At 71.6% G+C, this 55,499-nt stretch carries 56 protein-coding genes; 18 read left to right on the top strand and 38 right to left on the bottom strand.

Going from position 1 to position 55,499, the window contains the following annotated elements; translation table 11 throughout:
- Positions 1-121 precede the first annotated feature (121 nt).
- The gene (locus ABGB11_RS28450; RefSeq protein ID WP_347637618.1) at positions 122-721 is read right to left on the bottom strand and encodes a short chain dehydrogenase; all 600 of its coding nucleotides are present in this window, start codon (positions 719-721) and stop codon (positions 122-124) included.
- Between the two features lie 71 nt (positions 722-792).
- Between ABGB11_RS28450 and ABGB11_RS28445 the strand changes: the two genes are divergently transcribed.
- Positions 793-1,710, top strand: coding sequence for a LysR family transcriptional regulator (locus ABGB11_RS28445; RefSeq protein ID WP_347637616.1), 918 nt, complete (start codon positions 793-795; stop codon positions 1,708-1,710).
- Here ABGB11_RS28445 and ABGB11_RS28440 read toward each other — a convergent pair.
- The 18 genes from ABGB11_RS28440 to ABGB11_RS28355 all read right to left on the bottom strand — a co-directional run bounded on the left by ABGB11_RS28440 (position 1,670) and on the right by ABGB11_RS28355 (position 21,663).
- On the bottom strand, positions 1,670-2,071 hold the full coding sequence (locus ABGB11_RS28440) for a MaoC/PaaZ C-terminal domain-containing protein (RefSeq protein ID WP_347637614.1): 402 nt from the start codon (positions 2,069-2,071) through the stop codon (positions 1,670-1,672). The genes ABGB11_RS28445 and ABGB11_RS28440 overlap by 41 nt on opposite strands.
- Complete coding sequence (locus ABGB11_RS28435; RefSeq protein WP_347637612.1) at positions 2,068-2,478, bottom strand: MaoC family dehydratase N-terminal domain-containing protein; 411 nt, start codon at positions 2,476-2,478, stop codon at positions 2,068-2,070. The genes ABGB11_RS28440 and ABGB11_RS28435 overlap by 4 nt, the downstream gene beginning before the upstream one ends.
- 1 nt (position 2,479) lies before the next feature.
- Complete coding sequence (locus tag ABGB11_RS28430) at positions 2,480-3,661, bottom strand: thiolase family protein (RefSeq protein WP_347637610.1); 1,182 nt, start codon at positions 3,659-3,661, stop codon at positions 2,480-2,482.
- 14 nt (positions 3,662-3,675) lie between these two features.
- The gene (locus tag ABGB11_RS28425) at positions 3,676-4,788 is read right to left on the bottom strand and encodes an acyl-CoA dehydrogenase family protein (RefSeq protein ID WP_347637608.1); all 1,113 of its coding nucleotides are present in this window, start codon (positions 4,786-4,788) and stop codon (positions 3,676-3,678) included.
- Positions 4,781-5,959, bottom strand: coding sequence for an acyl-CoA dehydrogenase family protein (locus ABGB11_RS28420; protein WP_347637606.1), 1,179 nt, complete (start codon positions 5,957-5,959; stop codon positions 4,781-4,783). The genes ABGB11_RS28425 and ABGB11_RS28420 overlap by 8 nt, the downstream gene beginning before the upstream one ends.
- Positions 5,950-6,750: an enoyl-CoA hydratase-related protein gene (locus ABGB11_RS28415; protein ID WP_347637604.1), complete on the bottom strand. Its 801-nt coding sequence runs from the start codon at positions 6,748-6,750 to the stop codon at positions 5,950-5,952. The genes ABGB11_RS28420 and ABGB11_RS28415 overlap by 10 nt, the downstream gene beginning before the upstream one ends.
- A gap of 33 nt (positions 6,751-6,783) precedes the next feature.
- A complete protein-coding gene (locus tag ABGB11_RS28410; protein WP_347637602.1) occupies positions 6,784-7,545 on the bottom strand; it encodes an SDR family NAD(P)-dependent oxidoreductase in 762 nt (253 codons plus the stop codon).
- Positions 7,546-7,633: 88 nt separating this feature from the next.
- Entirely contained in the window at positions 7,634-8,299 is a 666-nt protein-coding gene (locus ABGB11_RS28405; RefSeq protein WP_347637600.1) for a hypothetical protein, read from the bottom strand.
- Between the two features lie 17 nt (positions 8,300-8,316).
- Complete coding sequence (locus tag ABGB11_RS28400) at positions 8,317-9,507, bottom strand: serine hydrolase domain-containing protein (protein ID WP_347637599.1); 1,191 nt, start codon at positions 9,505-9,507, stop codon at positions 8,317-8,319.
- Between the two features lie 102 nt (positions 9,508-9,609).
- Entirely contained in the window at positions 9,610-11,142 is a 1,533-nt protein-coding gene (locus ABGB11_RS28395; protein WP_347637597.1) for an AMP-binding protein, read from the bottom strand.
- Between the two features lie 4 nt (positions 11,143-11,146).
- Positions 11,147-12,688, bottom strand: a complete 1,542-nt coding sequence (locus ABGB11_RS28390; protein ID WP_347637595.1) for an AMP-binding protein — start codon at positions 12,686-12,688, stop codon at positions 11,147-11,149.
- On the bottom strand, positions 12,681-13,592 hold the full coding sequence (locus ABGB11_RS28385) for an enoyl-CoA hydratase (RefSeq protein WP_347637593.1): 912 nt from the start codon (positions 13,590-13,592) through the stop codon (positions 12,681-12,683). The genes ABGB11_RS28390 and ABGB11_RS28385 overlap by 8 nt, the downstream gene beginning before the upstream one ends.
- Positions 13,593-13,645: 53 nt before the next feature.
- Positions 13,646-14,353, bottom strand: a complete 708-nt coding sequence (locus ABGB11_RS28380) for an ATP-binding cassette domain-containing protein (protein ID WP_347637591.1) — start codon at positions 14,351-14,353, stop codon at positions 13,646-13,648.
- Positions 14,350-15,135, bottom strand: a complete 786-nt coding sequence (locus tag ABGB11_RS28375; RefSeq protein ID WP_347637589.1) for an ABC transporter ATP-binding protein — start codon at positions 15,133-15,135, stop codon at positions 14,350-14,352. Before ABGB11_RS28375 ends, ABGB11_RS28380 begins: the two co-directional genes overlap by 4 nt.
- Positions 15,132-17,039, bottom strand: a complete 1,908-nt coding sequence (locus tag ABGB11_RS28370; RefSeq protein WP_347637587.1) for an ABC transporter permease — start codon at positions 17,037-17,039, stop codon at positions 15,132-15,134. The genes ABGB11_RS28375 and ABGB11_RS28370 overlap by 4 nt, the downstream gene beginning before the upstream one ends.
- Positions 17,040-17,043: 4 nt before the next feature.
- Positions 17,044-18,264: an ABC transporter substrate-binding protein gene (locus ABGB11_RS28365; RefSeq protein ID WP_347637585.1), complete on the bottom strand. Its 1,221-nt coding sequence runs from the start codon at positions 18,262-18,264 to the stop codon at positions 17,044-17,046.
- Positions 18,265-18,343: 79 nt separating this feature from the next.
- Entirely contained in the window at positions 18,344-21,058 is a 2,715-nt protein-coding gene (locus tag ABGB11_RS28360) for an AAA family ATPase (protein ID WP_347637583.1), read from the bottom strand.
- Positions 21,055-21,663 (bottom strand): TetR/AcrR family transcriptional regulator, encoded by a 609-nt coding sequence (locus tag ABGB11_RS28355; protein WP_347637581.1) that lies wholly within the window; start codon positions 21,661-21,663, stop codon positions 21,055-21,057. Before ABGB11_RS28355 ends, ABGB11_RS28360 begins: the two co-directional genes overlap by 4 nt.
- A gap of 66 nt (positions 21,664-21,729) precedes the next feature.
- Between ABGB11_RS28355 and ABGB11_RS28350 the strand changes: the two genes are divergently transcribed.
- Positions 21,730-22,644, top strand: a complete 915-nt coding sequence (locus tag ABGB11_RS28350; protein ID WP_347637579.1) for an alpha/beta fold hydrolase — start codon at positions 21,730-21,732, stop codon at positions 22,642-22,644.
- A 28-nt stretch (positions 22,645-22,672) separates the two neighbouring features.
- On the opposite strand, the gene ABGB11_RS28345 is transcribed toward ABGB11_RS28350, so the two are convergent.
- From ABGB11_RS28345 to ABGB11_RS28305, 9 genes are all read right to left on the bottom strand, one after another.
- Complete coding sequence (locus ABGB11_RS28345) at positions 22,673-23,062, bottom strand: VOC family protein (protein WP_347637577.1); 390 nt, start codon at positions 23,060-23,062, stop codon at positions 22,673-22,675.
- Between the two features lie 43 nt (positions 23,063-23,105).
- Complete coding sequence (locus tag ABGB11_RS28340; RefSeq protein WP_347637575.1) at positions 23,106-23,963, bottom strand: alpha/beta hydrolase; 858 nt, start codon at positions 23,961-23,963, stop codon at positions 23,106-23,108.
- 14 nt (positions 23,964-23,977) lie between these two features.
- Entirely contained in the window at positions 23,978-24,385 is a 408-nt protein-coding gene (locus ABGB11_RS28335) for a hypothetical protein (protein WP_347637573.1), read from the bottom strand.
- 477 nt (positions 24,386-24,862) lie between these two features.
- Positions 24,863-26,077 (bottom strand): DUF6745 domain-containing protein, encoded by a 1,215-nt coding sequence (locus ABGB11_RS28330; protein WP_347637571.1) that lies wholly within the window; start codon positions 26,075-26,077, stop codon positions 24,863-24,865.
- Between the two features lie 2 nt (positions 26,078-26,079).
- Positions 26,080-26,634, bottom strand: a complete 555-nt coding sequence (locus ABGB11_RS28325; RefSeq protein ID WP_347637569.1) for a hypothetical protein — start codon at positions 26,632-26,634, stop codon at positions 26,080-26,082.
- A gap of 384 nt (positions 26,635-27,018) precedes the next feature.
- Entirely contained in the window at positions 27,019-27,720 is a 702-nt protein-coding gene (locus ABGB11_RS28320; protein ID WP_347637567.1) for a TetR/AcrR family transcriptional regulator, read from the bottom strand.
- Positions 27,721-27,889: 169 nt separating this feature from the next.
- Complete coding sequence (locus ABGB11_RS28315) at positions 27,890-28,885, bottom strand: hypothetical protein (protein WP_347637565.1); 996 nt, start codon at positions 28,883-28,885, stop codon at positions 27,890-27,892.
- A 46-nt stretch (positions 28,886-28,931) separates the two neighbouring features.
- Positions 28,932-30,110 (bottom strand): sigma-70 family RNA polymerase sigma factor, encoded by a 1,179-nt coding sequence (locus ABGB11_RS28310; protein WP_347637563.1) that lies wholly within the window; start codon positions 30,108-30,110, stop codon positions 28,932-28,934.
- 56 nt (positions 30,111-30,166) lie between these two features.
- The gene (locus tag ABGB11_RS28305) at positions 30,167-30,493 is read right to left on the bottom strand and encodes a YciI family protein (RefSeq protein WP_347637561.1); all 327 of its coding nucleotides are present in this window, start codon (positions 30,491-30,493) and stop codon (positions 30,167-30,169) included.
- 276 nt (positions 30,494-30,769) lie between these two features.
- Between ABGB11_RS28305 and ABGB11_RS28300 the strand changes: the two genes are divergently transcribed.
- The 3 genes from ABGB11_RS28300 (at position 30,770) to ABGB11_RS28290 (ending at position 35,483) form a co-directional block, all read left to right on the top strand.
- Positions 30,770-31,570, top strand: a complete 801-nt coding sequence (locus ABGB11_RS28300; RefSeq protein ID WP_347637559.1) for an SAM-dependent methyltransferase — start codon at positions 30,770-30,772, stop codon at positions 31,568-31,570.
- Positions 31,571-31,913: 343 nt separating this feature from the next.
- Positions 31,914-33,344 (top strand): hypothetical protein, encoded by a 1,431-nt coding sequence (locus ABGB11_RS28295; protein WP_347637557.1) that lies wholly within the window; start codon positions 31,914-31,916, stop codon positions 33,342-33,344.
- Positions 33,345-33,464: 120 nt separating this feature from the next.
- A complete protein-coding gene (locus tag ABGB11_RS28290; protein WP_347637555.1) occupies positions 33,465-35,483 on the top strand; it encodes an ATP-binding protein in 2,019 nt (672 codons plus the stop codon).
- 318 nt (positions 35,484-35,801) lie between these two features.
- Here the strand turns inward: ABGB11_RS28290 and ABGB11_RS28285 are convergent, their stop codons facing one another.
- Together ABGB11_RS28285 and ABGB11_RS28280 are read right to left on the bottom strand one after the other, a co-directional pair.
- The gene (locus tag ABGB11_RS28285; RefSeq protein WP_347637553.1) at positions 35,802-36,782 is read right to left on the bottom strand and encodes a zinc-binding dehydrogenase; all 981 of its coding nucleotides are present in this window, start codon (positions 36,780-36,782) and stop codon (positions 35,802-35,804) included.
- A gap of 5 nt (positions 36,783-36,787) precedes the next feature.
- Positions 36,788-37,666: a haloalkane dehalogenase gene (locus ABGB11_RS28280; RefSeq protein ID WP_347637551.1), complete on the bottom strand. Its 879-nt coding sequence runs from the start codon at positions 37,664-37,666 to the stop codon at positions 36,788-36,790.
- Between the two features lie 76 nt (positions 37,667-37,742).
- Here ABGB11_RS28280 and ABGB11_RS28275 point away from each other — a divergent pair, with 76 nt between their 5' ends.
- The 4 genes from ABGB11_RS28275 (at position 37,743) to ABGB11_RS28260 (ending at position 40,556) form a co-directional block, all read left to right on the top strand.
- Positions 37,743-38,228, top strand: a complete 486-nt coding sequence (locus ABGB11_RS28275; protein WP_347637549.1) for a MarR family transcriptional regulator — start codon at positions 37,743-37,745, stop codon at positions 38,226-38,228.
- Between the two features lie 76 nt (positions 38,229-38,304).
- The gene (locus ABGB11_RS28270) at positions 38,305-38,922 is read left to right on the top strand and encodes a carboxymuconolactone decarboxylase family protein (protein ID WP_347637547.1); all 618 of its coding nucleotides are present in this window, start codon (positions 38,305-38,307) and stop codon (positions 38,920-38,922) included.
- Entirely contained in the window at positions 38,919-39,785 is an 867-nt protein-coding gene (gene sigJ, locus ABGB11_RS28265) for an RNA polymerase sigma factor SigJ (RefSeq protein ID WP_347637545.1), read from the top strand. The genes ABGB11_RS28270 and sigJ overlap by 4 nt, the downstream gene beginning before the upstream one ends.
- A 393-nt stretch (positions 39,786-40,178) precedes the next feature.
- Positions 40,179-40,556: a nuclear transport factor 2 family protein gene (locus tag ABGB11_RS28260; RefSeq protein WP_347637543.1), complete on the top strand. Its 378-nt coding sequence runs from the start codon at positions 40,179-40,181 to the stop codon at positions 40,554-40,556.
- A gap of 36 nt (positions 40,557-40,592) precedes the next feature.
- Here ABGB11_RS28260 and ABGB11_RS28255 read toward each other — a convergent pair whose 3' ends face one another.
- Entirely contained in the window at positions 40,593-41,009 is a 417-nt protein-coding gene (locus tag ABGB11_RS28255; RefSeq protein WP_347637541.1) for a hypothetical protein, read from the bottom strand.
- A 445-nt stretch (positions 41,010-41,454) separates the two neighbouring features.
- Here ABGB11_RS28255 and ABGB11_RS28250 point away from each other — a divergent pair, with 445 nt between their 5' ends.
- From ABGB11_RS28250 to ABGB11_RS28235, 4 genes are all read left to right on the top strand, one after another.
- Positions 41,455-43,476, top strand: coding sequence for a right-handed parallel beta-helix repeat-containing protein (locus ABGB11_RS28250; RefSeq protein ID WP_347637539.1), 2,022 nt, complete (start codon positions 41,455-41,457; stop codon positions 43,474-43,476).
- Between the two features lie 100 nt (positions 43,477-43,576).
- On the top strand, positions 43,577-44,050 hold the full coding sequence (locus tag ABGB11_RS28245) for a hypothetical protein (RefSeq protein WP_347637537.1): 474 nt from the start codon (positions 43,577-43,579) through the stop codon (positions 44,048-44,050).
- A 37-nt stretch (positions 44,051-44,087) separates the two neighbouring features.
- Entirely contained in the window at positions 44,088-44,453 is a 366-nt protein-coding gene (locus tag ABGB11_RS28240; protein ID WP_347637535.1) for a darcynin family protein, read from the top strand.
- A 139-nt stretch (positions 44,454-44,592) separates the two neighbouring features.
- Positions 44,593-44,862 (top strand): hypothetical protein, encoded by a 270-nt coding sequence (locus ABGB11_RS28235; RefSeq protein ID WP_347637533.1) that lies wholly within the window; start codon positions 44,593-44,595, stop codon positions 44,860-44,862.
- Between the two features lie 469 nt (positions 44,863-45,331).
- Here ABGB11_RS28235 and ABGB11_RS28230 read toward each other — a convergent pair whose 3' ends face one another.
- Together ABGB11_RS28230 and ABGB11_RS28225 are read right to left on the bottom strand one after the other, a co-directional pair.
- Entirely contained in the window at positions 45,332-46,177 is an 846-nt protein-coding gene (locus ABGB11_RS28230; RefSeq protein WP_347637531.1) for a universal stress protein, read from the bottom strand.
- Positions 46,178-46,269: 92 nt separating this feature from the next.
- Positions 46,270-47,139 (bottom strand): universal stress protein, encoded by an 870-nt coding sequence (locus ABGB11_RS28225; protein WP_347637529.1) that lies wholly within the window; start codon positions 47,137-47,139, stop codon positions 46,270-46,272.
- A 57-nt stretch (positions 47,140-47,196) separates the two neighbouring features.
- On the opposite strand from ABGB11_RS28225, the gene ABGB11_RS28220 reads away from it, so the two are divergent.
- On the top strand, positions 47,197-49,461 hold the full coding sequence (locus ABGB11_RS28220) for a glycosyl hydrolase family 65 protein (RefSeq protein ID WP_347637743.1): 2,265 nt from the start codon (positions 47,197-47,199) through the stop codon (positions 49,459-49,461).
- Between the two features lie 126 nt (positions 49,462-49,587).
- Here the strand turns inward: ABGB11_RS28220 and ABGB11_RS28215 are convergent, their stop codons facing one another.
- Complete coding sequence (locus ABGB11_RS28215) at positions 49,588-50,451, bottom strand: universal stress protein (RefSeq protein WP_347637527.1); 864 nt, start codon at positions 50,449-50,451, stop codon at positions 49,588-49,590.
- A gap of 26 nt (positions 50,452-50,477) precedes the next feature.
- Entirely contained in the window at positions 50,478-51,005 is a 528-nt protein-coding gene (locus tag ABGB11_RS28210; protein WP_347637525.1) for a hypothetical protein, read from the bottom strand.
- Positions 51,006-51,229: 224 nt separating this feature from the next.
- On the opposite strand from ABGB11_RS28210, the gene ABGB11_RS28205 reads away from it, so the two are divergent.
- From ABGB11_RS28205 to ABGB11_RS28190, 4 genes are all read left to right on the top strand, one after another.
- Positions 51,230-51,451: a hypothetical protein gene (locus tag ABGB11_RS28205; protein ID WP_347637523.1), complete on the top strand. Its 222-nt coding sequence runs from the start codon at positions 51,230-51,232 to the stop codon at positions 51,449-51,451.
- A 23-nt stretch (positions 51,452-51,474) separates the two neighbouring features.
- Positions 51,475-52,326: a universal stress protein gene (locus ABGB11_RS28200; protein WP_347637521.1), complete on the top strand. Its 852-nt coding sequence runs from the start codon at positions 51,475-51,477 to the stop codon at positions 52,324-52,326.
- A gap of 78 nt (positions 52,327-52,404) precedes the next feature.
- Entirely contained in the window at positions 52,405-53,013 is a 609-nt protein-coding gene (locus ABGB11_RS28195) for a CBS domain-containing protein (RefSeq protein WP_347637519.1), read from the top strand.
- An 81-nt stretch (positions 53,014-53,094) separates the two neighbouring features.
- Entirely contained in the window at positions 53,095-53,619 is a 525-nt protein-coding gene (locus ABGB11_RS28190) for a CBS domain-containing protein (RefSeq protein WP_347637517.1), read from the top strand.
- A 398-nt stretch (positions 53,620-54,017) separates the two neighbouring features.
- Here ABGB11_RS28190 and ABGB11_RS28185 read toward each other — a convergent pair whose 3' ends face one another.
- From ABGB11_RS28185 to ABGB11_RS28175, 3 genes are all read right to left on the bottom strand, one after another.
- Positions 54,018-54,260 (bottom strand): universal stress protein, encoded by a 243-nt coding sequence (locus ABGB11_RS28185; protein ID WP_347637515.1) that lies wholly within the window; start codon positions 54,258-54,260, stop codon positions 54,018-54,020.
- A gap of 54 nt (positions 54,261-54,314) precedes the next feature.
- Positions 54,315-55,148 (bottom strand): universal stress protein, encoded by an 834-nt coding sequence (locus ABGB11_RS28180; protein ID WP_347637513.1) that lies wholly within the window; start codon positions 55,146-55,148, stop codon positions 54,315-54,317.
- Positions 55,149-55,263: 115 nt separating this feature from the next.
- Positions 55,264-55,499: transketolase C-terminal domain-containing protein (locus tag ABGB11_RS28175; protein WP_347637511.1), on the bottom strand; the 236-nt coding region annotated here is incomplete at its 5' end.

Genomic DNA, 55,499 nt, shown 5'->3' with positions numbered 1-55,499 from the left:
AGGCCCCGCAGCCCCGCGGTCAGTGGAGCGCCGGCGATGATGACGCTGAGCACGCGCATCGGTTGCCTCCCATGAGTTGACGTTTCATCTGCGGCTTCATCGGCTTGGTGACTCACCGATGTCACATCTCGTACACCTGGCCGGTCTGGCGGCCTTCGATGGAGCGGATGTAGGCGTTGGCCGCCATGGCGACCGGGACGGGTTCGAAGCCGGCGAACAGGTCGCCGTAGCGATCCATCGACTCGGTGAAGACGGTGGGGCTGACGGCGTTGATCCGCTGGCGGTGCGGCAGTTCGATCGCGGCGGCCCGGACGAACGCCTCGACGGCGCCGTTGGCCACCGACGCCATCGAGCCGCGGACGAGCGGATCGCGGACGAGGACACCGCTGATGAGGGTGAAGGACCCGTCCTCGGCCACCCGCGCGGTGCCCTGCCGGACGAGTTCGATCTGGCTGAAGGCCTTGCCGGTGAGGCCGTCCCGCACGTCCTGGGCGCTCAGCTCGGTGAAGGGCTTCCACGGGACGCCGCCGGCGGCGCCGGCCACGGCGTCGAGCCGCCCCGCCCGCTCGTACATCGCCCTGATGGAGTCGGGGTCGGTGATGTCCACGGAGATCTCGGATCCGGTGCGCGACGCGGTGACGATCTCATGGCCGCGCTCGCGCAGCGCCGCGTGGACGGCACGGCCGAGAGTTCCGGTGGCTCCGATCAGCAGAATCTTCATGGATGGATGGTCGTCCAGATAGGTCATTGAAGTCCAGCTACATATACTGCATATCCTTTTAAGATGAGCTCATGCTCGACGTGAAACGCCTCATCCTGCTGCGCGACCTGGCGGAGTACGGCACCGTCACCGCGGTCGCCGACGTGCACCAGGTCACCCCGTCCGCCGTCTCGCAGCAGCTGCGCGCGCTGGAGACCGAAACCGACGCCGTCCTGCTCCACCGTGAGGGACGCACCGTGAGCCTGACCGCGGCCGGTGCCGCGCTGGTCAGGCAGAGCGAGCGGGTGCTCGCCGAACTGGAACGGGCGCACGGCATCGTGCGGGCCACGGACGGGGAGGTCGCGGGAGAGCTCGTCATCGGCTGCTTCACCAGTGCCCTCGCCCCGGTGGCCGCCCCTCTCGCGAGCGCCCTGGTCGAGCGCCACCCGAGGCTCCGCCCGAGGATCATCCAGGCGGAGCCCGAGGAGGCCCTGCCCATGCTGAGGCGGCGCGACCTCGATCTGGTGCTCCACTACCGCTACCCGCACCTCGGGGCAGGCCTTCCCGGCGGGCTCGCCGCACGTACGCTCTTCGAGGACCCGCTGGCGCTCGCCGTCCCCGAGGGGCTGCGGGCGGCCGCCGGTGAGCAGGGCGTCGCGGCACTCCGGCGCGAGCGCTGGGTCACCACGCCCCCGCCCAGCGCCTGCCGCGACGTCATGCTCCACGCCTGCCACAGCGCCGGCTTCGCGCCCCGACTGGAGCACGACTACACCGATCTGCGGGCGGCCCTGGCCCTGGTGGCGGCGGGGCTGGCCGTGACGATCCTCCCCGGGCTGCTGTGCGACGACCCGCCTGACGGCGTGGCGATCCTGCCGATACCGGAGAAGGGCCGCACGGTCGAGGCCGTGACCAGGTCAGGCACGGAGAAACATCCGGCGATCGTCGCCGCCCTCGACGTGTTGACGAGCATCAGCGTCCGTTCTCCCGACGGAACACGGCCGTCCCACTGACCACCACGGCACCGGCCTGACCGGTGCAGAGGAGGTCGACGGTGACGGTGCCGGCGTCGACCTCGGTGACGGTTCCCGAGCAGGTCAGCACGTCCCCGGGCCATACCTGCTCGCGGAACCGGACGGAGTGGCGGACGACGTTGTCGGTCCCCAGCCAGTCCGTCGCGTAGGTCGCGAGGAGCGCGGCGTGGAGCATGCCGATGGAGAACACCGTGGGGAACCCCGCCGACCTGGCGAACTCCTCGTCGTGGTGGATCGGATTGAAGTCGCCGGATGCACCCGCGTACCGGACGATGTCGGTGCGGTCGATCGGGCCGAACACGCGCGGCTCGGCGACATCGCCGACCTTGACGTCTCTCACTTCTCCTCCGGTGCGCGGCTGGTCTCCACGAGCGTCGTGCGCTGTTCCACGACCAGCGAGCCGGACGTGTCGTAGAACTCGTGGATGAGGGTGAACAGGGTCAGGCCGCCGCCGCGCCTGCCGGTCTTGCGGACGATGTCGCCGAGGCGGCTGCGCACGGACAGGGTCTGCCCCGCCCGCGGCATCGGGCCGTGGAAGACGAACTCCTCCTCGCCGTGCAGGACGCGGCGCATGTCGAACGGGACCTCGCTCAGGTCGAGTTCGTCCGGGGGCTCCCAGAGCAGCATCGCCGTGGTCAGGAAGGTGGGCGGCACGACGGCGTCGGGCGCGTCGTAGGCCGGGTTCGAGGATCGCGCGGCGCGGGCGAACTCGCGGATCTTCCCGCGCTCGATCGGAACGTCGTACATGTCAGCCGAGCCTCTCCACGATGGTCGCGTTGGCCATGCCGCCGCCCTCGCACATCGTCTGGAGCCCGTACCGGCCGCCGGTGCGCTCCAGTTCGCCGATCAGGGTGGCCATGAGCTTGACCCCGGTCGCGCCGAGCGGATGCCCGAGGGCGATGGCGCCGCCGTTGGGGTTGACGCGCCGCGGGTCCGGGTGCAGTTCGCGGGCCCAGGCGAGGACCACGGGGGCGAACGCCTCGTTCACCTCGAACACGTCGATGTCGTCGATGCCGAGACCGCTGCGGGCGAGCGCCCTCTCCGTCGCCGGGATCGGGCCGGTCAGCATGAGCACGGGATCGGACCCGGTCACGGTGAGCGTGTGGAAGCGGGCCCGCGGGGTCAGCCCGAGGGCGTCCGCCCGGTCCTCGCTCATGACGAGCATGGCGGACGCGCCGTCGGTGATCTGGCTGGAGTTGCCTGCCGTGATCAAGCCGTCCGCGGTGAACGCGGGGCGCAGCTTGGCGAGGATCTCCGGCGTCGTTCCCGGCCGGATCCCCTCGTCGGCCTGGACGAGGTCGCCGGTCTCCGCCGTATCCCCGAGACGCCTGGACGCCACCGGGACGATCTCGTTCGCGAAACGCCCCTCGTCGCGCGCACGCGCCGCGCGGCGGTGGCTCTCGGCGCTGTACTCGTCGATCTCGTACCTGGTCAGCCCCCACTCGGCGCAGATGAGCTCCGCCGAGATCCCCTGCGCGGGCAGGCCGTGCTCGGTCCCGGCGTAGCGCTCCTCGACACGGCGCCCGAACGGCAGCTTCCCGTCGCCGATCGCCCCGCCCATCGGGGTGCTGGACATGACCTCCACACCGGCGGCGATCACGATGTCGGACGTCCCCGACAGCACCGCCTGCGCCGCGAAGTGGGCGGCCTGCTGGGACGAGCCGCACTGCCGGTCGATCGTCGTCGCCGGGACGGATTCGGGGAACCCCGCGGACAGGGCGGCCCACCGCCCGATGTTCCCGCCCTGGTAGCCGATCTGCGTGACGCAGCCCATGATCACGTCGTCGACCAGGGCGGGGTCCAGGCCGGTGCGCCGGACGAGCGCGGCCAGCACCTCGGCCGCCAGGTCCGCCGGATGCCAGCCGGACAGGGCACCGTTGCGCTTGCCGCCCGCGGTACGGACGGCGTCGACGATGACGGCGGAACGCATAGGTCTTTTCTCCTTCACAGGCCGAGGTGTCCGGCGAGCGCGCGGTGATGGTCGCGCGGACCGCCGAGGAACACCGCCATGGATTTGGCGCGCTTGAGGTAGAGGTGTGCGGAGTGCTCCCAGGTGAAGCCCAGCCCGCCATGGATCTGGAGGTTCTCGGACGCCGCCAGGAGGAACGACCGGGACGCCTCCGCCTGGGCCATGGCGGCGGCGGCCGGGAGGAGTCCGGGGGCGTTGTCGGCCGCCCACGCCGCGTAGCGGACGGCCGTCCGGGTCGTCTCGACCGCGACCAGCATGTCGGCGCACTTGTGCTTGACGGCCTGGAACGACCCGATCGCCCGGCCGAACTGGACGCGCGTCCTCGCGTATGCGACGGCCGACTCCAGGCAGGCGGCCGCGCCGCCCAGCTGCTCGGCGGCGAGGTGCACGCGGGCGCGGTCCAGCGTCCCGGCGAGCACCTGGTCCGCGTCGTCCGCCCGTCCCACGAGGGTCCCCGTCGCGGCGCGGAAGGTGACCGCGGCGAAGGGGCGGGTGAGGTCGAACGTGGGCAGCGGTTCGCGGACGACACCGCTCTGGCCCCCGGGATCGACGGCGAGCAGCACGGTCCCGGATGCGCCCGCGCGGGCCGCGACGATGAGCAGGTCGGCCGTGGAGCCGTCCAGGACGAACGCGGCGGTGCCGTCGATGCGGTGGCGGTCACCGCCGAGCGGTTCCGCGACCAGCCGGTCCGTCCCGTCCGGCCACACGACCGTCGCCGTGAGGTGTCCCTCGGCGATGGGCGGCAGCCACCGCTCCATCGCCTCGCCGTCGCCGGACAGGGTCAGCGCGGAGGCCGCCAGACCGACCGTGGACAGGGCGGGCACCGTGGCGAGCGCCCGGCCGAGTTCCTCGAACGCCACCGCGAGGTCCCGCGTCCCGCCGCCACCGCCCCCGTACGCGGGGTCGATCGCCGCACCGGCGAGGCCCGTCTCGGCGCACAGCCGGTGCCACGACTCCGCGTCCGGCGGGCCGGCCGCCGCGGTCCCAGGCGAGGCGGGAGAGAGGAGATCGCGCAGGACGTCCCGGTACTCCGCCTGTTCAGCGGTCAGGCCGAGGTCCACCCGCGCCAGGTCGGGCAGCTCATCCATGGCGGCCCTCGTTCCACGGCAGGCCCCGACCGGGGTCCGGCTCGCGAGGCAGACCGAGGACGCGCTCGGCGAGGATGCCGCGCATGATCTCGGAGGTGCCGCCCTCGATCGACGCCGCCCGGCTGCGCAGGTAGTCGTACCGGACATCGCCGCCGGGGCCCGGCCGCCCGGTTCGCCGCAGCCGGTATCCGGGCGGGTAGGCGATCGCGTCGCGCCCGAGCAGGTCGACCTGGAGCTCGGTGGCGTCCTTCATGTACTCGGCCCACAGCAGCTTGCCGATCGACCCCTCCGGCCCCGGCCCGCCGTCCGAGTCGGCACCGAACCGGTGCAGCGTCAGCTTGATGAGCCGCCCGCGGACCCTGAGCGCGACGAGCCGGTCCAGGAGGACGGGATCGGTGACGTGCCGTGCCGCGCCCTCCCGCAGGACCGCGTCGAGCGGGTCCTCCAGGCCGGCGGCGTTGCCGGGCAGGGCCGTGCGCTCGTTCATGAGCGTCGTCATCGCGACGGTCCACCCGGCTCCCCGCTCTCCGAGCCGGTGGGTGTCCGGGACGAAGACGTCGGTCAGGAACACCTCGTTGAACTCCGCGTCGCCGGTGATCTGGCGCAGCGGGCGGACTTCGACCCCTCGCGTCCGCATGTCGAGCGCGAAGTACGTCAGGCCGCGGTGCTTGGGCAGTTCGGGATCGGTGCGTGCGAGCAGCAGGCCCCAGTCGGCGACGTGCGCGTACGACGTCCAGACCTTCTGGCCGTTGACGATCCAGCCGCCGTCCACCGGGACGGCGCGGGTCGCCAGACCCGCGAGATCCGAGCCCGCACCGGGCTCGGAGAACAGCTGGCACCACGTCTCCTCGGTCGTGAAGATCGCCCGCAGGCGGCGCCGCAGCTCCGGCGACCCGTGGGCCGCGATGGTCGGCGCGGCCATGCCGAGGCCGATGACCGACCGCAGCGGATGGTCGGGAGCCCCCGCCGCGGCGAGCCTCGCCCGGACCCGGCCCTGCTCCCCGGCGGGTGCGCCGTGGCCGCCCTCGCCCTCGCCGAACCCGACCCAGGCCAGGCCGAGATCGAACTGCGCGCCGAAGAACTCGGCCGCCGTGGCCGCCCGGGGGTCGCACCGGTCGAGGAGTTCGTCGACGCGGTCGTCCAGTGACCTCGCCGCCGCCCTCACGACCACGGCCGATCCGCGACCGGCGGCGGCGCGTACTCGGGGCTGCGGTGTTCCCGGAAGGCCCGCAGCGCCTCCTTGGCGTCGGGGTGGCCGGACATCCGGCCGGTCAGCCCCTGCTCGAACTCGTACCCCCGCTTGAGGTCCAGGGACTCGATGGCGTTCAGACCCGACTTGGCGATGCGCAGTGCCGTGGGGCTGTGCCGGGCGATCCGCTCGGCGACGGCCCTGGCCCGTCCGGGAAGCTCGTCCCGCGGGACGACGTCCACCACTCCCCCGAGCCTCAGGAACTCCGAGGCCGGCAGCGGATCCGCGGTGAAGAACATCAGCCGCGTCAGGGCCTGGGGCAGGAGCCTGCCGAGATGCCTGGCGCCTCCCATGACCCCGACGTTCAGCTCGGGGAGGCCGAACCGGGCGTCGTCGGAGGCGATGATCAGGTCGCAGGACGCGGCGAGCACGAGACCGGTTCCGAGGGCTGCCCCGTGGACGGCGGCGACCACCGGCACCGCCGCCTCGCGAACCGCCCAGAACGCCTCGCGGACGTGGAACATCCGCTCCCGGGTGTTCTCCGGCGACAGCGTCTCGAACTCCGCCAGGTCGTTCCCGGCGCAGAACTGGTCGCCGTCACCGGCGAGAACGATCGCGCGGATTCCCGCGCCCATCTGGTCGATGTCGGCGAAAAGCCCGTGGATCTCCCTGTACATGTCCTGGTGGACGGCGTTGACCGGCGGCCTGGACAGCCAGACCGTCGCGACGTCGCCCGTCACCTCGTAGCGCAGATGCTTCAGCGTGGTGCGCACGTTCACTCCTTCCCTCGCTCGGTCCTCGCGGCCCTACTCGTGCATGCGCAGGCCGGCGTCGATCCGGAAGCACTCCGCGTTCAGGTACTCGTTCTCGATCAGGTGCTGGACGAAGGCGGAGAACTCCGCGGGCCGTCCCGGCCGCTTCGGATGGACGAAGTCCCGCCGCCTCCGCTCGCGGACCTGGTCCGGCAGCGCGGCGTAGGAGGGCGTGTCGAACGGCCCCGGCGCGACCGCGACCACCCGGATCCCGAACACCGACAGGTCCCGGGCGGTCGAGTGGACCAGCGCCGCCAGCGCGCCCTTCGACGCCGCGTAGGCGCTGACGCCCTGGCTGCCGTCCAGGCCCGCGATCGAGGAGATGTGGACGATGACGCCCCGGCTCTCGTCCTCGGGCGGCGCGTCCGCCATCATCGCCGCCGCCTGCCGGGTCACGTCGTACGCCGCGACGAGGTTCAGTTCGATGACGTCGCGCCACGGCTCCAGGGGCTGGACCGAGCCGTCCCGCCGCACGGTCCGCGCCGGGGGCAGGCCGCCGCCCGCGCAGTTGACGACGACGCGCAGCGGCCCCGGCTCTCCGGCGGCCGCGACGAGTGCGCCGACGGAGGCGGGGTCGGTGACGTCCGCCTCGACGGCGCGGGCCCCCGGGGAGCCGGAGAGGACGCGTTTCGCGGCGGCCAGGTCCTTGTCGGCGCCGACGACCGTGGCGCCCATTCCGGCGAGATGGACGGCCACCGCCGCTCCCAGGCCGGAACCCGCGCCCGTCACCACGGCGACGGAACCCTTGATGCGCACAGGCGCCGCTCCTTTCATTGGCACTTTCCTTGGACGGTACGGATCGGCCGCCCCGATCTCCCAGTCCGGAAGACCCTTGGCTTAAGAACTATTGGAGAGCCGAATACGGCAATGGATCGAGCAGGTTGGCGCTTTCCTCGGTGACGACCTGTGCGAGCTCGTCGGCGATCCGTGGATCCGCCGTTTCGGCGAGTTCTTCGAAGGAGGCGCGGCCACCGGGCAAGATCCCGATCACGGTGAGCTCCCCGTACTCGCCGTGCAGGGTCCGGTAGGCGAGCGCCCGGCGGAAGACGCCCGCCGCCTCCCACGCGCCGAGCTGGCTCGTGATGAGCTCGTTGGCCTTCTCCTCGCATCCGAACAGCACGCGCTGCCGCAGCTCGACATACTGGCGTCGCAGGTCGGGCGGCTCCCGCAGTTCCGCAAGGTCGTCGAGGGGCGCGAACGGCAGCGGCGCGTGCATCGTCCTGCGGTACCGGAAGGACGACCCGCCGACCCAGTCGTAGGCCGTCGCCAGCTTCGTGTAGTCGGGATCGGCCTGCATCACCTTGCCGACCTCCTCCATCGCCGCGACGCCCTTGAACCCGTAGATGTTGACGAGTTGCTCGGCCGGCCCGCCGATCCGCCTCCACCCGCCGATGACGTCCACGCCGGAGCGGACGAGCAGGGGGAGCTCCAGAGCGGTGAAGTCGTCCACGAAACGCAGGAACGCATGGCCGGGGCGGACGGTGAGACGTCCCTCGATGAATATCGTCATGATCTCCTCCATTGCCGTTAAGCCGGGTCGGGGAAGCCGAGAACATCACAGAGAGCCGATATCATCGGGCGTTTTCGCGGATCGCCCGCCATTCCGTCGCCGGCGCCGATGTTGTTCGGCACATAGCCGAATCCGACCCGTGCGAGCGGATCGGCGAAACCGATGGAGCCGCCCATTCCGGGATGGCCGAACGAGGCTCCGGTCATGATCGGCTGCTGCGGGGTCGGCAGCCAGAAGCCCTGCCCGTAGCGGGTGTCCCAGGGCAGCACGGCGTCCGGGCCGGCGGGGGCGCCCTCGCAGGCGGCCGCGATGGTGGAGTCGTCGAGCAACCGGAAACCGTCCACCGTGCTCACGCAGGCGGCATAGAGCCGCGCCAGGGAACGCGCGTCACCGATGCCGCCGGTGCCTGGTGATTCGGCCGCGTAGGCCCGCTTCTCGTCCGCGGGATCCTGCGACACCTTCGCGTCGAGGGGGAACGTGCCGTTCAAGGACAGGGCGCGCACCAGCAGTGATTCGGGCTCGGGCGACAGGGCGGGGGTCTCCGGCCGCGGTTCGGGAGCGGGAGGCCGGACCATCCGGGCGACCCGGTCGTAGAGCGCCTCGGGCAGCCCGATGTGGAGGTCCAGGCCGAGCGGGCCGGCGATCTCCTCTGCCAGGAAGCGCCCCAGGGAGCGTCCCGTCAGCCGGCGCACGACCTCTCCGACGAGCCAGCCATAGGTGAGGGCGTGGTAGCCGTGCCTGGACCCGGGCTCCCACAGCGGCATCTGGGCGGCGAGGGCCTCCATCACCGGCCGCTCGGCCAGCACCTCGTCCGGCGTGAGGCGGCGGTCCACGGTGGGCAGACCCGCGCTGTGGTCGAGAAGCATCCGGACCGGTATCGACGCCTTCCCGGCCGCCGCGAACTCCGGCCAGTAGAAGGAGACGGGACGGTGGAGGTCGAGTTCCCCGCGTTGCGCCAGCAGGTGGGCGCAGATCGCGGTGACGCCCTTCGTGGTGGAGTACACCGGTGCGATCGTCGACCGCTCCCAGGCTCGGCCCGACGCCGGGTCCGCCGGGCCGGCCCATATGTCGACCACCTCCCGCCCGTCGACGTACACGGCGCAGGCGGCGCCGGTCTCCCGTCCCAGTGCGAAGTTCGAGGCGAAGGCGTCGGCCACGGGTTCGAACCCCGCCGCCACGTTCCCTTCGACTCGCACGGTGCCGTTCATCAGCTCATCGCCTTCCTGCTCGCTCGTCCGCAGCCGCCACGGGCCCGGCGGTTCTGCGGCCCGCCCGGTGGGCGCGGCCGGTTCGGACGTCCCGGCCTTCGCTCAGATCGCACGGTCCAGACCGCTCCAGAAACCGGCCCGGATCTCGCGCTTGAGGATCTTTCCGGCGGCGCTGCGGGGCAGCTCGTCCCAGACCTCGACCCGCTTGGGCGCCTTGATCGAGCCGAGCGAGGCCTTGCACGCGGCGATCAGCTCGTCGGCGTCGAGCGAGGCCCCCGGCCGCAGCTCCACCACCGCCGTCACGGCCTCGCCCCATCTGGCGTGCGGGGTCCCGATCACCGCGCACTGCTGGACGGACGGGTGGGCGAGCACCGCGTGCTCGACCTCGGCGGAGTAGACGTTGAACCCGCCCGAGATGATCATGTCTTTCTTGCGGTCGACCAGGTGGGTGTAGCCGGACTCGTCCAGGTAGCCCACGTCACCGGTGCGCAGCCAGCCATCGGCGAAGGCGGCGGCGGTGGCCTCCGGCGCGTCGAGGTAGCCGTCCATGAGGAGCGAGCCGCGCACCACGATCTCGCCGGTGGCGCCCGGGCCGAGCAGCGTCCCGGCGTCGTCCATCACGGCCACGCGCGCGACGGCCGACGGCCGGCCGCACGATCCCAGGCGCCCCAGGTCGCCGGCGGCGAGGGCCGCCGCGTGCTCCGCCGCCGTGAGGACCGTGCAGATCATCGGCGCCTCCGTCTGCCCGTAGGTCTGGACGAGCACCGGCCCGAACACCTCCAGCGCCTCCCGCACCCGTTCCGGCGCCATGGGAGCGGCGGCGTACAGAAGGGTGCGCAGCGACGACCGGTCGCGTGACCCCACGGACGGGTCGGCGAGCAGCATGTAGACGGCGGTCGGCGGCAGGAACAGGAACGTGACCCGATGCCGCTCGATGGCCTCCAGGACGGCGCCCGCCTCGACTCCGCGCTGGACGACGACCGTGCCGCCGAGGGCGAGGGCCGGAAAGCACATCGCCCCCGCGGCATGGGTGAGCGGCGCCGCCGCGAGATAGACGGGCGGGTCACCGAGATCGGCGGCCGAGAGCAGCGCGGTGACCATCGACTCCATGGCGCGGTTCGACAGCACCACGCCCTTCGGCCGCCCGGTGGTGCCGCCGGTGAAGGCGACCATGGCCGTCTCGTCGGGCCGTTCCGGCGGGTCGGGTATCCCGTCCGGGTCGCCGGGCAGGGCGCCGCGCAGTTGCTCGTAGGAGACGGTCCACCGCAGGGAGGGGACCCGGTCGCGCAGGAGGGCGGCCGTGCCGGCCATCTCCGGGTCGTAGATCAGCGCGCGGCACGAACCGGCGGTCAGGACGTGAACGAGTTCGTCCACCGTCGCCCGGGCGTTCGCGGGGATCCAGGCGGCGCCGGAGCGGGCGATGGCCAGCACCCCGGTCAGCGCGTCCGCCGAGTTCGGGCCGAGCACCGACGCGGTGGTGCCGGGTCCGGCGCCGTGGTGGAGCAGGGCCGCGCCGATGCGGCGGGTCTCGCGCACCACCTCGCCGTAGCCGAGCCGCCGGGTCCCGTCGATGACGCAGGCGCGGTCCGCCCCGCCGAGCATGGCGCCGCGGTCGAGCCAGTCGATGAGCCGCACGAGCTCACACCCGCCCGGCGCGGTCGCGCCAGTAGGGTGCGCGCAGCGACCGTTTCGGGAGCTTGCCGCTCGGTGTGCGCGGCAGTTCGCGGACGAAGTCGAGCGACCTCGGCGCCTTGTACCCGGCGAGTTCCTCGCGGCAGTGGGCGATCAGCTCCGCGGCGAGGGCGTCGGTGGCCGCGACGCCGGGCACCGGCTGCACCAGCGCCTTGACCTCCTCGCCGTACTCGTCGTTCGGGATGCCGAAGACGGCGGCGTCGGCGACCGCCGCGTGGGCGAGGAGCACGCCCTCGATCTCGGCGGGATAGATGTTCACCCCACCGGAGATGATCATGTCGATGTCGCGGTCGGACAGGTAGAGGTAGCCGTCCTCGTCCAGGTGACCGACGTCCCCGAGCGTCATCAGGCCGTCCCGGTGGGCGGCGGCCGTCTTGCCGGGGTCGTTGTGGTAGCGGAAGTCGAGGCCGCGCCGGTCCCGGGTCCAGATCCTCCCCGGGCGGCCCGCCGGGACCGGCGCCCCGTCCTCGTCCAGGATGCGGACGTCGACGTGCTCGGCCGGGCGGCCGACGGACCCGGGCTTGGTCAGCCACTCCCGCGCCGTGATGCTGGAGACCAGGCCGCCTTCCGTCCCGCCGTAGAACTCGGTGAAGCGCGGCCCCCACCAGTCGAGCATGGCCTGCTTGATGTGGACGGGGCAGGGCGCGGCCCCGTGGACGGCGACCACGAGCGAGGATCCGTCGAACGCGGCCCGCTCCGCCTCCGGGAGCCGCAGCATCCGGACGAACTGGATGGGGACGAGGTTGACGTTCGTCACCCGGTGCGCGTCGATCAGGCGCAGTATCTCCCCGGTGTCGTAGGACGACCTCATGACGACCGTCGAGCCGAGCAGCAGGGGCAGGACCGAGAACGACCACTGCGCCTGGTGGTGGATCGGGCCGGCCAGGAGCGTCACCCCGCCGGCCGGGATGCCGAGGCGGCCGGTGACCTCCTCGGCCGCGCCGGCGAGCACCGCGGGCGGGGCGGGAGCGAGCGCCGGCCGGACGCCCTTCGGCACCCCGGTCGTCCCCGAGGTGTAGAACATCGGCAGCGCGAGGCTCTGGCCGGCGGGCTCCTCGGGCGATCCGGACGCCACGACGGACTCGTAGGGTTCGGCCGCCGGCGCCTCCGCCTTCCCGATCACGACGGCCGGGATCGTCCGCCCGGCGAGCGCCTGGGCGGCGACCCCGGCGAACTCGTCCTCGACGATGAGCAGGGCGGCCCCGCTGTCGTCGAGGACATGCCCGATCTCCTTGGCGCGCCAGTGCCAGTTGACCGGCACCAGCGTCACGCCCGCGTGCAGCGCCGCGAGCTGGATCTCGAACCATTCGCGGCGGTTGCGCGCCATGAGGGCGAGGGTGGACCCCTCGGCGACGCCCCGGGCCCGGAAGGCGTGGACGAGCCGGTTCACCCGCTCGTCGAGGGACCGCCGGCTCGTCTCGCCGGCTTCGTCGATCAGGGCGGCGCCGTCCGGTGCGTCAGCGGCCAGGACGCGGAGCAGCTCAGCCATGGGACGTCCCCGGAGCGGCCTCGGAGGAGGCCGCCATGGCGGCCGCGGCCTTGGACGGTGCCGCCTCGAAGAACGCAGGGTCGATGGGCAGGTCGTACAGGCCCTGGTTGTGGCTGTGGCAGAGCTGGTGCAGCGCGAACGAGGTCTGCATGGCGTTGGCGCGGCCCTGGCAGTCCTGGGCCGTGTTCACCGCCTCCTTGGCGAGCTTCAGCGCGAACAGCGGCTGTTCGGCGATCCCGGCGGCGAGTTCCATCGTGAACGCGGTCAGCCGGTCCCGCGGCACGACATGGTTGACCATCCCCAGCCGGTGCGCGTCGGCCGCGCTCACCGGCCGGCTCGTGAACAGCAGCTCCTTGGCCTTGCGGACGCCGAGTTCCCAGGGATGCTGGAAGAATTCGGCCCCGGCGACGCCCATCGCGACGGTGTTGTCGATGAACGACGCGTCCTCGGAGGCCACGATCAGGTCGCACGGCCACACGAGCATCAGCCCGCCGGCGATGACCTTGCCGTGCACCTCGGCGATCGTCGGCTTGGGCACGTTGCGCCACCGCTCGCACAGGCCGAGGTAGAGCTCCTTCTCCTTGGCCATCGTGCCCTCGGCGCCGGCGCAGCCGAACCCGCACCACGTGCCGACGGGACGGCGCTCGGCCAGCACGTCGTCGGCCTCGCCGTCGCGCAGGTCGTGGCCGGAGGAGAAGTGCGGGCCGTTGGCGGCGAGCACGATGACGTGCACGCCGTCGTCCTGCGCCGCGCGGTCGAAGGCCTCGTTCAGCTCGTACAGCATCCGGAAGTTCTGGGCGTTGCGGCTGTCCGGCCGGTTCAGGGTGATCCGGGCCACCCTCGACCCGCCGGTCTCGTACTGGATGGTGGTGAAGTCGCGCTGTCGCTGGTCGTCGTCGGCCATGGTCCGAGCCTCCTTTCCCGGGGTACCGCGGATAAGTGGGGACGCCCCTGCGGTTAAGGGCCGCCGAGGTAGCCGGCCTCCAGCAGTTCCCGCTGCTCCCGGACGTCCTCCGCACGGCCCGACAGCACGAGCTCGCCGTGGTTCAGGACGTAGGCCCGGTCGGCGATGGACAGGGCCATCCGGACGTGCTGCTCCACGATCAGCACCCCGATGCCGCGCTCGGTGGCGATCTCCCTGACCATCGGCAGCAGCCGTTCGACGACCACCGGGGCCAGGCCGAGGCTCATCTCGTCCAGCAAGATCGCCTTCGGCTCGGCGAGCAGCGCCTTGGCAAGGGCCAGCATCTGCTGCTCTCCTCCGGACAGGAGCCCGCACCGGCGGCGCATCAGCGGAGCGAGGGCGGGAAACGTCGCCAGGACCTCCCGGGTGTCCCCGCCGCGTCCGCGGCGTGCCAGGCGGAGGTTCTCCGCGACGGTGAGCTGCCGGAACAGCCCCCGTCCCTCCGGCACGAACGCGAGACCCCTGCGGGCCAGGACGTGGGGACGGGGCCGGCGCGGCAGGCCCTCCCCCAGGATCCGGACGTCGCCGGAGATCGGGGGGAGGATCCCGGCGAGCGTGAGCAGCGTCGTCGTCTTGCCCGCCCCGTTCGGCCCGAGGAGCGCCACCACCTCGCCCGCGTCGACGCTCAGCGTGAGGCCGCGGACCGCGGGCACCCCGCGGCGGCCCGCCACGAGATCCCGCGCCTCGATGATCGCGGTCATGCGGTCTCCCCCTCCCGGGCGCCCTGGCCCAGATAGGCCGTGAGGACGGCCTCGTCGGCGCGGACGAAGGCGGGCGTCCCATGGCTGATGACCCGGCCGAACTCCAGGACGTGCACCTCGTCGCACACGTCGAACACCAGGCCCATGTCGTGGTCGACGAGCAGGATCCCGACGCCGCCGGCGGCCGCGCGGCGCAGCCGGGAACCGAGTTCGGCGCTCTCGGCGGCGGACAGGCCGGCCGCCGGTTCGTCCAGCAGCACCACGCGGGGGCCGCCGGCCAGCGCCCGGGCCACGCCGAGCAGTTTCGTCTGGCCGAGGGACAGGATGCCGACGTCCCGGTCGGCGAGCCCGTCCAGGCCCATCAGCTCCAGCGCGGCCGAGACCGCGCCGTCCTCCCGCCGCCGGCCCGGCCGGACGAGGTCGGCGAGGACCGTCCGGGCCGTGACCCGGCGGGCGGCGACGAGGACGTTCTCCCGGACCGAGAGGTCCTCGAACAGCTCGCCCGACTGCCAGGTCCGGGTCAGTCCGGACCTGGACCGGACGTGCGGCGGGCGGCCGGACAGGTCCCGGCCGCCCAGAACGATCTCGCCGGTGCACGGGGTGAACCCGGTGACGGCGTCGATGAACGTGGTCTTGCCCGCGCCGTTCGGGCCGATCAGGCCGACGATCCGGCCCGGCCCGACGCTCAGAGACACGGTGTCGTTGGCGAGCACTCCGCCGTATCGGACGGTGAGATCGCGGACGTCCAGGCCCGTTTGCGGGGCCGCGTTGTCACGGGTCATCGGCGCGCCTTCCTGAGTCCGCCCGCCATTCCTTCGGGGTTGAACAGCACGGCGGCGACCATCCCGACGGCGGACAGCAGCATCCAGGCCTGCCCGGAGACGTCGAAGGCACGGGAGAACATGTGGTTGGCGACGCCGAGGGGCGCGGCGAGGCCGGCCAGGATCGCCCCGCCCACGCTGGTGATCCCGCACAGGTAGGCCACGGCCAGCATGGTCAGCCCGGCGAGGACGGTGAAGGAGGCCGTCGACAGCTGGCCCCGGCTGTACCCGATGAGGCAGCCGCCGATCCCCGCCACGAACGAGGACAGCGCGAACGCCAGCACCTTGGTGGAGGCGACGCCGATCCCGCTCGCGGCGGCGGCGCTCTCGTTGGAGCGGACCGCGAGGAACGCCCTCCCGGTGTCGCCGCGGAGGAGGTTGCCCACCAGCACGGCGACGAGGACGAGCAGGCCGAGCACCATGAACGCGAACGGCAGCCGGATGAGGTCCTGCCCGCGCCGCACCGCGAGATCGAGGCCGGGCAGCGACGGATCGGCGATCGGGTTCCCGCGCGGCGGCGATATCACCGGGTTGGCGAAGACGAACTGCTCGATCGCGACGGCCGCGGCCAGCGTCACGACCGCGAGCTGGGCCCCCCTGATCCGCAGCGCGGGGAGGCCCACCAGCACCCCGAGACCGGTGGCGCCCAGGCTCGCGAGCACCAGGGAGAACGGGAAGGGGACGCCCGCGTCGGTGGTGAGCCGGGACAGGGCGAACCCGGCCGCGCCCGCGAACGCGAGCTGCGCGAGCGAGATCTGGCCGACGAACCCGGTGAGCAGCACCCACGACAGCATGAAGACGGCCGCGATCATCGAGGTCACCAGCGCGAACCGGAGGCTTCCGCCCGTGAGGGCGAGCGCGAGCGCCGCCGCCCCCGTCAGCCCGAGGACGACGGCCGGCCGGTTCGCCGGCCTGCGCACCGCCGGCAGGCGCCCCGCCCTGTCGTCCCCCCGGGCGGGAAGCCCGCGCCCGGCCAGGAAGAGCACGACGATGATGACCACGAACGGGATGACGTCCACGAGGCCGGGCCCGGCCCACTCCGGCCACCAGGACCGCATCCGCAGCATCGTCACCTCCGACTGCGCGCAGCCGAGGGCCAGCCCCGCCGCGCACACGGCGGCGAGCGAACGCAACCGCCCGACCAGGGCGACGGCCAGGGCCGGGACGATGAAGAACGTGTAGCCGCCGGCGGTCAGGCCGGTCGACGGCGCCGCGAGGATCGCGACGGTCCCGCTCAGCCCGGAGGCGAGCGCCCACGCGGTTCCCGCCAGGACGTCCGGCGAGAACCCGCACAGCGACGCACCGGTCTCGTTCTCCGCCGCCGCCCGGGTGGCCAGGCCGGTCCTCGTGAACCGGAAGTAGGCCCACAGGCCGGCGGTGAGCAGCACGACGATGGCGGCGAGGAAGAGCCGGTCACCGGAGACGGTGAGGGACTGCCAGGTGACCGGGTCCTTCGGCAGCACCGGCAGGACGGCGCGCGGCTCGTCGGAGAACCGGATCACCGTCGTCAGCTGGAGCGCCAGCATGAGGCCGACCGAGGCGACCACCTTGGCCAGCGGGGGCGCCGAGCGCAGCGGCCGGAACACCAGCAGATGCGTGACCAGGCCGAGTACCACGGCCATCCCGATGCCGCCCGCGAGGGCGGCCGGCAGGCCGGGCCCGATGTGGACCCGCCCCACCGGCAGCACCAGGTCACCGCTCTTGCGGATCTCGTCGAACGTGAAGGCGGCCCACGCGGCCATCGCCCCCTGGGCGAAGTTGATGATCCCGGTCGCCTTGTAGACGACCACGACCCCCTGGGCCAGCGCGACGTACACCGCGCCGGTCCCGAGGCCGATCATCAGGAAGAGCAGATGGGTCGTCATGCGTTCACCGGGGCGCGAACGCGGAGACGTCGACGGGCCCGTTCGAGGAGAGGGACAGCTTCCCGTCCGTCCCGACCTCGTAGAAGAACAGGCTCTTGCCGCACGTCGTCGTGCCTTTCCAGGCACTGCCGTCGCAGCTGATGGCGGGCCCGGCGAAGGTGTCGGCTCCGACCGTCCTCTTGAACGCCTTGAGCACCGCCGGCCCGGTGATCTCGCCCTTGATCCCGGACAGGACGCGGTGGACGGTCATGGTGTCGCTGAACCCTCCGCCGCCCGTCTTCGCGTGGTCCTCGTGGCCGGCCTCCTTGAGCAGGTCGTACTGGAGGCCGAAGTCCTTGCGCTTGTCCGGAGGCGTCCCGGTCTTCGCGTCGTACCGCCACGAGTCGCTGTTGAGGTGCACGCCGGGCGCCAGACCCGGCGCCTGCTTGATGAACTCGGTGCAGTTGCCGAGGAAGATCTCGCCGCGGAACCCGACCGACCGCAGCGCGGTCAGCAGCGCCGTGCAGGAGGTGTCGGCCAGGCCCGGACCCGCGATCACGTCGGGCTTGCCGGACATCGCCGAGGCCGCCAGCACGTTCCAGTCCGGGTTGGCCTGGTTGTACTGGACGATCTGGTAGCGGATGCCGAGCTTGTCGGCGACGGGCTTCAGCAGCCCGTCCGTCCACTCCTTGACGCCCGGCCGCTCGCTGAAGAACAAGGTGATCGACTTCTTGCCGCGGTCGGCGTAGAACTTCAGCGGCCCGGCGAAGTACGCCTCGATCGATGCGCCGAGGAACACCGTGTTGGGGTTCGTCTCCTGCTGGCGGCTGTAGGCCACGTGGCCGACCAGCGGGATCTTCGCGGCGCCGAGGATCGGGAGCATGGCGTCCAGGCCCAGCTCGAACGTGGACTGGACGAACGCGACCTTGGCCTCGACCATCTGGTTCGCGCAGTCGACCGCGGACTCCGGCGTCCCCTGCGTCTTGCAGACCCGGTACTCGATGGGGCGGCCGTTGACCCCGCCCAGATGGTCGTTGATGTAGGCGGCGGCGGTCTGGTTCCCGAGGCGGTAGGTCGGGAAGCCGAGGCCGGCGGCCTCGGTGTTCACGAGGCCGATGCGGATCGGCGCTCCGGTGGCCTTGTTCGAGGGCGGACGCGGGGACGCGTCCTTCGACCCGCCGTCCCCGCACGCCGTGATGGTCAAGATCGCTGCGGCCGCGCACAGCAGCCCGATTCGTGGTTTCATCGACATCTCCCGCTCGCCAGGGCGTTCCGGTCCGGACAAGGGTGTTTCACCCCACACCGGCGGAACAGCGGAAGATGCCCTAGAGATAACGTGCGGCGGCCGTGTCACCTGCGCCGTCGCCCTCGGCCACGGGCAGGTCGCCGCGGTCGAGCGCGCGCGCGAGCTCCAGCCGGCCGCTGCACCCGGTCTTCGCGTAGATGCGGCTGAGGTAGGCCTCGACGGTCTTGACGCTCAGCGACACCGACCCCGCGATCTCGCGGTTGGGGCGCCCGAGCTGGACCAGCCGGGCGATCTGCGCCTCGGTCTCGGTCAGCAGCCCCGGCGCCCTGCGCCGCCGCCGCGGCACCTTCAGCCCGCGCCGCCGGAGCTCGGCCGCGGCCTGCCGGCGCCAGGGCACGGCCCCCAGCGCACCGAAGATCCGGATGGCCCGGTGCAGGTTCCGCTCCGGGGCGGCGTCCAGGGCTCCCAGATACAGCCTGGCCTTGCCGCGCAGCAGGGCCAGGCCGTGCTCGTCGGCGAGCGCGGCGGCCTCCGCCAGCAGGCCGGCGTCGCGCGTCACCCGGCCGAGCGCGAGCCGGCAGCCGATCACGGTGACGAGGTCGAGCTGGTCGGCCGCCCAGCGGGAGGTCACCTGCCCGGTGAGGCGCCGGACGGCGGCGACGTCGCCGGTCCCCGCCGCGATCTCGGCGAGCCGGCTCAGCATGGCGACGCGCAGGCCGTCGGGGACGCCCGGCCCGGCGAGGCGGTCCTCCAGCCGGCGCACGGCCGCCCCGGCGTCACCGGTGAGCCAGTCGATCTCCGCCAGGGCGAGCGCGCCGAACGCTCCGAACGCCGGATGCGACGACCACTCCAGGCCGGCGGTCTGCCGGGCGGCCGCCCACTCCCCGCGGTTTGCCAGCAGCTCGCACTGGATCTGCCGCAGTGCGGCGAGGAAACCGAGCGACCCGGCGTCCTCCAGTTCGCGCACGGTGTCCTCGGCGAGGGTCAGCGCATTGTCCCAATCCCCCAGGTTCGCCGCGTTCCTGACGTGGGCGACGGACACCTCCGCGCGGTAGAGCCCCCAGGGGGAACGGGAGAGCAGTTCCTCTGCCCTGCTGATCGACTCGGCGCAGTCGCGGCTCCGCCCCTGGATGGCGAGGACGTGGCTCATCGCCGCGAACGCGTTGAGCCGTGCCGCCGGCGGGGCCTCGGCCGCCGCCCGCAGCAGCTCGTCCCACAGCGCCGGAAGCTCGCTGAAACCGGCCGAGATGCACCGCATGTGCGCGAGGTTGACCAGGGCGTTGATCCGCTCGACCGGGCTGCCCCGCCCGAGGCCCGCGAGGACGCGGCGGGCCTCGGCGTCCGCCTCGCCGCTCCGGCCGGCCGCGGACAGCACGTAGGCGGCCTGGGCGCCGAGACGGATGCCCGCCCTCCCGGTGGTGCGCTCGGCGTCGATCAGGTCCGCCGCCTCCGCGATCGCGGAGATCTCGGTCAGCGCCCCGACCACGAGGCTGGCCAGGTTCGCCCGCCGCTCCCCGGGCGGCAGCCCGCGAAGCGCCGCGGCGCCGGCTTCGGCGGCCTCCCGGGGACGGCCCGCCAGGAACAGCGCCCTCGCCAGCCGTGCGGACAGCTCGGCGTGCCGCTCGCCACCGGGCGGCGTGATGGCCAGCGCGTCCTGGTACCAGGGGATCGCCGAACGGGGCGACGACGCGAGCGCCCGTTCCGCCGCGGCGGCCAGGATCTCGATGGCCCGCCGGTCGCCGAACCGCATGGACGCGCGGACGTGCCCGGCGATCTCCAGATCCAGCTCCGGCGTCCGCGGGAACTCGCCGAGCACGCGGGCGGCTGTCTCGTGCCAGCGCCGCCGTTGCGCAGGACCGATCTCCTGCTCCAGCGCGTCCCGGACGAGCCGGTGCCGGAAGCGGAACCGGCCCGGCTCCGGCGTCTCGACCACGAGGCCCCGCGCCACCAGCCCGTCGAACACCATGTCCGCGTCGGCGGCCGGCACGGCGGCCAGCTCGGCGAGAAGCGGGAAGCGGTCGGCCGTCAGCACGCCGAGCAGCGCCGCGGCCCGGGCGACCCGGCGCACCACCGGATCGGAGCCGACCATCCGGTGCAGGACGGCGTCGCGGCGATCCGCGGGGAGTCCCGCGCCGGGGTCCCCAGGGGCCAGATGGAGAAACGCCTGCGTCGCGACGAACGGGTTCCCTCCGCTCGACTCGCGGACGAGCGCCGCCAGCGTCCCGTCGGGCGTCGTCCCGGCGAGCGCGGCCACCAGCGCGTCGATCTCCGCGTCGCCGAGCGGGTCCAGGTCGATGATCCGCGAGTGGCGGTCCTCGGTGACACGGTTCATGAAAGCGCCGAGGGGGCCGGGCGCCTCGGCCTCCTGCGCGCGCAACGCACCGGCGAGCACCATCGGATGCGGCGCGGGCCGCCGCAGGGCGTCGGCGAGCAGGATGATCGTGGCGTCGTCGAGGAGCCGGAGGTCGTCGACGACGATGAGAGCAGGCGCCGTCTCGCGCACCATGTCCAAGCGCCGCCTCACGGCCGCACGGACCTGCTGCTCGTCCCCGGCCTCTCGGAGGGCATGCCCGAGAGCACCGTAGGGGATGGCGCGATCCAGTTCGTCCGGCCGCAGTCGCAGGACGTGCCAGCCCGGGTCGGCGCAGGCCACGGCCGCGCTCTCCAGGAGCACCGACTTCCCGATCCCGGCCTCGCCGCGCACGACCACGGCGCCGCCGCCCCGCATCGCGGCCCCGACCGCCGAGATCAGCTCGTCCAGCGCGCCGGCGCGGCCCACCGGCCGCCCGGTCACGCCCCGCCCCCGCCGGACAGGCGCTCCAGTTGATGGTCGAGGACGCGCAGCGCCTGCTCGTGGCGGCACCGGTCGAAGAGGAGGTCCGGGATGAGGCCTCCGACCAGGGCGAGCAGCGAATGCGCCTCCAGTTCGGCGTCCAGCCCTGGGCGCGCCTCACCTCGCTCGACCGCGGCACGGATCTCCTCGATGACCGCCTCGGTGGCCTGGGCGCGCCCGTCCCGGTACCGGTCGGCCAGCTCCGGGTCGTTGAGCGAGCGGTGGAAGAAGGCCATGCCCGCCAGGGCGTCCGCCCGGCCGTCCTCGTCCAGCGGAAGGAACGCGACCAGGATGGCGCGGAGCGTCCGCAACGATCCCGGCGGCCGCGGCTCCGCCTCCACGGTGCGCCTGATCCGCTCCTCGATCCGCTCCCGCAGGCGGCCGGTGGCGTACATCACGAGCCGGTCCTTGCTCGCGAAGTAGTGCTGCACCCGGCCGATGGAGATCCCGGCCTCGGCCGCGACCTCCCGCAGGCTCGCGGACTCCAGGCCGCGCGCGGCGGCGACCCGCAGCAGCGCCTCGGCGATCTGCCGACGCCGCGCGTCGTGATCGACCTGTCTCGGCATGTGCCGCACCACCGCCCGCCATGGTAGAAGTGGTTGCAGTATAAACATATTGCAAACGGAGGACGGATGCCCAAGTCCAAGGTCGGCCGCTTCACCACCCCCGCCGGCCGGGAGGTCTTCGACGCGGCCTACGAGGCCGGGCTGAGGACGCTGCCCGACCCGTCGGCCGTCCACGACGTCGGCACCGCCTTCGGGACGGTCCGCGCCTACACCTTCGGCACGGCACCGGGCAGTCCCCTGGTCCTCCTGCACGGCAGAGGCGGCACCGCCATCTCGTGGAAACCGAACATCGCGGCGCTCGCCGCGCACCGGACCGTCCACGTCCTCGATCTCCTCGGGGAGCCCGGACGCAGCGTGCAGACCGAGCCCATCCGCGACGCCGACGACCAGGCGGCCTGGCTGGCGGCCACGCTGGAAGGGCTCGACGTCGGTGCCGCCCATCTCGTAGGGGTGTCCAACGGCGGCTGGTCGGCGGTGAACATCGCCGTCCGGCATCCGGAACGGCTGGCGTCGATCAGCCTCCTCGACCCGATCAACACGTTCGCGCGCCTGCCGCTGGGCGCGATCCTCCGCACCATCCCCACGCTGATCCCGTTCATGGCGGACTGGGCCATGCCCCGCTTCCTGAGCTGGGTGGACGGACGCGGCACCGTCCCGGAGGGCGATCCCGTGGGCGAGGTCATCGCGGCGGCACTACGGCACTACCGGATGGCCGTCCCCATGCCCGCGCTCTTCTCCGACGACGAACTCCGCTCCATCGACCGGCCCGTCCTGGCCGTGATCGCCGGCCGCAGCGTCATGCACGACCCGGCGCGGGCCATGGACCGCACCGACCTGATACCGCACGTCGACGCCGAAATCTGGCCCGAAGCGACCCACGCCGTCTCAGGCCAGTGCGCCGAACAGGTCAACGCCCGCATCCTGCGCTTCGTGGAGGAGTCGCAGAACCGGCCTTCCGGACGAGACGCAGAACCGACCTGACCGGAGCAGGATCGTCGCCTGCGCGGGATCAGCGCCGGTGACGACGGCGCGGGATGTCTTGCGCGAGCTCCACGATGAATCCATCGGGGTCGGCGACATGCAGCGTCCGGTGTCCCCATGGCCGGTCGGCGGGGCCGCTGAGGACGACGGCGCCCAGTTCCCGGAGGCGGCGGGCCTCGGCGTCGACGTCCTCGACCATGAAGACGACCTCGGCCGCAGGGCCGGGCGCGGTCCGGCTGCTGGTCAGCCAGTCGGCGCGACGCTGCTCGTACAGCGCGAACCTGGTGGCCTCGGAAGCGAATTCCGCGTAGCCCGCGTCCTGGAACTTGAAGGCGAGCCCGATCGCGTCCCGGTAGAAGGCGATCGAGGCGGCAAGGTCGCGGACATAGAGGATCACATAGCCAAGCCTGGGCGCCATGCCGACCTAGCTTCCCACGGGCGGCAGCCATACCCCCTGACGTTCAGGCGGGCACCTTCGTTCTTTCGAGGATATGGAGAGCGTCGAGGAGGTAACCGCGGAACACGGAGTGGTTCTCGCTCATCGGGAAATGCCCGATCTTCTCCATCTTGATGAAGGTGGCGTTCTCGATCGCGTCCGCGGTGCGGGCGCTGTCCTCCGGGGTCGTCAGGTAGTCGTACTCGCCGGTGAGCATCACGACGGGGCACCGGTTCCCGTCGATGTCGTGAAGACGTTTCCGCAGATCGTGGTCGACGGAGTAGAAGTACAGGTCGCCCTTGAACGCCTCGGAGCCCTGGGAGTAGTAGAACCAGGTCTTCCACCGGTCGCCCTCCGGCGACTGCGGAGCCATCAGGTCCCACACGCCGCTCGCGCAGACTTGGGCGGCGTTCGCGTGCGGGTGCTGCCACCAGTCGAGGTAGAACCCGGGTGAGTAGTCCGCGCCCTCGACCGATATGACGCCTGCGAATCGGTCGGGCCGTCGCAGCGCGAGTTGCAGCGCGACGTTCCCGCCGAAGGAGGAGCCCATGAAGATGGGGCGTTCGAGTTCGAGGGCGTCGCACAACGCGACGATGAAGTTGACGTAATGGTCGGCGGTGAGGCGGTACTCCTCCTTCCACCACTCGACGTTCTCCGGCGGATCGGACTTGCCGTGGCGGGGCAGGTCGTAGGCGATGACGCGGTGGTCGGCCGTGATCTCCTCGTCCTCCAGGAGGCCGCGCCACTGGTGGTTGTGGCAGCCGGCGGTGTGCTGGCAGACCAGCGGCCGTCCGGTGCCGTTCTCGAGGTAGAAGACCTTGTACTCAAGGCCGTCGACCTCGACGGTCACGTAGTGCCCGGTGACCGGGGATACCTTGCTCACGGTGATCTCCTTCCTCAGACGGGCGAGCCGACGGCTCGGAACAGTTCGATCTGCCGGGTGATGCAGCGCAGATTCTGCATCAGGACCAGGATGTCGCCGTCCAAGCGCATGTCGCGCCGGAAGGTGGCCGCCCAGATCCCGTGGTGCATCGGGGGCGGCACCGGCTCACCGAACCCCCGCCACGTCTCGCGGCCCGCCCGGATCGCGAATTCGTAGGGGACGTCGAGCGGACCCGGGTCCACCGTGACCTGGGTCACCCGCCCCGACTCCACCTTGATCGCGTAGCTGCGGTCGGTGGCGTCGAGCAGGTAGGTGCAGGTGAAGTACTTCCCGTGGGCCTGGATCTCGGGATCGTCGTTGCTGGCCGCTGCGAAGGCGTCGGCCCACTGCCGGCCGGGTGCGGCCTGGGTCGGTGCAGTCATGATCAGCGTCTCCTCCCCCACCGGACGCTTCGGCGGTAACCGCCGCTCTACCCAGCCTCACGGAACCATCGACCGGACAAATGCCAACATTCGGCCAAATCAGACGGCCAAGGGCCATGGCCTCGGCGTACGGCCCTTTGCCGCCTCACGCCGGGACCTTCGTCCCTGTGGCGCTCCGCCGGACGACCGGAAGTCTGTCGGTGACAGCGGCAGCATGTGGAGGAAGGCCATGCCTCACCCGTTTGCGACGCACGCGGGGGTCCGGCGCCTGGTGACCAGGCGGAGCTGTGCGCGGCGATCCCACATCGGCGTACAAACCGGCATCCCTTCAGCAAGCGTCGGTGCCGCGCTCGGTCCGCTGGGAGCTCGCATCCGCCGCACGGAACGAGGGAGTCGTGCTGAACCTGCCGGGTCCGCAGACCACCGCCTACCTGCTCAGCCTGGTCGCCGCCGCGAACGAGCGGCTGGCCTGTCGACTCAGGTGCGCCGGACGGTTTCGCGGTACTGGTCGGCGGTGAGGCCGATCTGCCAGGCGGCGCCCCGCACCGGGTCGCGGATCCAGCCGGGCACCAGCTCGGCGAACTCCCGGCGGGTGCCGTCCCGCTCCAGCGAGCCGTTGGTCATCAGCAGCAGGTGCAGGTGGTCGTCGTAGAGCTCCTCGACGCACCACAGGCTGAGGATCTGCCCGGGGTTGCCGGGGTCCGACGTCTCCCGGCCGACCCGCGGCCATCCCGCCTGGTCGAGCACCGCACGCCAGCCGGCCCGTCCGGCCAGCACCTCCACGGCGCAGCGCCGCTGCTCGGAGTTGCGCAGCGACACCGCGCGGCGGATCGGGACGTCGTCCTCGATGATCTCGCGTGGCATGGTGACGCCGTGCCACGCCCACAGGCACCAGCCGTCGGGGTACCGCACCGCCGGCCCGCTCGGGTGGTGGAGCCGTCCTTCGGCGTCGCGGTGCAGTTCGACGGGGCGCTCCGTGAGGATCACGCTGTTCCTCATCGGCCACCACTCCCCCGCCGCCCGCGCCACCTGGAGCAGACCGCGTCCGTGGCGGTCCGGTTCCAGGACGCCGCAGCGGTCGAGGAAGTCCAGCCGGGCGAGCCGCCCCAGCATGCGGGAGCGGAACGCGCCCAGCCGGGGCAGCGCCGCCGTCTCGGGCGACCGCTGCGCGTCCTGCCAGGTCGCGGCCACCTGGTCGACGGCCGCGCCGACGGCCCTGCTCAGCCCCGTCTCGACCGTGGCGGTCACCTCGCGGTCGAGGCGGGTGAGCAGGCCGCTCCACCGCGGGTCCCGCTCCACGTGACCGGCGAGGTCGGACGGCAGCGGGTCGAGCATGATCAGGTCGGTCTCCGCACCGTCCTGCGGCACCTGCTCGACGATGGCCTCGGCGGTCACCTCTGGCAGCGTCCGCCACGCCCGCCTGGTGATCACCGGCAGCCGGCCCGCGCGGATATCGGCCCCGATGCTGCCTGCCATCGGCGAGCCGAGCCACACCACGTGCTCGGGCGGCCGCCTGCCGGCGCCGAGGTAGACGTCCCGGACGCCCGCCTCGGCGGCCGTCCGGTCCGCCGGACCCGCGGCCAGCCCGTGCCCGATCCACTCGTCCCGCACCGGCGGCAGCAGCGCCTGCCGCTCCGCGGTCGGCGCCGGCGGCGGCCGGCCGGGGTCGTGAGCGGGCCGCTGCTCCGCCATCGTCAGTCCTCGACGAAGCGGACGTTCGCGTCGCTCCAGGCCCGCTCGCGCTCGACCCGCTCGCGCTCCGCCTGCTCACGCGCGGCCTGCGCCCGTGCCGCCTCCTTGCGGGCCAGCTTCCGGGCCTGCTCGCGCCGGCGGCGGGCCCCCGGGTCGAGGACGCGCGGCGCCATCTCACGCTTGCGCCGCAGCACGTACCGGCCGGGGGCGATCCCGGTGTTCCCGTGCTCCGGGTGGTCCAGCCACGCCGTCGCGCCCTCGCCGACCACCAGCGAGCCCAGTGCGATGTCGCCCGGCGCGCCCTCGCGGGCGTCGTGGCGGACGTCACCGGCGGCGAGCAGCAGGTGCGTGTGGCCGCCCGCCTCGCCGCGGACCACCGCGACACCGGCCGCCGGGACCGGGCTCACCGGCTCCCGGAAGTCGTCCCCCGCCATCGCGGCGGGAATCACGGACACGTCGCCCTGGTGCTGCAGTCCGGCGATCGTCGGAATGTCGAGTTCGGCCGCCAGAAGGGCCAGGTCGGCGCCATCCGACAGCACGTTGCTGAGAATTTCCATCACGGCCTCCCGCGAAGTGTCACCGGCAACGCTAACGCCGCCCGTCCTCATGGGAAACCGATTTTTCCGGCCGCGCCGACCACCACCCACAGCTCCCCACTTAGCCGAACTGACCTGCGATTTCAAGGGAATATCGCAGGGCTGTGAAGTGCGGGCGGCTGGCCGATGTCTCTACTGCGGCCTGGTCAGGAATCGTGCGTCAGAAGATCTCACAGCGCGACTCAAGTTCCCGCGGGAACGGTCTGATCATGCGTGGCAGCAGGCGCGAGAGGCCGAGCGACGATGGGCGCCGTCCCACCGACTCGCAGCGTCCGGCCAGGGCCGTCGAGCGAAGGCATTACCTCCCCGTGGGGTATGCCTATGTGCCGGGCAAGGGGCTTGAGGTCATCGGTACGGTGACCTCGACGCCCCGCCAGTCGCCATGCGAGGTTCGGCTGCCCACAGTGCAAGTTGATGCAAATGACGTCGGAACCGCAGAAGGGTGTCCGGATCGTCGGCTCGATGGTTCACCCCGTCGACACTGGTGATTCCACCCCTGACGAAGCTGTTGACCGCCCAGACCACGTTCCAGTTCAACATTTCCGCGTCCACATCTTCCGCGACTGCTTCAGCGATCAGGCCGATGATCTGGTCCAGCTCCCGCAGGCTGTCGCGCACCTCCTCCTCCGGGATGTCAGTGGCGTCGGACATCCAGCGGTGCATCCAGAGCGCCGGCAACTCCGGGTACTGCAGGCAGAAGTCCAAGTACGAGTCGATCAGGCGGATCAGGCCGGCAGCGTCGGGGGTGAACTCCTTGAAGGCGCCCTTCATGGATTCGATACGGAGTTCGGTCAGACTCCTCAGGACGGCCTTGTACAAGCCGATCTTGCCGCCGTAGCGGTCGGTCACCACGCTGTGCTCGATGCCGCAGGCATCGGCAATGATCTGCGTGGAAGCCTCGTCGTAGCCGAGTTCGGAGAACAGCCGTGCGGCAGTAGTGAGTACGCGTTCGGGGATGCGGTTGCCGTCCCCGCCTGAAGCCTCGTGCGTGTGTAGCATTAACAGCACCGTCCCTCGAGAAGCTTGACTCAACAGCGTAATCTTCACCGAATCAGGCCGAACATAGAGAAATAGTCAAGACCGGGTATTGCGGATGCAATGGATAGGCTCATGTCGCCCAAGTGCTCGGCCACCGAGGCTGCCAAGGCCATAGGGCAGGCGAGCGCGAGGTAAGGACGGGCGCGGCAATCACGTGGGTCTCTAGCGGGGTGGTCGTCTAATTCTGAAGGTTGGAGGCGGCTAGGCGGGACTGGAGGGCCAGAAGGGGGATCAGGGTGGCCAGTGTCCAGGTGAGTCCGATTCCTTGGGCGAGCCAGCCGATGAGCGCGGGGCCGAGCAGGATGCCGGAGTAGGTCATGGTGGTGAAGCGAGCGAGGAGGCCGGCGGCTCCGGGGCCGTCCGCGCCGAGGTGTCCGATCACGCTGAAGAGCACCGGCAGCGGCGTTGCCAGCCCAAGGCCCATGATGGTGAAACCGACGATGGCCAGGGACGTCCAGGGGCTGAGCACGACGACGGTCAGGCCTCCTGCCGCGACGAGGGTGCCCGCGCCGACCAGGGCACGGGCGGGGAAGCGCGTGAACAGCCGGTCCCCCACCAGGCGTCCCGCGGTCTCGCAGGCGATGAAGGCGATGTAGCCGAGGGAGGCCAGCCCCACCCCCACCACCAGGTAGTGGGAGGCCAGGGTCAGGCCCGCCTGCGCGGCGGCGCCACCGGCCGCCGACCCGGTCACGGCACCGATGCTCCAGGCCGCATGGCACCCGTTCATGATCGGCCGGCCCAGTTCGCGTTCGACCGCGTGCGCGTTCATGGTGACGTCGACGAGCCCGTGCACGGCGCCGAAGAACAGCATCGCGGCGGCGAGCGCGGCCAGTCCGTCCGCCAGGCCCACGCCGAGCAAGGCGAACGGGAGCACGAGCGTCGCCGACCGCAGGATCCACGCGCTGCCGAGCCGCGCCGCCAGCCCGCCGGTGAGCTGCATCGACAGCACCGCCGCCACCCCGAACAGGGCGGACACCACGCCCAGTTGCCCCGCCGTCAGCCCGTGCTCGATCTTCAACGAGGGCGTGCGCACGGCAAGGGCGGCGATCGTGAGTCCGTTGGCGGCGAACAAGGCGGTGACCGCCCAGCGGGCGGTCACCGCGCGCGGTGCGGCACGCCGATCGGTCATCGGGGTCACCGGCCGGACCGCGGTGGCAAGGTCCTGATCTGACATCTGCCTCTCCTCTTCATCGCTCGTCCAGACGACGAAGGAGGAACGGTCAGATGGACACCTCGGCGAGACGGCGGGAGAGATAGCGGCGCTCGGCCTCGGTGGACGGCAGTTCGAGCGCCTCCCGGTACGCGGCGGCCGCCTCGGCGCGGCGGCCGAGGCGGCGCAGCAGGTCGGCACGGGTGGCCGCGAGCAGGTGGTAGCGGGACAGCCCGCCCGACGCGGCCAGATCGTCCACCAGTGCCAGCCCGGCTGCGGGGCCTTCGGCCATGGCCACCGCGACCGCGCGGTTCAGCTTCACCACGTCGGACGGGATCATCCCCGCGAGCCGTCCGTAGAGCGCGGCGATCTCGGACCAGTCGGTGTCGGCGGCGTCCCGGGCCGTGGCATGGCAGGCGGCGATGGCGGCCTGCACCTGGTAGGGCCCGGGACGCCCCCGTCGCATGGCCGCATCGAGTTGGGCGGTGCCCTCGGTGATCTCGTCGCGGTCCCAGCGGGTGCGGTCCTGGTCCTCCAGGGTCACCAGGTCACCGGCGGCGTCGACGCGGGCGGAGCGGCGGGCGTGGTGCAGCAGCATGAGCGCGGTGAGCCCCTGCGGCTCGGGCTCGTCCGGCATCAGCCGCATCAGCAGGCGGGCCAGGCGGATCGCCTCCGCGCACAGGTTCGAACGCAGGGGGCCGTCGCCGGCCGTCGCCGAGTACCCCTCGTTGAACAGCAGATACAGGACGGCCAGCACGCCGCCGGTCCGCTCCGGGAGCAGGTGGGCCGGCGGCACCCGGTACGGGATCGCGGCGTTCCGGATCTTGTTCTTGGCCCGCACCAGCCGCTTGGCCATCGTGGGCTCGGGCACCAGGAAGGCTCGGGCGATCTCGGCGGTGGTCAGGCCGGTGAGGGTGCGCAGGGTGAGGGCGACCCGCGCCTCCAGCGGCAGCGCCGGATGGCAGCAGGTGAAGATCAGCCGCAGCCGGTCGTCCGGCACGGTGGCCTCCACCGCCGGGACGGACGTGTCGAGTCGCGACTGTTCGGCGACCTCGCGGAGCTTGCCGGCCTCCGTGGTGCGGCGGCGCAGCCGGTCCAGGGCGCGGTTGCGCGCCGTCGTGGTCAGCCAGGCCCCGGGACGGTCGGGAACGCCGTCCCGGGGCCAGCGGCGCAACGCCTGCGCGAAGGCGTCCTGTGCGGACTCCTCGGCCAGGTCCCAGTCCCCGAAGGACCGGATCAAGGTCGCCACCACGCGCCCCCACTCCTCGCGGAAGGCGGAGGCGACCGCGGCCTCGACGTCCTGGCTCAGCCCTCCCAGAGCGGCCTCACCTCGATCGTCCCGAAGCGGGCCGCCGGGTGCTTGGACGCGACCTCGATCGCCTCGTCCAGGTCCCGGCACTCGATCAGATCGAACCCGGCGATCTGCTCCTTGGTCTCGGCGAACGGGCCGTCCGACAGCAGCACCTCGTCCTCGCGGACCCTTACGGTCGTCGCGTCCGCCACCGGGCGCAGCCGGGAACCGAACGTCCGCACGCCGCGAGCGTCCATCTCGTTCGTCCAGGCGGTGGGCAGCGCGTCGTCTCCATCCGGCTCCACGGACTCATCCACGCAGACCAGCATCATGTACCGCATGTCACCTCTCCGTTCCTCTCGACGTACCCCTACGACGAACGGGGCGGCTGCGGATGGACACAACGCGGCGCGAATCTACGAACTTCGCCAAGCACCCCGTCACTACCTTGGGCTCATGATCCTGGGCTTGGCGCGCCCCGGCCCGCCTCCTCACCGGGCGAGGCCGTGTCCGTCTCTTCTGGGAAGGCTCCGACCGAGAGATCGTTATATGGTTACGGACATACGAGAATCCGTAGGGTTTCACCATCGATGCCCACTCGTACGGGAGGCTCTCAGATGGCCGATGATCAAGGGGCCGGACCGGTCGGCGAGATCGATGAGTCGGTGCCGCATTCGGCACGCATCTGGAACTACTGGATAGGCGGTAAGGACAATTACGACGTCGACCGCCAGGCGGGGGACGCCTACGCGGCCGGCTACCCCGGCGTCTTCGCCCAAGCCCGCGAGGCCCGCAAGTACCTGATGCGCGCCGTCGGCCACCTCGCCGGCGAGGCCGGGGTGACGCAGTTCCTGGACGTGGGCACCGGGCTGCCCACCGAGCAGAACACCCACGAGGTCGCCCAGGGCATCAACCCCCGAGCCCGCATCGTGTACGTCGACAACGATCCGGTGGTGCTGGCACACGCGCGGGCACTGCTCACCAACACCACCCCCGAAGGCGTCACCGTCTACATCGACAGCGACTTCCACCGCCCCGAAGAGATCATCGCCGGTGCCGCGAAGACGCTGGACCTCAGCAAGCCGGTCGCGGTGATGTTCATGGGGGTACTCGGCCACGCCGAAAGCGTCGACCAGGCCCGGTCGATCATCGGCGCCCTGCTGGAGGAAGTGCCGGCGGGCAGCTACCTGGTGCACTGGGACGGCGCCAACACCAACGAAGCGCACAACCGCGTCAACGCCGAATACAACAAGTCCGGCGCGGTCCCCTACAACCTGCGCAGTCCCGAGCAGATCTCCAAGCTGTACGAGGGGCTAGAGGTGCTGGAGCCCGGCATCGTGGACATCTCACAGTGGCGGCCCAACCCGCCCGCGTCCCCGCCGGTCGACGCCTACGGCGGCGTGGCCAGGAAACCCTGAACGCCTCTCGATAACGTTGGATGACCAGTCCGCCACGGTGAACCGGCCCCTCTTCCAAAGCTGGTTTTCAAGGACGGCGATCTGATGCCAGAGCGCCAAGCTCTCAGCTTCCTTGTGACGATCGGTCATCGGAAGTAGACGCGCGTCCAGCCCGGCCGTGGCCCGGCATGCTTCGTCTTTCGGTACGTCCGCGTGGACGCGAAGGCGGGTCGGGGCGCTTGTTCATCGGCGCGCGCACGCTGATGGACAAAGGATGACAGGTTTTTGAGCTGGAGAGTGGGCGGCCGATCGGCCGATCCTCGGGGCGCGGCCGCCTGATGGCCGGAGTCCGAGGAGGAAGTCCGTGGAAAAAGATCGGATCAGCGGGGTGCTGCGAGCCGGACGGCTCGCAATCTTCGTGGTGATGACAGTGATCGGCGCAGGAATGGCGTTCCTCCCACCGGCCGGCGCTGTTCCGGTACCGATACCGGCCCAGGTACGCGAGCGAATCGACGCCGGCCTCCGGCACACCTGCGTGGTCGACGACGCCTTCGCGGTGCGGTGCTGGGGGAGCAACGAATTCGGCCAGCTGGGCCACGGCCTCAACGCCGACCCGAACCAGGGGAGAATCGGCGACAACGAGCCACCGAGCGCGGCGGCGCCTGTCGACCTGGGCGGGAACCTGGCATGGAAGGTGGCCGCCGGGAACCTTCATACCTGTGCCGTCCTGGTCGGCGGCGAGGTCGTCTGCTGGGGGCAGAACCTTTACGGCATCCTCGGGTCCGGTGATCAGGAAGCGAACGACGGTTCGATCGGCGACGACGAGGTACCCGCGGACGTCCCGGTCGGCGGCGACATCATGGTCAACCTCGGGAGGAACCGCACCGCCAAGGCGATCGCCGCGGGCGGCAGCCACACGTGTGTCATCGACGACCTGGATGACGTCATGTGCTGGGGCCTTTCGGACAAGGGCCAACTCGGCTATGAGAATGCCGAGGAGATCATCGGCGATACGGAGAACCCCGGCCAGGTCAACGCCGTGACGCTGGGCCCCCGCAAGGTCCGGGCGATCGCCGCGGGCGAAGATCACACGTGCGCGGTGACCGACCACGGGGCCGTGTACTGCTGGGGCGACAACAGCCACGGCCAGCTCGGGCTCCCGGATCTCACCGAGCAGATCGGCGACAACGAGACGCCGGCGGAGGCCGGGCAAGTCGACCTGAACGGGATGAAGGCGGTCGACATCACGGCGGGCCGCGCACACACCTGCGCCACCCTGGAGGACGCGACGCTCCTCTGCTGGGGCGACAACACCTACGGTGCGACCGGGCTCGGTTCCCCGGTCCTCGATCTGCCTTCGGACTCCGACCCGGTGGATCTGGGCGGGACCGGCGTCACGACGGCCGTCGCCGGATATGACCACACCTGCACCGCGCTGGCCGGCTCCGTCCACCACGTCCGGTGCTGGGGGCATGTGGGCGAGCAGTCGAAGGACGGCCGGCTCGGCCTGCCGGACCTCGGCACGTTCGAGGACCTCGGCGACGACGAGCCGCCGTCGAGCGCCTCATGGGTACGGCTGGCCGGAGACTCTGTCGTCGCGCTCGCCGCGGGCATCGCGCACACCTGCGCCGTCACCACAGCGGGTACGGTCCGGTGCTGGGGCGACAACGTCGACGGCGCCCTCGGGAACGCGCTCGGTGTGAGCAGCGTCATCGGCGATGACGAGAGGCCCGGCGCGATCCGTCCGATCGATCTCGGCGCGACGGTCACCTGGAGCCTGCCCCCGGCGCCGTAGCCACCGCAGACTCCCTGACCGCCCAGCCGCCGCGGATCCCACCGGGTCCGCGGCGGCCTTCCGGGTCTGTCGCCCGGCCGGGGACGGCGCTAGCGTGGGTTCCCGGCCGTGGGAGTGGAAATGGCGGACAACCTCGCGTCGGTCATCGACGAGGAGCGCCGGCGGGCTTTCGTGGGGCGGACCGGCGAGCTCGCCGCCTTCACCGAGGCGCTCGGAGCGGGGACACCACGCCGGATCCTGCTGATCCACGGCCCGGGCGGGATCGGCAAGACCACGCTGCTTCACCAGTTCCGGATGCGTGCGCTGGCCGCAGGCCGTCCGGTGGTCTCCGTCGACGGGCGAGACGTCGAATGCTCACCGGAGTCCTTCCGCGAGGCGACCGAGCACGCAGGAGGCCGCTCCGAAGCCGTCCTGCTACTGGACGGTTATGAGTACCTCGCCGCGCTGGACACCTGGATCCGCGAGGAGTTCCTGCCGTCGCTCCCGGCGGGCATGGTCGTCGTGCTGGCCGGACGCGAGCCGCCCAGCCCGCAGTGGCGCAGCGATCCGGGCTGGCGCGCGCTCACCGTCCGCCGTGCCCTGTCGGCCCTGACCAGCACCGAGAGCGTCGAACTGCTGGTCCGGGCCGGGGTGGCCGCGCCGCTGACCGCGCGCCTGGCCGAGCTCGGCCGGGGCCACCCGCTCGTCCTGGCGCTGCTGGCCGACGCGGCCGCGACGGGGCCGCCGCCGGACGAGCTGGGCCAGGCGCCCGATCTCGTCGCGGCCCTGGTGCGACGGGTCGTCGGTGGCGTGCCCGACGAGGCACACGCCACCGGCCTGGCGGTGTGCGCGTATGCGTGGCTCACCACCGAGGATCTTCTGCGCCGCGCGGTCGGAGATCGCGCCGCGCAGGTCTGGGCCTGGCTGGAGGACCGCCCGTTCATCGGCCGGGGCAGCGACGGCCTGTACGCCCACGATCTCGTACGGGACCTGATCGCCGCCGATCTGCGGCGCCGCTCCCCCGAGGCTTACCGGCGCGTCCACCGCCTCGTCCACGACCACGCGGTCAACGGCCTGCGCCGGGTCGGTGGCGCGGACCGGTGGCTGGCCGCCCACCAGAAGGTCTTCCTGCTCCGGCGGACGCCGCTCGCGGGCCCCGTCTGGTCGCTGCCGGAGCTGCGGACCGCGGCGGTGACACCCGGACGCCGGGACGACCATCCCGCCGTCCTAGCGCTGATCGAACGGTTCGAGGGCGCAGAGACCGCGGCCGTCGCCGCACGATGGCTCGCCGCCCAGCCCGAGAACCTCGTCGTGGTCCGTACCTCCGCCGGCCTGGCGGGTTGCGCGTTCCAATGCGTCTGGCCCGCCGACCCCGACCTCCGCGACGCCGATCCCGTACTGCGCGCCGCGCTGGCGACGGCGGACCGGATCTCCCCGGCCAGGCCCGGAGAGCAGATCAGCATCGCCCGCCACGTCATCGGCCCCGACGGCCACGAGCGCGACCCCCACGCCGCCCTGGCGGCCTCGGTCATGTCCACCGTCGACTGGGCCACCCGGCCGCTGGCCTGGTCTTTCACCGCCACCACCGACCCCGGCCACTGGGGCCCGATCTTCAATTACCTCGCTCTCACCAGGCAGGGCACCGTCGCCTCCGCGGACCTGTCCCACACCATCTACGGCATCGACTGGCGCCGCCTGCCCTTCGGACGGTGGCTCGACCTCGTCGGCGAACGCGAACTCACCGGCGAGACCGGTCCGCCACCGCCCGAACTCCTGCGCCCTGCCCCGCTCGACCGCGATCGCTTCGACCAGGCCGTCCGCCAGGCGCTCCTGCACCTGAACCGCCCCGACCAGCTGACCGGCAACCCCCTCCTCGGCACCGCCCTGGTCACCGAGCTCACCCCCGACTGCCTCCGCGCCACTCTCCTCACCGCCATCGACCACCTGGCCCAAGACCCCCGCTCGCTTCCGCTCCGCCGCGTCCTCGACCGCACCTACCTGCACCCGGCCCCCACCCAAGAGGCCGCCGCCGAGGCCCTCCACCTCTCCTTCTCCACCTACCGTCGCCACCTGGTCAAGGCCACCACACGCCTCACCGACCTCCTCTGGTCCCAGGAACTCGCCGGCATTCCACTGAACCCCGAGCCCCCTCCGCGCTGACCAAGCAACCGTCCGGGAGATCCAGAATCGAAGCAGAGCCCCATCCATTGCCGCGAGTGTGGACAGAGTTCGGCAGATTTTCGGCGTTCTCCACCATGTGGCGGAGCACCTCGACCGTGTCGGCATAACGGTCCGGGGTCACTCCGGCACTGATCCTGCGCGCTGTCCGCTCAACGCTCTGCGCCAGGGCAGCGTGGGCGGCCTTTCCTGCCGGGGTGAGGGCGTAGGGCTCCTGGGCGGTGAGCCAACCGCGTCGGCTCAATTCCTCGATCACCTTGTCCACTGTGACCGGGCTCCCGAGCCAGATCGAAGGACGAGTCACGGCCTCAAGACGGTCTTTCCTGTGGTCGCGCGGGACTCCAGGGCGGCATGGGCCGCCGGAGCGTCCGCCAGGGCGAACCGCTGGCCTATCACCGGGTGGAGACGTTTGTCGTTGAGCGCCTGCAGAGCATCGCGTTCCAGCGTCCGGATGCCGCCCGGTCGTTCGAGGATGCGGGCGCCGACGGCTGAGGCTGCGCTGATGCCGCGGCTGAACAGGTCGGCGGCCGAGAGTTCGGTCAGGGATCCGGACGACGAGCCGAACATGACCAGCCGTCCCGCCGGACCGAGCAGTTCGAGCGCGCTCCGGCCCACCGGGCCGCCGACGCCGTCGAGCGCGAGCGTGAGCGGCCCGCCGTCCAGCACTTCACGGACCGCGCCAGTCCAGTCGGGCGCGCTGTAGTCGACGGCGTGATCGGCGCCGAGCCGGCGGACCAGCGCGACCTTGCCGGGGCCGCCCGCGGCGCCGACCACCGTGGCGCCGGCGGCGCGGCACGCCTGGACCAGCAGGGTTCCGATCCCGCCCGCGGCCGCGGTGACCAGCACGGCGTCGCCGGCGGACGGCGCGGCGAGTTCGAGGATCGCCATGGTGGTGCGGCCGGTGCCGACCATGGCCACGGCCGAGTCCGCGTCGACGTCGTCCGGGAGGAGGTGGACGGCCGCCGACGACGCCACGGCGAGTTCGGCGTACCCGCCGCCGGCCAGGCCGAGGTCGGCGACGACGCGCCGGCCGATGGGGCCTGTGCCGACGCCGGCGCCGACCTCGTCGACGATCCCGGCGACCTCCCTGCCCGGCGTCATGGGCAGCGAGGTCGCGACCCGCGGGCCTCCTCCGCCCCGGCGGATCACCGTGTCCAGCAGGTGGACGCCGGCCGACTCGACCCGGATCCTCACCTCGCCGGCGGCGGGGTGCGGGTCGGGCACGTCCTCAAGCCGGAGCTTTTCCGGGCCGCCGAAGGCGGCCTGCCTGATCGCCCGCATCGCGGTCAGCCCTCCGTCCCGGAGACGAGGCCGTGCTTGTCCAGCCACGCGGCCAGCGAGGAGGCGATGGCCTCGGGCTGGTCCTCGGGGGTGTGATGGCCGGCGGGCCCGTGCGTCTCGATCTCCAGAGCGGACATGTGGGCGGCGCACCAGCCGACGAGTTCCGCGCTCATCATCGCGCCCGGACCGGGTTCGAAGGCGAGCAGCAGCTTGGGCACGTGCGGGCTGGTCGCCAGCCATTCGCCATAGGCGTCGACTCTGCCGACGACGTCGGCGGGTTCCCCGTCCAGCGGCATCGACCGCGGCCACCGCAGCAGCGGGACGCGGCTCCGCCTGGTCGGGTACGGGCGGGCGTAGACCGCGAGGTCCTCGTCGCTCAGCCCGCCGGCGACGGTGCGCGGCAGCGCCTCCTCGATGAACGCGTTCCGGTCCAGCACCATGGCCTCGCCCGCACCGGGCGTTCGCATGGTTTCGAACAGAGGGCGGGCTTCGGCGGGGAACTCGTCCCACGACATCGGCTTCACGATCGTCTCGGTGAAGGCGATGGCGCGCACCCGTCCGGGGTGGCGGGCGGCCCAGTCGAAGGCGAGGGCGCCGCCCCAGTCGTGGCCGACCAGCACGACCCGGTCGAGTTCGAGGACGTCGAACCAGGCGTCGAGGTACCGCGCGTGGTCGCCGAAGGTGTAGTCGATATCGGGCTTGCCCGACTCGCCCATCCCGATCAGGTCGGGCGCGAGGCAGCGTCCGGATTCCGCGACGACGGGCAGGATGTGCCGCCAGAGATAGGACGACGTGGGGTTGCCGTGCAGAAAGACGATCGGGGCCGGTCCCGTGCCGGCCTCCCGATAGAAGATCGTCGAATCGATGACGTGCGCGGTGGGCATGACGGGCTCCCCTGAGGAAACTGACATACTAGACAGGTACCTGACCAACCTAGAAAGTAGACAGGTGCCTGTCAATATGAACGGAAAGCGACCGCGGCTGTCACTGCTCCTGCGGCTGCTCCACCGCGAGTACGCCGCCGGCATCGAGGCGGCCCTGGTCGAAGCGGGCTTCGGCGACATCCGGCCCGGGGACGCGAAGGTGTTCCCCTTCGTCCCGCCGGAGGGCATCCAGATCCGCGACCTGGCGGCTCGCGCCGGAGTGCGCAAGCAGACCATGGCGCAGTCGGTGGACCAGCTGGAGCGGGACGGCTACCTGGAACGCCGTCCCAATCCGCGCGACGGCAGGTCTCGGCTGATCGTGCTCACCGAGCGAGGGAAGGCGGTGCAGCCGCTGACGGCCGGCGCCGGGGACCGGATCGAGGAGCGGTGGGCCGAACTGACCAGTCCCGAGGAGTTCGAGACCCTTCGCGCCCTTCTCCATCGCCTGCTGGACCGCATCGCCGACGCGGATGCCGGCGCGGCGGAGCGGCTGACGTCCGTTGCCGACGACCATCTCGACTGAGGGTGGGGCGATGAGGGCGGAGTGCCGCGTTCTTTCCGCCCGTGCTGTCACGCCCTGAGGGGGCGGCGGTGTCTTCATGCCGAACAGCCTGAACGCACACCACAAGGAGAACGTCATGGCGCTGCGCCTACCGAAGGCCGAGCTTCCCGACGAGCTCAAGAAGAACATGATCAAGCAGTTCGGCGGCGTCCCCGAGAACGTCGAAGTGCTGTGGCACAACCCCGTGCTCGCCCAGGAAAACTTGGAGTTCGGCGCCAAGGCGGGCACGTGGAGCGCGGCCGACAAGGCCCTCAAGTCGTTCGCGCACATGGCCGTCGCGGCGCAGATCGGCTGCAGCTGGTGCCTCGACGTGGGCTACTTCCAGGCTCAGAACGACGAGCTGGATCTGGTCAAGGCGAGCCAGGTGCCGCGCTGGCGGATCTCGGACGTGTTCACCCCGCTGGAGCGGGACGTCATGGCGTACGCCGAGGCCATGTCGGACACGCCGCCGACCGTCACCGACGAGCAGTACGCGAGCCTGCTGGAGCGGCTCGGCCCGGCGGCGATGGTCGAGCTCACCACTGTCATCGCCTTCGTCAACATGGCGACCAGGGCCAACGTGGCGAACGGGGTCGCCTCGCAGGGGTTCTCCGACGCCTGCGAGATCCCGCTGGCCGAGGTCCCGGAGAAGCCCGGTGCGGCGTCGACGGCATGAGCGGGGACGCGACGGCCGAGGACCCGTTCCTCACCCACCGCAGCCTGCTGTTCACCGTCGCCTACGAGATGCTCGGGTCGGCGGCCGACGCGGAGGACGTGCTGCAGGATTCCTGGCTGCGGTGGGCCGGAGTCGACCGCGCGCGGGTGAGCGACCCGCGCGCGTACCTCGTCCGGCTCGTCGCCCGGCAGGCGCTCAACCGCCTGCGCACGCTGTCGCGCCGCCGCGAGGACTACATCGGTGAATGGCTGCCGGAACCGCTGCTGACCAGCCCCGACGTCGCCGAGGACATCGCCCTTGCGGAGAGTGTCTCGATCGCGATGCTGACCGTGCTGGAGACCCTCGCTCCGGTGGAGCGTGCGGTGTTCGTGCTCCGCGAGGTCTTCGAGCTGCCGTACGGCGAGATCGGTGAGGCCGTCGACAAGCCCGCGGCCACGGTGCGGCAGATCGCGCGGCGGGCACGCGGACGCGTGGCGGCCCGGCGGCCCCGGGTGCGGGTGAGCCGGTCGGAGCAGCAGGCCGTGGTGGAACGATTCCTGGTCGCGGTGCGCACGGGACAGGTAGGGGCGCTGATGGACGTCATGGCGCCGGACGTGGTCCTGATCGCCGACGGCGGCGGGCTTGCACCGGCCGCCCAGGCTCCGGTCCACGGGGCCGAGCTCGTCGCGAAGGCGCTCGCGAACTCGATCCGGACGGTGTCGGCCGTCTGGCTCAACGGGGCGCCGGCCGGGCGGGTCGAATCCGATGGCCAGGTGGCCGCGGTAAGTCTCGTGGTCGAGGACGGGCGTGTGACCCGGATCCACGCGGTGGCCAATCCGCACAAGCTGACGCGGTTGGAGGTGCCGACCGGACTCGCCAGATAGGCCCTGCTGCCGAGTCAGGGAGCCCGCCGCCCGAGGAAGCGCCATACGTGCGCCGGTGCTCTCCCGGAACGGTCGGTCGGTCTCGATGATGAGCTCGGTGGCGCCGGCGTCGAAGTAGCGCTGGAGACCGGCGGCGACGATGTCCTCGTCCCCGACGACCGCACCGGGCACGGGGTTCGCGGCGGTGATCAGTTCACCCTGGAAGCCGGGCGTTCGTAGGGCATGCCGAACACGGGCACCGCGGCGTTCTCGCCGCTGTTGAAAGGCAGAGACAAAACTGAGACGCATGTAGATCAATCCGTCGTGGCGGGGGCGGCGGCACTCGTGCTGTCGAACCGCGCCGCCGGCGAGCGGTGAGCGGCTTCCGGTGGCGTGGCTGGCAGCATGGCAGGTGTGGACAGAGATGCCGTAGGACGGTGGGTCGCCGGATACGAGCGGGCGTGGCGCACACCCGGCAGCGAGCAGCTCGCCGAGCTGTTCTCGCCGGACGTGTCGTACCTGCCCTCACCCTGGGCACAGCCGATCGAGGGCCTGTCGCGGCTCGGCGTCTGGTGGGACGCCGAGCGCGACGGCCCCGACGAACCGTTCACGATGACGAGCGAGATCGTGGCCGTCGACGGCGGCACGGCGGTGGTGCGGATCGAGGTCGAGTACGAGCGCGACGAGCTGGCGCGCTGGCGCGACCTCTGGATCATGCGTTTCGACGCCGACGGCCGCTGCGATCACTTCGAGGAGTGGCCCTTCACCCCGGACCAACCCGACGGACACTAGGAACCGGTGGAGAGGCACGCCTGTCGAAGGCCGGGCTCAGGCCGTGGTCCAGGTGTATCCGACACCGTCGCAGCCGGTCCATCCCTGGCTCCTGAAGTCACCGGCCTGTGCGGTGGGGATGATCTTCCAGAAGGAGCCCTTGCTGACGCGGCAGATGGCCATCTTGCCCGCACCGGCCTGCGTGGAGATGAAGCCGGGAACGCCCTCGTACCTGAACTTCCCGCCGGCCACGAGGCTGTCGCGTTCGGCTGGCGAGGCGGTGGTGAGGTACGACGACTGGCTGAGCAGCCGGAGCCTGTAGACGGCGGTGCTTCCCGGAACCTTTCTCGGCGAGAGATGGCCCAGCTCGTCACCGGTGGGCTTGAAGCGTTGCGGCATTGGACGCACACCCGGAAACGGCGATGCCACCGAATGCGAGAACGACCGCTGCTCCCGCCACGCGCCTTCGGGCATGTGAACGCGTCACAGATTCTCCTCCGATTGTTGCCGACTGTACGCGCCAGGCATCAGGCGCTCTCCCCGTGCCTCACTCGCGGACCCGACCTTGGTGGTGGTCGTCAGGGCGGGCCCGTCAGCGCTGCTCAGCACCGTCCGGACCTGCCATAGACCCGACCTCAGATGATCAGGCCGCAACCCTGCCGGGCGACGCCTTCGTGACGCTGTCGCCTGCCTGTCGTCGGAGCGATCGATCATTTGTCGCGGTCGCGGTCGCGGTCGCGGTCGCGCCCGCGGTGGCGTCGCGGGGATGCGGGGTGAAGATCGATGCCAGTCTGGTTGTGAGGCTTTCTCGGGTTTGGTGTTCGTGGTTCTATGAGAACCAAGTAAGCGTTCGGGGGCCAGGGCGGAGCGCCGAGCGAGGGAGTACCGGATGGGCCCGCGGTTTCTCAGGAGGTTGTGGGTGCCGCCGGCGGCCGCGACCGTGCTGGTCCTCGGCCTGGTGCAGGGGGCGCAGGCGCACATCGAGCGGCCGTCGTACTGGCCGTCTCCCGGGCCCGACTGCTCCGTCAGCCCGTGCGCGGGCGGGGCGGTGCCGACGCCGCGGAGCCTGGCGTCGGCCGTGGAGACCGTCCCGGGGAGCACGACCCGCGTGGTGTGCCGGCCGGATTCGCTGGAGCGACTTGACGCCTCGATCAAGCGGGCGCTGAAGTCGGGCTACGACATCCGCCCGCACGACCACCGGACTCTCGGCGCCGCCGAGGCGCGGGAGCTGAAGCGGATCAACCGGGCACTGTTCGATCTGTGCCGGTACAGCGAGATCCAGCCCGCGGTGACCGATTCGCGGAACAACGACCGGGTCGTGGTGCTGCCGGGTCTCTACACCGAGCCCACGGCGCGGAAGAAGCCGACCCACGACCCCGCGTGCGAGGAGTACAAGCTGAGCACGGGCGCGTACTCCTACCTCGGCGAGTACATGTGCCAGAACGACGCCAACCTGATCGCCGTGCTCGGACGGGCTCCCGGCGGCGGCGAGGACCCGGATCCGCCGCTCGTCGACCGGCACGGCATCCCCAACCTGGGCGCGTGCGTGCGCTGCAACCTCCAGGTCGAAGGGTCGGGCGTGAGCGCCGACGACGTGATCGTGGACGCCGGCGATCCGTCGTCCGGCAACGGCGGCCCGCGCAACTCGGCGAAGGACGTGGGCATCCGCGCCGACAGGGCCGACGGCTTCGTCCTGCGGAACGTGACCGTCCGGCACGCTGAAGAACACAACATCTACGTGCTGGAGAGCAACGGGTACCTGCTGGACAGATTCAAGGCCTTCTACGCGGGCGAGTACGGCGTGCTCACCTTCGTCGAAGACCATGGTGTGATTCAGAACTGCGAGGCTGTCGGGAACGGCGACTCCGGGCTGTATCCCGGGTCGGGTGCGAAGACCGCGGCCGGACGCGACGAGAAGGTCTATCCGACCGCGCGCTACAGCCAGCAGATTCGCTACTGCGACTCGCACCACAACACCAGCGGCTATTCGGGCACCGACGGCAGCGCGACCTGGGTGCACCACAACAACTTCTACGACAATGCCCTCGGCTTCACGACCGACGTGTTCACCGCCGCCGGGCATCCCGGTTTCCCGCAGCAGGGCGACCTCATCGAGCACAACGACTTCTTCTCGAACAACTTCAACCCCTACCTGGCGGACAGCGATGTGGTGCCGACGGTGCCTGTCCCGGTAGGGAGCGGAATGTGGATCGCCGGCGGTGACGACAACGTCGTCCGGAACAACAAGTTCCGCGATAACTGGCGGCGCGGGGCCATGCTCTTCGCCGTCCCGGACGCGTTCGTCTGCTCCGAGCAGCCCATGACCGGCTGCGACCCGCTGAAGCTGTCCACCTCGCACCGCAACCAGTTCTACGGCAACCAAATGACCGGCAACGGCCTGGACTTCTGGTGGGACGCCTTCCCCGGGAATTTCGCCAACTGCTGGTACTCCAACGGAACCGTCACCACGTCCCCCGCCAACCTGCCCGACTGCCTGAACGGGAAGGCGCCCTTCCTCAGCATCGGGTTCGGCAATCTGGGCAACGAACTCGAACTGCTCACCTGCATGGCCAACCTGAAGCCCGGCGGACCGTGCCCCTGGTTCACGACCCCCAAGGCCCCCGCTCCGGCCGCGTCCAGGACCGCCCCCGCCGACGCCCCTCACACCCACGGGACACGCGAACTCGACGACGCGATGCTCGCCGCGATGACCTGCCATTCCTGGCAGGAGATGACGACCGGCCAGCGCGACCACATGCTGGACAAGATGGCGGTGTTCATGGGTGGCCAGATCGACCATCCCGGAGCGCGCGGCACGACGCTGAGTAACAAGAAGGCGACCAGCATGCTCAACAACGCCTGCGGGCTGTCCTTCGCGGGCCCGTTCAAGCTCTACAAGCTCTACGCCCGAGCGGCGGCCTTCCCCCTGCAACTCCCATGACTGGGCACGGCCGGTCGAGGGCCTGTCACGGCTGACCCTTCGGGGGGCCGTCGGTGAACGGTGGGAGCGCGTCGACTCGGCGCAGTTCCCTCTCGGTTCGATGCCGGTGCATCCGGCTGATGACCGCCAGGTTCGCGGATTTCCTGGAGGAGGCCGGCTCGATCCGCGACAGGGGCGTCTTCACCGACGCCGTGGACGCCGAGCGCAGGCGCCCCTGGTCGCCGTCGCCGACATCGCGGCGGCCGCCGCCGGGCTGCTGCTGGACCGCTCGTGGTCCGGCGCCGGCAGCGTCCCGGTCCTCGGACCGCGGGACCTGTCTCCCAACGACCTCGCCCGCATCATGACCGAGCAGCTCGGCCGCCCCGTCCGCTATGAACGCCGGCCGCTCGGCGAGCTGCGCGCCGCCCTCGTCGGCCACGGCCTCGACGAGGCGTTCGTCCAGGGCATCGTCGACATGAAGCATGCCAAGAACGAGGGCCTCGACGCCGGTGTCACCCGCACCCCGGACACCACCGGCGCGACCACCTTCGAGCACTGGTGCACCCAGGTCCTCAAGCCCGCCGTCCTCTTCTGAAGCCCGTTCCCATCACAACCACCGGGGAGACCCCATCATGCCCATCGAGGAGACCGAACCGCCGGTCACCGCTTTCATGCTCGTCAAGACCACGCCCGAGTGGCTCGCACTGAGCGTCCCGGAGCGGATCAAGGCCTTCGCCACCCAGATCGTCCCCACGATCGAGGCCAAGACCGCCGGCGTCCGGTCACGCTTCTACGACACCGAGTTCTACTCCGCGCGCGTCACCGACGTCTGGGTCTGGGAAGCAGACGATCACCACGCCTACCAGCTCCTCATCGACGCGCTTCGCGAAACCCCGTTCTGGGACCGCTACTTCGAGGTCGTCGACCTCCTCGTCGGTACGGAGAACGGCTATGCCCGCAACTACGACGTCGACCCTGTCGCCAGCATCAGCACCTAACACATCGCTCCGTATCGACGGACGCGCACGCCCCCTCCCTCTCCACTGAAGGTGGAGGGGGCGTGGCACGGGCCAGGTCTGGAGACCGATACTGAACGAGCACTAAGTGCCCTTCATGCCTGTTTCGTACGATATGGGAGTGAGCTACGAGCCGCCGCGGGACCTGGTCGCCCTGAAGCGCGACTTCCTGATCGTCGAGGCCGGCCCCTCCGGCCACTACGACTTCACCGCCGGGATGCGCCGTCTCCGGGAGCTGACCGACCTCATCCAGCAGCACCCGTGGTGGGCCACCGTGGACAACGGCTTCCACGCCCGCGCCGAGGTCATCAAGGCCGCCAAGGCCGCGCTCCCGCCGGGCTTCCCGCACGAACTGCCGGACGAGATACCGCCCGCGACAGCACCCGCCTAGCTACGAGCTGACCGGCCGCCGTTCCTTCAGCGTCCAGCACGCGCCGCTGCACCCTTCCGGCAGCGGCGGCAGCGGATGCCCCGCCACGTCGGTGCTCCACTGGTGACGATCACCGCAGTCGCACTCATAGAAGCCGCTGTCGGGGGCTCGTTCTCCGGACCTGAAGCTTTCTCCCAATTCAGCCATGCCCCCCGAGAGCCAATGATTGAGACCCATAGCTCCATCCGCACCCCCAGCCGAGCCGGCACCAGCCACCCCGATGCGACCGGCTGAGGCAATGATCCCCCTTGGATCCGGTACCGGAAGGTAGACGGCGTTACTGCGCCACGCTTCCCCCGCCGAAGAAGGCGAAAAGCGAATGTGAAAGTATTTCGGATGCGAGAACCTGTCTTTTTGGCACATGCCTACCGAGCCGCGTCTGCTCTGCGTTGCAGCCTGGCCAAGTCATTCACTCCGGGCGTTTCCGCCGTTATGGGATGGGGGGTGGGACGATGGCTACTGTGCCGGAGGCGTGTTTGAGGACGGCGTCGCTGGTGGCGCCGAGAGTCAGTTCCTCGACGACGCCCGTGCCGCGGGTGCCCACCACCAGCAGCGTGGCGTCCTCTGCCGCCTCGAGCAGGGCCTCCCGCGGTGACTTCAGCACGAGGGACGTCGTGGCCGAGACGGCGGGGTACTTCACCAGCCATGGCGCGACCGTCCGTTCCAGCACCGCCCCGCACACGCGGCGCAGTGCGTCCTCGTCATTGAAGAGCGACAGGTCGCCGTCGGGGGCCGCGCCGGGCTCCCAGCACCCGTACACCGCCCGCAGCCGCCAGCCGCGCAGCGCCGCCTCCTCGAACCCGAACGCCAGGGCGGCGTCCGCGCCCACCGAACCGTCCACGCCCACGACCACCAGCCCGTCGCGGACAGCGGCCGACCGCACGACCACGACCGGACGATCCGCGTGGGCGGGCAGCCGCAGGGACGTCGATCCCACCGGCATCTCGCCGGGTGCGCGGGAGCCGACCACGATGAGGTCGGACTCCCGCCCCTCGCTCACCAGCGCGGCGTAGGGACTCCCGGTCTCCAGCCGCTTGCGCACCTTCAGGCCGGGGGCCCACTCCCGGGCCAATGCCACACCCTGATCGAGGAGGTGCTCACCCATCCTGCGGACGATCGCCACGCCCTCGTTGTCGATATAGGTGATCGGGAACGGCCAGCGCCAGACTTGGCAGACCGTGAGCGGCAGCCGGCGCAGCCGAGCCTCCTGCACCGCCCACCGCAGCGCACGCTCGCTCTCGCTCGTTCCGTCGTAACCGACGACCACATCGCTCATGGCATCCTCCTCGATCCGTCTCCATCCCATCGCCCGGCAGGGCGGTCCTTCAGGGGCGAACGGCCCCTCGGCGGCGGGACCTTCGGCACCGGTCAGGCGGCGTCAGGCGGGACGATCGCCACCGTGCACGGCGCGTGGTGGAGCATCGCCGAACTGGTCGCGCCGAGCAGCAGCGGGTCCAGACCGCCGATACCGCGATCTCCGACCACGAGCATGTCGGCGTCGGCGGCCGCGTCGAGCAGCGCCTCCCGAGGCCGCTGCAACGACACGGACATCTGCACCGGGACCTTCGGGTGGCGCTGGCGCCAAGGATGAACGGCCTTATCCAACGTGGCGGTTCTGGCTTCGTAAAGTCGGTGCTTGTCGTTGAACAGGGGCAGCTCCCAATCCGGCACCGCGCCCGGTTCCCAGGTTCCGTAGACCACCCGCAGGTCGGCTTCGCGCAGTGCGGCCTCCTCGATGGCGAAGCCGAGGGCGGCGTCCGCGGCGTCGGATCCGTCCACCCCGGCCACGACGAGGCCTCGGGTCCCGCCCGGCCGCCGGACGGCGATCACCGGACGGTGCGTGCGCGCCGGGAGCTGCACCGCCGTCGACCCGGCAAGCAGCCGGTGCCGCTCGTGCGAGCCGATCACGATCAGCTCGGCATCGTCGGACTCGCGGACCAGCGTGTCGCTGACGGGCTCCCGCCTCAGCAGCGTGCGCACCTTCCCGGGGATCCCCAGGGACCGCGCTCGGTCGGCGCCCTCCTGAAGGAGATTCTCCCCAGCACGCTGGAAGACCGCCCGGACGCTCTCGTCAACGTGGTCCTCCGGGTAGGGCCAGTGCCAGCAGTAGCACATCGTCAGATCGAGTCCGCGCAGCCGGGCCTCGTCCACCGCCCAGCACAGCGCGGGCTCGTTCTCCTCGGTCCCGTCGTAGCCGAGGAGGATGTTCGGCCGCTGGGGCCTGAGCAGTTCGGCCATCGAGCACCCCCTTTCCCCCGGTGATGCCCCGCTTCCAGTCTCGGATGCGCAGGGCGCCTGCTGGACGGGCCGAAGGTCCCTCGGTCTCAGGACTCTCGGGGATCCCCGGCGCGATCGACCGGTGAGAACGCGGCGACACCGGGAACACCGGGGCCGAAGCGGACGAGAGCGCAGGGAGACACCATTAGCCGGTGGATCCTGGCCTATGACGGCTATGACCCCGCGGCGGAAGGGCTGCGGGAAGCTCTCTGCACCCTCGGAAACGGCTACTTCGCCACACGAGGGGCCGCTCCCGAATCGTCCGCGGACGACGTCCACTATCCGGGGACCTACATCGCAGGCTGCTACAACCGTCTGACGGCCGAGATCGACGGGCGGCGCCTCGACAACGCCGACCTGGTGAACATGCCGAACTGGCTCCCCCCTGACGTTCCGGGCCGCCGACGGCGAGTGGTTCGGCCCGGACAGCGCCCTCAGGGAGGACCGGCTGCTCTCCTACCGCCAGGAACTCGACTCCGGCGCGGCGTCCTGACCCGGCTCGTGCGTGTGCGGGACCAGGCCGGACGGACGTTCCGCGTGGCCCAGCGCCGCATGGTGTCGTTCCTCACCATGCGCTTCCCCGAGATCGCCCGGGCACTGCTGATGTACCGGTGGCGGAGGCTGCCGGCGGCCCGGTGCGCGGCGGCCGACGCCGGGCACCGCGGCGCGATGTACCCATGGCAGAGCGCCACGGACGGGTGCGAGGAGACCCATCGCGTCCATCTGAACCCGCGATCGGGCCGGTGGCTGCTCGACCACACGCACCTCCAGCGGCATGTCGGCCTCACCGTCGCCCTCAACGTCTGGCGCTTCTACGAGGCGACCGGCGACGCCGAATTCCTCGCCGAGTACGGCGCCGAGATCATGCTGGAGGTCGCCCGGTTCTTCGCGGACCTGGCCGACTACGACCGCTCCACCGACCGGTACCGGGTCCGCGGTGTCATGGGGCCCGACGAGTACCACGACGCCCACCCGGGACGGGACGAGCCCGGCCTGGACGACAACGCCTACACCAACGTCCTCACCGCGTGGCTGCTGCGGCGGGCGCTGGACGCGCTCGCCGGGCTGCCCGAGGACCGCCGGGCGGAGCTGCGCGAGCGGCTCGCGCTGACCCGCGAGGAGATCACCCGTTTCGAGGACGTGGCACGCAAGATGTACGTCCCGTTCCACGACGGCGTGATCAGCCAGTTCGACGGCTACTCCTATCTGGAGGAGCTCGACTGGGCCGGCTACCGGGAACGCTATGGCGACATCCGGCGGTTGGACCGGATCCTCGAAGCGGAGGGCGACTCCCCCAACAACTACAAGGCCTCCAAACAGGCCGACGTGCTCTTGCTCTACTACGTGCTCTCACCCGAGGAGCTCGACGGTGTGCTGCGGCACCTCGGTTACGACCATGGGCCCGCCCTGGCCGCCAGGACCATCGAGTACTACCTGCCGCGGACCTGCGACGGATCGACCTTGAGCTCCCTCGTCCACGCCTGGATCCTGGCCCACACCGATGGCGACGAAGCCTGGCGCATCTTCCTGGAGGCCCTGTTCAGCGATGTCGGCGACGTCCAGCGCGGCACCACCGCGGAGGACGTCCACCTGGGCGCGATGGCCGGCACCGTCGACCTCGTCCAGCGCTGCCACGCCGGGATCGCCACCCGCGACGGCTCCCTTCGCCTCGCCCCCCGCCTTCCCTCCGCGCTCGACCGGCTGCGGCTCGGCCTCCGCTTCCGGGGCCACTGGGGCATCGACCTGATCTGCCGCCGGGACCGCATCCGGGTCGCGCTCCGTCCCGGCGCCGCGTCCCCCATCCGCATCTCGTACGCCGCCGACGAGATCGAGATTCCTCCCGGTGGGTCGTGGGAAGCCCCCCTCGATGAGGGCAGGCCCGCCCCACCCGGGGGTCTGACCGGGACGACGCCGCCGACCAGGGACGCGGCGAAGCGAATCCCGCGGCAGTGGCCCACGGACCGGACCCGAGCCGAAGGGCGCGAATCGCGCGGCATCCTTCCGGACCTGTTCGACTGGATCGAGTCCCCGTTCACCATGTTCCGCACCGGCACCGGTCACACCCTGTGGGTCGAGAACTACATGGACGACGGCGACCACGTGATCCGCGCCGAGCTGCCGGGCAAGTTCCACTACGGCTCCTTCACCCGGTCCTTCACCCTCCCCGCGGACACCAAGGTCGAGGACATCAAGGCGTCCTACGACAAGGGCATCCTCACCGTCCGCGTGCCGATGCCCAAGGCCGCCAAGACCGAGTCCAAGCGGATCCCCGTCGAGCGGTGACCCGGGAGTCCACGGCGAAGGCATCGGATCGATCACTCGATCCGATGCCTTCGACTGTGCGGTCCGCGGTGCACCTCGCGCGGGCGGCCCGCCAGCACGCATCGGACCCCGCGGCACGCATCGGACTCAGCGCGCGTGGACGACCGCCACCGGGCAAGGGGCGTGGTGGACCAGGGCGTGACTGACCGACCCGAGGAGCAGGCCGCGGAAGCCGCCCAGGCCGCGCGAGCCGACGACCAGCAGGCGTGCCTCCCCGGCCGCGTTCATCAGCGCCTCGCGCGGCGGCCCGGAGACGATGTCGATCTGGACCTTCACCTCGGGGTGGAGCTCCCGGGCCGGGATCATCAGCCTCGCCAGGTGGGCCCGTGCGGCGTCCCGCATGCCGGCCTCGTCCACCAGCGGGGGGATCTCCCTCACGGGCACCTCTTCCCAGGCGACGACCGCGTGGACGTCCCAACCGTGCGCGTCGGCCTCGGTGAAGGCCATCGCCAGCGCCTCCCGGGAGGCCGGTGAACCGTCCACGCCCACCACGACGCGCCCCTCCCCCTGTTCCGGCGGCGGGACGGGGTCGCCCCTGACGATCACGACGGGGCATGGGGCGTGTGCGGCCACCTGGGCACCGACCGACCCCAGCACGAGCCCGACGAACCCGCCCAGCCCTCGCGGGCCGAGCACGATCAGGTCCGCGGCACGGCCGGCCTCGATCAGCCTCGCGGACGCCTGCCCCCGTGCCAGCACCCCTCGCACGCTCAACTCGGGTGCCGCCTTCCGGGCATGCTCGACTCCGGTGCCGAGGGTCTCTTCCGCCAAGGCCCGCAGATCGACGACCGGCATGGCGACCGGGCCTCCGACGTAGACGTCCCAGACGTGAAGCACGGTCAGGTCGAGGCCGCGGGTCTGTGCTTCATCTGCCGCCCACTTCAGGGCCTGCTCACCACCGGTCGATCCGTCGTAGCCGACGACCACACCAGCGATCGGCTCATCCTTCATGGGGCACTCCCCTTTCAAAGACCTGGTCACTTCGAGCCTCGCTCGATAGAGCCGGGCCATGTGAGGGGCGAGAGTCCAGAAGAACAAGGACCTTCGGCCCTCCGGAAGCCGCTCGCGGCCCGGCGAAGGACCGAACGTCCTGCCGGACGGGACCTTTGTGTCTGCGCCGTCCGCCCGGCCGGGGCGACCGCGTCCAGCGCGCTCCGGAACAGCTCGGCGGAGACCGCGGCCGTGGTGTCGACCGGGTTGCCGACCGCCGCGTACGCCGGAAGCGCCGCGGAGAGCCGGCGTCGCGTCGCCGGGCCGAGGAGGGGGACGGTGAGCCCCGCGTCGGCGCAGGCGTCGGCCGCCAGGACCCCCGCGCCACCCGCGTTGGAGACGACCGCGACGCGCGGCCCCGCGGGCAGCGGCTGGCTCGCCAGCAGCGCGGCGGCGTCCACCAGCTCCCCGACGTCGTCGGTGGCGAGGATGCCCGCCTGCTCGAACAGGGCTGAGGCCGAAGAACCGCAGGTACAGGCTCTCCACACACGCGCGGAGGAAGGACTGTCGGTCATGCCTCCAGCGTCGACCGGCACGCCCCGGCCCGTCTGCGTCCCAAGGTCACCGATCACCGGGACCTTCGTCCCCCACCCGGCGATTCCGGCGAAGCCGTCCCCGCGGGACGAGTGCCGGTGACACCGGGACGAAGGTCCCTAGGGCACTCGGGCGATGCGACGGACAGTGAAAACGGCACCGTCGCCGCCACCCGGGCGGCGCGCCGACGCAAAGGAGCTCCGCCATGGCGAGGCAGATCACCCATGGTTCGACAGTCCCGGCCTTGGAGCAGCGTGTCGCGGTGCTGGAGCGGCAGGTCGCCGCGCTGACCGAGGCGACGCGCCTGCTGGCCGCCGCGCTGGAGGGCACTCCGCTGGACTCCGCGGGCGACGTCGCCGCGCGGACGGCGCGACGCGCGCACGAACTGCTCCTCCTGCCGCCGCTGACGTCCACCGGCCCCCGTTGACGAGCCCCCCAAAGGAGAGGGACATGTCCACGCAGCGAAGAACGATCCTCGTCGGAGCCGACGGCTCCGCTCCGTCCGACCGCGCCATCGGCTGGGCCGCGGACGAGGCCGCACGGACCGGAAAGGCCCTGCTCATCCTCCACGTCGTGGAGACCGCCACCCTGGACCTCCCGGGGCGCACGACCGACGGCATCTCCGAGGCGCTCGCCGCATCGGGGGACCTGATCCTGCGGGAAGGCCGGGCGCTCGCGTCGGAGCGGCGACCGGAGCTCGCCGTCGACACCATGCTCGTCCACGAGCGGAACGTGCCGGCCGGGCTGCGGCAGTACGCCGGCGAGGCCGCCGAGGTCGTGATCGGGCACCGCGGCCGCGGAGGTTTCGCCGGGCTGCTGCTCGGCTCCACGGGCCTGCGGCTGGCCGGGCACTACCCGGGCCCGGTGATCGTGGTCCGCGACCAGGACGGCTCCACGGCGGGCGAGGTCGTGGCCGGCCTCGACCTCGCCGAGGACCCCGGACCGGTCCTCGAACACGCCTTCACCGCGGCCGCCGCCCGGGGCGCGCGGCTGCGGGTGCTGCACGCCTGGCATCCGCCGGCGCTCGCCGTCGAGTCCGGCGTCGACCTGCAGATCACCGCCGACACCTTCCGCGATCACCTGGCCGCGGCCCTGGCCCCCTGGCGGGACCGCCACCCGGACGTCAAGGTCGTCGAGGACGTCGTCCTCGGCCACCCGGTCGACATGCTCGCGACGGCGTCGGCGCACGCCGACCTGGTCGTCGTCGGGTCCCGGGGACGGTCGTTCCCGCTCGGGTCGGTCAGCCACGGCGTCATCCACCACGCCCACTGCCCCGTCGCCGTCGTCCGCCCCTACGACTGACGGACGGCAGCCGCATATCGGCCCTCTCGGGAATGACTTCGAGCCGAGGGGCAAGGAAGGGGCAGAGAGGGGAGATCCATGCTGGTCCGCGAAGCGATGACCTCACCGGTGGTGACGACCGTTCCGTCGGCCACCGTCCGGCAGGCCATCCGCGTCCTCCACGAGCGCGACGTGACCGCGCTCCCCGTCGTGGACGCCGAAGGCCGGCTCGTGGGGATCGTCAGCGAGATGGATCTGCTGCGCGGCGAGTTCGAGGCCGACCCCCGTGCCTTCGCCCGGCCCCGGACGACCCCGTCCGCGCCGGTTCCCCGGCACGTCGAGGACGTCATGACCCGCGACGTCCAGACCGCGCGGCCGACCACCGACGTCGCCGAACTCGCCGAGACGATGGTCCGCACCCGGATCAAGAGCGTCCCCGTGGTGGACGCCCGCACCGTCGTCGGCATCATCAGCCGCCGTGATCTCATCGCGATGCTGGCCCGCGGCGACGCGCGCATCCGCGACGACGTGGTCGCCGCCATCAGCGAGATCGCACCGGGAGGGCCGGCGTGGGAGGTCTCCGTCGAGGACGGCGTCGTGGAACTGCGAGGGCCCCACGACGAGCGGGCACAGAAGATCGTCGAAGTGCTGGCCCGTACCGTCCCCGGAGTCACCCGCGTCTGCGTACGGCCGGGCGTCCAGCCCTGATGCCCCGGTCGGGGCCTGGGTCCGTCCACCCCGGGACCTTCGCCTCTGAACCCCGCCGGCGCGTGGACGCAGGCTGGAGGCATGACCACGAACCCACCGCTGGAGCAGCGCACCGTCGCCGAACTGATGACCCGTGACCTGCTCACCATCGCCGCCGACGAGTCCGTCCTGATGGCCTGGGAGCTGATGTGCAGGGCCGAGGTCCACCATCTGCCGGTCACCGATGTCGAGGGCGGGTTCCTCGGCGTCATCGACGCCCACACGCTCATCGCCGCCTGGAACGCCACCACTCCCCGCGAGGCGCGCCGTCCCGTCACGACCCTTCTGCCTTCCCGGCGCCCCTCCGCCGTGCGCCCCATGGCCACCGTCCCGGACGCGGCACGGGCCATGCTGGACGCCGACACGGACTACGCGCCGGTAACGGACGAGCACGGCGCCCTGGTCGGCCTGATCACGGCCCGGGACCTGATCGGCGCCCTCGCAGGCGTGCACCGCGAGATCCCCGAGCGCGCCGGGGGCATGCCGTCCCTTTACAGGATCGAGCCTGTTCTCCCCCGCCAGACCCCGGCTCACCATGCGAGCGGCAGCAGCATCGACCCTGGTTGACGCCGCCGCGACCATGTGGAAAGGCCCGGCAGACGCCGGGCCTTCGACTTGCCGCGTTCCCTGAGGGCAGGCCCGCGATCACCAGGTCGGTGTCACGGGACGCGGCGACGAACGCGGCGGCGGGGTTGTCCTGGACGATGTCCTCCACGACCTCCACTCCGGGGAAGCGTTTCCGCATCGGCGCGTGGGCCTCGATGACACGCCACCGGGCCCGCTCCTCGATGCGGCGGATGTCGGCGCCCGCTCCGGGCTCGTCCAGTGCCTTGGGGAACGGCCAGGCGTGCACGACGCGGAGCCTGGCCTCCCGTGCGGCGGCGGCCCGGAACGCGTACTCCAGGACGGCACGCTCCGCCAAGGCCCGGACGGTGCGCGCGCGACCGTCAGCTCCCCGGTCACCGTCACCTGCGGCTGCCGGGCGCGGGCGACGCGCTCGGCGTCCGCCCAGCACCTGGTCGCCCTCGCGCGTCAGCGACCTCACCTCGCCGGGGGCGGTGTCGAGCGGGGATGTCGAAGGGCCATTTCTCCACCGCGTGCACGACGGTCAGGGCACGCTCGTAGCGGGCGGCCTCGTCGGCGGCGAAGGCCACGGCACGTTCGGACGGGACGGAGCCGTCGGCTCCCACGATGATCGGATCTGACATGGTCGACTCCTTCTTCGCTTCCTCCGCCGGCGGACCCCCGCCGGGGCGGGCCGGTCAGCCGTCCAGGGGCATGACGACCACGGGGCAGCTCGCGTGGTGCAGGACCGCGTGGTTGACCCGGCCCAGCGCCATCCCGATCAGGCCGGTCCGGCGGGCGGCTCCGACGACCACCAGCGCGGCGGTCCGCGAGGCCTCGACCAGGGCCTGGGACGCCGTGCGGTCGGAGACCAGCTCCTCGACCTGGACGTCCGGCTGGTCCGCGCGGAGACCCGCGAGGGACGCCGACAGTTCCATGTCCTCGATCACCCGCCTGCGCGGGGAGCCGAAGTCGCCGCCCACGGCGTGCAGCGCCAGGATCCCCGCGCCCCGCGACGCGGCCTCCTCGAAGGCCCAGCCGAGCATGGCCCTCTCGCCGGGCCGGCCCTCGACCCCGGCCACGATCCGTGCCGGCACGTCGGCCGGATAGGGCGCCTCGCGCGGCACCACCAGCACCGGGCACCGGGCATGCGCGGCCGTGTAGAGCCCGACCGACCCGAACAGCAGGCCCTCGAAACCGCCCAGCCCCCGCGATCCCACGGCCACCATCGCCGCCTGATCACTGCCCTCCACCAGCGCACTTCCCGGATCGGTGCGCGCGAGCCGCGTGCCGATGTCCAGATCGGGGTGCAGCTTCAGCGTGTACTGGCGCGCCTCGGCGAGCAGGTCCTCGCGTTCGGCGATCAGCCGGCGCAGCGCGTCCGGCGGGATCGTGCCGTCCTCCACCAGCGCGCGGGACGCGTGCACCAGGTCCAGGGACAGGCGGTGCCGGACGGCGTAGTCGGCGGCCCAGTCCAGGGCCCGCCACGCATGCGCGGACCCGTCGATGCCCACGGTGACCTGATTCGGCATGGGGCTCCCCTCCAGAACCTGGCGGCGTGATGTCCACTTCGACGCTAGATCGCATCGTCGCGGCTATCCCGGGCCGAAGGTCCCGATTGCCGGGGCCGAGGGGGCCGATCGGCCGCTACCCGCCGAGCGCCCGCAGCGCCTCCGCCTCGATGCCGTCGGCGTCGAGGCCGTAGTGGCGGTAGAGGTGCGTCGGGGGGCCGATGAGGGCGTACTCGTCCGCGATCCCGTGCCGGGCGACCCGGGCGGCGAGGCCCGCCCCCGCGACGGTCTCGGCGACCGCGCCGCCGAGCCCGCCCAGGATGCTGTGCTCCTCCACGGTGAGCAGGAGCCCCGACCGCCGTGCGGCGTCCA

The sequence above is a fragment of the Actinomadura sp. B10D3 genome, from assembly GCF_039871695.1.
GTDB lineage: Bacteria > Actinomycetota > Actinomycetes > Streptosporangiales > Streptosporangiaceae > Spirillospora > Spirillospora madurae.
The sequence above is the reverse complement of the archived record's forward strand: the minus strand, read 5'-3'. Positions and strand labels throughout refer to the sequence as shown.

What these genes read in the sequence shown, in the direction of transcription:
- ABGB11_RS28450 (WP_347637618.1), bottom strand. Translation starts at nt 721, where the DNA reads ATGAAGATTCTGCTGATCGGAGCCACCGGAACTCTCGGCCGTGCCGTC.
- ABGB11_RS28445 (WP_347637616.1), top strand. Translation starts at nt 793, where the DNA reads ATGCTCGACGTGAAACGCCTCATCCTGCTGCGCGACCTGGCGGAGTAC.
- ABGB11_RS28435 (WP_347637612.1), bottom strand. Translation starts at nt 2,478, where the DNA reads ATGTACGACGTTCCGATCGAGCGCGGGAAGATCCGCGAGTTCGCCCGC.
- ABGB11_RS28430 (WP_347637610.1), bottom strand. Translation starts at nt 3,661, where the DNA reads ATGCGTTCCGCCGTCATCGTCGACGCCGTCCGTACCGCGGGCGGCAAG.
- ABGB11_RS28425 (WP_347637608.1), bottom strand. Translation starts at nt 4,788, where the DNA reads ATGGATGAGCTGCCCGACCTGGCGCGGGTGGACCTCGGCCTGACCGCT.
- ABGB11_RS28405 (WP_347637600.1), bottom strand. Translation starts at nt 8,299, where the DNA reads ATGACGATATTCATCGAGGGACGTCTCACCGTCCGCCCCGGCCATGCG.
- ABGB11_RS28400 (WP_347637599.1), bottom strand. Translation starts at nt 9,507, where the DNA reads ATGAACGGCACCGTGCGAGTCGAAGGGAACGTGGCGGCGGGGTTCGAA.
- ABGB11_RS28390 (WP_347637595.1), bottom strand. Translation starts at nt 12,688, where the DNA reads ATGGCTGAGCTGCTCCGCGTCCTGGCCGCTGACGCACCGGACGGCGCC.
- ABGB11_RS28385 (WP_347637593.1), bottom strand. Translation starts at nt 13,592, where the DNA reads ATGGCCGACGACGACCAGCGACAGCGCGACTTCACCACCATCCAGTAC.
- ABGB11_RS28380 (WP_347637591.1), bottom strand. Translation starts at nt 14,353, where the DNA reads ATGACCGCGATCATCGAGGCGCGGGATCTCGTGGCGGGCCGCCGCGGG.
- ABGB11_RS28375 (WP_347637589.1), bottom strand. Translation starts at nt 15,135, where the DNA reads ATGACCCGTGACAACGCGGCCCCGCAAACGGGCCTGGACGTCCGCGAT.
- ABGB11_RS28370 (WP_347637587.1), bottom strand. Translation starts at nt 17,039, where the DNA reads ATGACGACCCATCTGCTCTTCCTGATGATCGGCCTCGGGACCGGCGCG.
- ABGB11_RS28365 (WP_347637585.1), bottom strand. Translation starts at nt 18,264, where the DNA reads ATGAAACCACGAATCGGGCTGCTGTGCGCGGCCGCAGCGATCTTGACC.
- ABGB11_RS28355 (WP_347637581.1), bottom strand. Translation starts at nt 21,663, where the DNA reads ATGCCGAGACAGGTCGATCACGACGCGCGGCGTCGGCAGATCGCCGAG.
- ABGB11_RS28350 (WP_347637579.1), top strand. Translation starts at nt 21,730, where the DNA reads ATGCCCAAGTCCAAGGTCGGCCGCTTCACCACCCCCGCCGGCCGGGAG.
- ABGB11_RS28345 (WP_347637577.1), bottom strand. Translation starts at nt 23,062, where the DNA reads ATGGCGCCCAGGCTTGGCTATGTGATCCTCTATGTCCGCGACCTTGCC.
- ABGB11_RS28335 (WP_347637573.1), bottom strand. Translation starts at nt 24,385, where the DNA reads ATGACTGCACCGACCCAGGCCGCACCCGGCCGGCAGTGGGCCGACGCC.
- ABGB11_RS28330 (WP_347637571.1), bottom strand. Translation starts at nt 26,077, where the DNA reads ATGGCGGAGCAGCGGCCCGCTCACGACCCCGGCCGGCCGCCGCCGGCG.
- ABGB11_RS28325 (WP_347637569.1), bottom strand. Translation starts at nt 26,634, where the DNA reads ATGGAAATTCTCAGCAACGTGCTGTCGGATGGCGCCGACCTGGCCCTT.
- ABGB11_RS28315 (WP_347637565.1), bottom strand. Translation starts at nt 28,885, where the DNA reads ATGTCAGATCAGGACCTTGCCACCGCGGTCCGGCCGGTGACCCCGATG.
- ABGB11_RS28305 (WP_347637561.1), bottom strand. Translation starts at nt 30,493, where the DNA reads ATGCGGTACATGATGCTGGTCTGCGTGGATGAGTCCGTGGAGCCGGAT.
- ABGB11_RS28300 (WP_347637559.1), top strand. Translation starts at nt 30,770, where the DNA reads ATGGCCGATGATCAAGGGGCCGGACCGGTCGGCGAGATCGATGAGTCG.
- ABGB11_RS28290 (WP_347637555.1), top strand. Translation starts at nt 33,465, where the DNA reads ATGGCGGACAACCTCGCGTCGGTCATCGACGAGGAGCGCCGGCGGGCT.
- ABGB11_RS28285 (WP_347637553.1), bottom strand. Translation starts at nt 36,782, where the DNA reads ATGCGGGCGATCAGGCAGGCCGCCTTCGGCGGCCCGGAAAAGCTCCGG.
- ABGB11_RS28280 (WP_347637551.1), bottom strand. Translation starts at nt 37,666, where the DNA reads ATGCCCACCGCGCACGTCATCGATTCGACGATCTTCTATCGGGAGGCC.
- ABGB11_RS28275 (WP_347637549.1), top strand. Translation starts at nt 37,743, where the DNA reads ATGAACGGAAAGCGACCGCGGCTGTCACTGCTCCTGCGGCTGCTCCAC.
- ABGB11_RS28270 (WP_347637547.1), top strand. Translation starts at nt 38,305, where the DNA reads ATGCCGAACAGCCTGAACGCACACCACAAGGAGAACGTCATGGCGCTG.
- sigJ (WP_347637545.1), top strand. Translation starts at nt 38,919, where the DNA reads ATGAGCGGGGACGCGACGGCCGAGGACCCGTTCCTCACCCACCGCAGC.
- ABGB11_RS28255 (WP_347637541.1), bottom strand. Translation starts at nt 41,009, where the DNA reads ATGCCCGAAGGCGCGTGGCGGGAGCAGCGGTCGTTCTCGCATTCGGTG.
- ABGB11_RS28245 (WP_347637537.1), top strand. Translation starts at nt 43,577, where the DNA reads ATGCCGGTGCATCCGGCTGATGACCGCCAGGTTCGCGGATTTCCTGGA.
- ABGB11_RS28240 (WP_347637535.1), top strand. Translation starts at nt 44,088, where the DNA reads ATGCCCATCGAGGAGACCGAACCGCCGGTCACCGCTTTCATGCTCGTC.
- ABGB11_RS28230 (WP_347637531.1), bottom strand. Translation starts at nt 46,177, where the DNA reads ATGAGCGATGTGGTCGTCGGTTACGACGGAACGAGCGAGAGCGAGCGT.
- ABGB11_RS28225 (WP_347637529.1), bottom strand. Translation starts at nt 47,139, where the DNA reads ATGGCCGAACTGCTCAGGCCCCAGCGGCCGAACATCCTCCTCGGCTAC.
- ABGB11_RS28215 (WP_347637527.1), bottom strand. Translation starts at nt 50,451, where the DNA reads ATGAAGGATGAGCCGATCGCTGGTGTGGTCGTCGGCTACGACGGATCG.
- ABGB11_RS28210 (WP_347637525.1), bottom strand. Translation starts at nt 51,005, where the DNA reads ATGACCGACAGTCCTTCCTCCGCGCGTGTGTGGAGAGCCTGTACCTGC.
- ABGB11_RS28205 (WP_347637523.1), top strand. Translation starts at nt 51,230, where the DNA reads ATGGCGAGGCAGATCACCCATGGTTCGACAGTCCCGGCCTTGGAGCAG.
- ABGB11_RS28200 (WP_347637521.1), top strand. Translation starts at nt 51,475, where the DNA reads ATGTCCACGCAGCGAAGAACGATCCTCGTCGGAGCCGACGGCTCCGCT.
- ABGB11_RS28195 (WP_347637519.1), top strand. Translation starts at nt 52,405, where the DNA reads ATGCTGGTCCGCGAAGCGATGACCTCACCGGTGGTGACGACCGTTCCG.
- ABGB11_RS28190 (WP_347637517.1), top strand. Translation starts at nt 53,095, where the DNA reads ATGACCACGAACCCACCGCTGGAGCAGCGCACCGTCGCCGAACTGATG.
- ABGB11_RS28185 (WP_347637515.1), bottom strand. Translation starts at nt 54,260, where the DNA reads ATGTCAGATCCGATCATCGTGGGAGCCGACGGCTCCGTCCCGTCCGAA.
- ABGB11_RS28180 (WP_347637513.1), bottom strand. Translation starts at nt 55,148, where the DNA reads ATGCCGAATCAGGTCACCGTGGGCATCGACGGGTCCGCGCATGCGTGG.